Source organism: Phenylobacterium kunshanense (assembly GCF_003254525.1).
Classification (GTDB): domain Bacteria; phylum Pseudomonadota; class Alphaproteobacteria; order Caulobacterales; family Caulobacteraceae; genus Phenylobacterium; species Phenylobacterium kunshanense.
Genome location: NZ_QFYS01000005.1, coordinates 279,230 through 332,613, shown reverse-complemented (window position 1 = coordinate 332,613; position 53,384 = coordinate 279,230). Strand labels below are relative to the sequence as shown.

Below are 53,384 nucleotides of genomic sequence, written 5' to 3'. Positions count from 1 at the left end.
CAAGGCCCGCAAGCTCGTCACCGTCGCCGTCATGCGAAAGCTCATCGAAGCCGCCAACCTCATCCTCAGCCGCGGCCAACCCTGGCTCGCTCACCCGGCCACCTGAAACATGGTTGCTCCCGCCGCTTCGCGGGGGAGGTAGATGGCGCGAACGCATTCGCCGCTCTGTTCTCCGCAAAGCCTGCTTTGGGCTTGGGACGCGAAGCCCTCCCTTCGGCCCGTTGCGACGTTCGGGAGCTGAGTAGGTTGCCCAAATGACGGCGCGCCCAAACGCCCCCTACGCCGTCGTCTCCAGCGACGGCACCGTCTGCTTCAGCCGTCCGCCGATGCGGATGGGTTCGATCCGGCGGGCGAGGCCGCTGGCCGGGTCGGTCTCGACGAACACCCCGCACACCGTCGCCGGCCCCTCGGCGGGCTTGTAGCGGCCGCCCGAGATGCGGGTGGTGAACCGCCGCAGCGGCTCTTCCTTCTGGTTGCCGATCACGCTGTCGTAGTCCGCGCAGGCGCCGGCGTCGGTCTGATAGGCCGTGCCGCCCGGCAGCACCTGGGCGTCGGCCGTCGGCACGTGGCTGTGGGTGCCCACCACCAGGCTGGCGCGCCCGTCGCAGAAGTGGCCCATGGCCATCTTCTCCGAGGTCGCCTCGGCGTGGATGTCCACCACCACCGCATCGGCCACGGCGCCCAGCGGGCAGGCCTCCAGCTCCTTGTCGACGGCGGCGAAGGGGTCGTCGAGGGCGTCCATGAACACCCGGCCCAGCAGGTTCACCACCAGGATCCGCTTGCCCGAGGGCGTGTCGAAGAGCTGCGCGCCCCGGCCCGGCGCGGCGGCGAAGGCCGGATAGTTCAGCGGCCGGATCAGCCGCGGCTCGCGCACGATGTAGGTCAGCGCCTCCTTCTGGTCCCAGGAGTGGTTGCCCAGGGTCAGGCAGTCGGCGCCGGCGTCGAACAGCTCGTTGGCCGTGCTCTCGGTGATGCCGAAGCCGGCGGCGGCGTTCTCGGCGTTGACGATCACGAACTCGAGGTCGAGCTGGCGGCGCAGGCGCGGCAGGTGCTCGGCCAGACCCTCGCGGCCCGACCGGCCGACCACGTCTCCAAAGAAGGCGAATTTCATCGGCCTTCCTTACCGACCACGATGAAGTCCGTCTCGGTGAGAATCGCGTCCAGCCGCTGGTCGTGCGGCTCCATCGGGACCTCGGGCAGCTCCTGGCCGGCGTAGGCCACGCCGACCACGAACACAGGCTTCCGCCGCCGCAACGCCTCGATCGTACGGTCGTAGCAGCCGGCGCCCTGGCCCAGCCGCCCGCCGCGACGGTCGAAGGCCAGCACCGGCGTGAAGACCACGTCCGGGTCAACCTCGGGCGCCTTGGCCGAGGGGCCCGGGATTCCGAAGGCGTCGGTCACCATCAGCTCGCCGTCGCGACGCAGGCGAAAGACCAGCGGCGCGTCCCGGGCGATCGCCACGGGCAGCGCCACCGCCGCATCGCCCAGCCGGACGCCGCTGGGATCCAGCTCCGCGCCCATGGGGTGGTAGAGGCTGTAGGCCGTCACCGACGGAAGCCCGTCGCGAGGCAGGTTCGCATCCAGCCGCGCGGCCGCGTCGGGCTGCTCTGCGGCCAGCCGGCGGCGGACGGCGCGCATCTTGGTGCGGAGAAGGATCTTGGAGCTCACGCCCGCCCTATAGCGGGCCCGGCCCCTTCCGGGAAATGGGAGCGGAAAGGGTGGCGGCGCCGCGTAGAGCCGTGAAGGTCAGTTCAATTCCCTCGACCTGGATAGACCAGGTGGGCGCCGTAGTGCCGAGGACCACGATCCCCGGCAGGGACAGCTCCCTATGAGTGAATTAAGGTCGCTGGAATATTGTCGCCTTCGACGAGAGCCGCAGCAGGACCCGCCGAGGCATAAGGTAGTGACGAGACGCGACGGGCTCAAGTCGCGCGCGATCCGGAGGGGATAGACGTATGAGCGTATCGGACATCCAGGGCTTGCTGGAGCGCGCGCTCGCGGGCGGCGTCGCGCCGGGCCTTTCGGCGGCCATCACCCTGCCGGACGGGTCGACCCAAGCCTTCGTGGCCGGCGCCTGCGGGGTCGCCGATCCTGCGCCGATCGCGCCCGACACGGTGTTCTGGATCGCCTCGTGCACCAAGGCCCTGGTCTCGGCCGCCGCGCTGGAGCTGGTGGCCCAGGGCCGCCTCGACCTCGATGCGCCGATCGGCGAGCTCCTGCCCCATTTTGCCGACCTCCAGGTGCTGGAAGGCTTCGACGCGGCCGGCGCGCCGCGCCTGCGGCCGCCGCGCACGGCCGTGACCCTGCGCATGCTGCTCAGCCACACCTCGGGCCTCGCCTACGACTTCAACAGCGCCGAGACGCTGCAGTACCTCGGCGCCAAGGGGCTCTCGCTCGTCACCGCCGGCGCCCACGGTTTCCCCCTCGTCTTCGAGCCGGGCGAGGACTGGCGCTACGGTGTCGGCATCGACGCCGCCGGCCAGCTCGTGGAGGCCGCCGCCGGCGTCCCGCTCGCCGAGCACATGCAGGCGACGATCTTCGGCCCCCTCGGCATGGCCGACACCACCTTCGATCCCACCGCCGACCAGAACGCCCGCCGGGCCGGCCTGCATGCCCGCCTGCCGGACGGCGCCTTCGTGCCGCTGGACCCGATCCCGCCGATGCCGCCCGGCCTGCGCGGCGGGGGCGGCCTGGTCTCCACGCCCACCGACTACCTGCGCTTCCTGCGCGCGATCCTCGACGGCGGCGCGGGGATCTTCTCGCCGGCCACCCTGGCGCACCTCGCCACCCCCCACGTCACTGGCCCGACCGTCGGCGACCTTGAGAGCGTCATCCCGCAGATGAGCCACGACTTCCGGATCCTGCCCGGCATGGAAAAGGGCTGGACGCTGGGCTTCCTGCAGAACCTCGCCGACCTGCCGGGCGCCCGCCGGGCCGGCAGCCTCGCCTGGGCGGGCATCGCCAACTGCTACTATTGGGCCGACCCGCAGAGCGGCGTCGCCGGCGCCCTGTTCGCCCAGGTGCTGCCCTTCGCCGATCCGCGCATCCTGGAGACGTTCGACGCCATGGAGCGCGCCGCCTACGCGGCATGACGTGGCAGTTCGGCGAATTGGGCTTGGGACCGCGGCATTCACGTCTTAAAGGCTCGCCACCGTGACCGCCGAGACCACCACCGCCGAGATCAGCCTCGCCCGCCAGGCCAACGACCTGGCCCGGGACCTGGCGCGCGCCAACCCGCGCATCTACTGGCTGGACCTCGCCGTCACCGCGACGGTCACTTGGCTCAGCCTCTGGATCGCCGTCACCGCCTCGCCGGCCTGGGCGCTGACGGCCGCGATGGTCTGCGTCTTCGCCCTCTACCGCGGCATCAGCTTCATCCACGAGCTGACCCACCTCAGGACGGACGACGTGCCGGGCTTCCACCTGGCGTGGAACCTCCTGATCGGCGTGCCGTGGCTGACGCCGTCGCTGCTGTACGAGGGCGTGCACATCCTGCACCACGCCAAGGACCGCTACGGCACCGCCCGCGACCCCGAGTACCATCCGCTGGCGCACCGTCCGCCGCAGGAGCTGCTGGTGTTCCTCGGCATCGCCCTGCTGGCGCCCGTCGGCGTGCTGATCCGCTTCGGCATCCTGGCGCCGCTCAGCTTCCTGATCCCGCCGCTGCGCCGGTTCGTCATCGCCCGCACCTCCGGCATGGTCATCAACCCCGGCTTCGCCCGCGACGACTTCGACCGCGCCCGCAGCCCGGCCTGGCTCGCCCAGGAGATCGCCTGCTGGCTATGGAGCTGGACCCTGGTCGGCCTCGTCGCGACCGGCCGCCTTCCGCTGAAGGTGGTGCTGATCGCCGGCGCGATCTTCGGGATCATGACCTTCCTGAACCAGCTCCGCACCGCCGTCGCCCACTACTGGGAGAACGAGGGCGGCCAGATGGCCCCGCTGGACCAGTTCCGCGACACGGTGAACGTGCCGCCGCCGGCGCTGCTGCCGTTCCTGTGGGCGCCCGTGGGCCTGCGCTATCACGCCCTGCACCACCTGATGCCGCGCCTGCCGTATCACAATCTCGGTGAGGCCCACCGGCGGCTGGTCCAGGCCCTGCCCCAGGACCACGTCTACCGCTCGGTGGAGCAGAGCGAGCTGTTCCCCGCCCTCGGCCGCCTGTGGGGCCGGATGGGGCGGCGCTAGACCGCCAGCTTCTCGATCCGCGCCGCCGCGCTCTCCAGAGCATTCACCGCCCTCGTCTCCACCCGCGACCGCTCGGCCTGCAGACGGGTGATCTCGGCCTGCATGGCGCCCAGTCGGTTCTTCGCGTCGTAGAGCTCGTCCGCCAGCAGCAGCGCGCCCATCAGGAACAGGCGCGTGTCGCCGAGCTGGCCCATGTCCTGGGACACCTGCCGGACCTGGTGGTCGAACAGCTTGGCGATCTCCATCAGGTGCGCCTCCTGCCCGTCCTCGCAGCCGACCGCATAGGGGCGGCCGTTCACCTCGACGTTCACCTGGGCCATGTCAGACCTCCTGCGCCTGGCCGTTGAGGGCCGCCTTGATCTCGTCGATGGCGCGACCCAGCGCCGCAGAGGCCTGCGCCCCGGCCTCTTCCAGCTCGCGTTCGCGGGCGCGGGAGGCGTCGAGCTCCTCAGCCAGCCGGGCGCGGTCGTCGTCGAACAGATCGCCCGCCTCGGCGCCGGCCTGCTTCGCACGCTGCGCCAGGCGCTGCTCCAGCACGTGGAGGGCGTTCTCCAGCCGCTTGGCCGCTGCGTCCAGGGCGCTCTCGCCGGGGTTCATCCGATCCTCCGATGGCCGTCGGCCCCTCTATAACCCCCTCGTGTGAGTCTCGGGAAATCGGGGCGGTTTCTTGACCCGCCCGCCCCCGCGTGCGAGGCCGCCGCCAATTCCTCGCCAGAAGAGACTCGACGCCCAGATGCCTGCTCCCACCCAGCTCATGGCCGACGCCATCCGCGTGCTTTCGATGGACGCCGTCGAGGCGGCGAACTCCGGGCACCCCGGCATGCCGATGGGCATGGCCGACGTCGCCACCGTCCTCTGGTCGAAGTTCATGAAGTACGACGCCGGCGCCACCGACTGGGCCGACCGCGACCGCTTCGTCCTGTCGGCCGGCCACGGCTCGATGCTGCTCTACAGCCTGCTGCACCTGACCGGCGTGAAGGCCGTCACGATGGACAGCCTGCGCAACTTCCGCCAGCTCGGCTCCAACACCGCCGGCCATCCCGAGTGGGGCCACACCCCCGGCGTCGAGACCACCACCGGCCCCCTCGGCCAGGGCCTCGCCACCGCCGTCGGCATGGCCATGGCCGAGCGCAGCCTCGCCGCCCGCTTCGGCAAGGATCTCGTCGACCACCGCACCTGGGTCATCGCCGGCGACGGCTGCCTCATGGAGGGCATCAGCCACGAGGCCATCAGCCTCGCCGGCCGCCTGAAGCTGAACCGCCTCACCGTCCTCTGGGACGACAACGACATCACCATCGACGGCCACGTCGGCATCTCGGACGCCACCGACCAGATCGCGCGCTTCAAGGCCGCCGGCTGGGCGACCAAGCGCATCGACGGCCACGACGAGAAGGACATCAAGAAGGCGCTCGCCTGGGCTCTCAAGCAGGACAAGCCGTCGCTGATCGCCTGCAAGACCATCATCGGCAAGGGCTCGCCGACCTTCCAGGGCACCCACGACGTCCACGGCAAGGCCCTGGGCAAGGACGAGATCGTCAAGACCCGCGAGGCTCTGGGCTGGACGCACGAGGCCTTCACCCTGCCCGACGAGGCGCTGAAGCCCTGGCGCAAGGCCGGCAAGCGCGGCGCCAAGGACCGCAAGGCCTGGCAGGCCCGCCTCGACGCCTCGCCGCTCAAGGCCGAATTCGAACGCGCCATGGCCGGCGACCTGCCCAAGCACGCCTTCGAGACTCTGGACGCCTTCATCGCCAAGGCCGCCGCCGACAAGCCCGCCGCCGCCACCCGCCAGCATTCGGGCGCGGTGCTGGAGCAGGTGTTCGGCCAGGTCCCGGAACTGGTCGGCGGCTCGGCCGACCTCACCGGCTCCAACAACACCTACGTCAAGAACACCCAGGTGTTCGACGGCCCCGACTACGCCGGCCGCTACGTGAACTACGGCGTGCGCGAGTTCGGCATGGCCGCGGCCATGAACGGCATGGCGCTGCACGGCGGCGTGATCCCCTACGGCGGCACCTTCCTGGTGTTCTCGGACTACGCCCGCCCCGCCATCCGCCTCGCGGCGCTGATGGGCGTTCGCGTCGTGCACGTTGGCACCCACGACTCCATCGGTCTCGGCGAGGACGGCCCGACCCACCAGCCGGTGGAGCACCTGGCCTCCCTGCGCGCCATGCCGAACCTCAACGTCTTCCGCCCGGCCGACGCCATCGAGACGGCGGAATGCTGGAAGCTGGCCCTGAAAGCCAAGCGCACCCCGTCGGTCATGGCTCTCAGCCGCCAGAAGACCGCCGCCGTGCGCACCGACGCCGGCGAGAACCGCTGTGCCCGCGGCGCCTACCAGCTCGTCGGCGCGGGCCATCCGGCCCAGGTGACGATCTTCGCCACCGGCACCGAGGTTCCCGTCGCCCTGGCCGCCCGCGACCAGCTCGAGGCCGACGGCATTGGCGCCCGCGTGGTCTCGGTCCCCTGCTTCGAACTCTTCGAGGCCCAGCCGACGGACTACCAGGAAGCCCTGATCGGCGAGACGCCCGTGCGTATCGCCATCGAGGCCGGCGTGCGCCAGGGCTGGGACCGCTTCATCGGCTCGGACGGCGCATTCGTCGGCATGACCGGCTTCGGCGCCAGCGCGCCCGACAAGGTGCTCTACCAGCACTTCGGCATCACGGCGGAAGCGGTGGTCGCCGCGGCCAAGGCGAAGCTGTAGCGCCGTGCGCCTCGGCACCCCCAACTCGCCCACCGCCGTCCGGGTCATGCTGCTGGGCTCGGGCGAGCTCGGCAAGGAGGTGGTGATCGAGCTGCAGCGCCTCGGCTGCGAGGTCGTCGCCGTCGACCGCTACGACGGCGCCCCGGCCATGCAGGTCGCGCACCGCAGCCACGTGATCGCCATGACCGACGCGGCGGCCCTCCGCGCCCTGGTCGAGGCCGAGAAGCCGCACCTGATCGTGCCCGAGATCGAGGCCATCGCCACCGACGAGCTGGCGCGGATCCAGGCGGACGGCCTGGCCACCGTCATCCCCACCGCCCGCGCCGCCCAGCTCACCATGAACCGCGAGGGCATCCGCCGCCTCGCCGCCGAGGAGCTGGGCCTGCCCACCAGCGCCTACGCCTTCGCCTCGTCCGAGGCCGAGCTGGCCAAGGCGGCGGCCGAGGTCACCGGCTTCCCCTGCTTCGTGAAGCCGGTGATGAGCAGTTCGGGCAAGGGCCAGTCCTACGTCGAGACGCCCGACCAGATCGCCGCCGCCTGGCGCTACGCCCTGGAGGGCGGCCGGGTCGAGCAGCCGCGGGTGATCGTCGAGGGCCGCGTGGACTTCGACTTCGAGATCACCCAGCTCACCGTCCGCGCGATGCGGGACGGACAGGTCGAGACCAGCTTCTGCGCCCCCATCGGGCACCGTCAGGTCAAGGGCGACTACGTCGAAAGCTGGCAGCCCCAGGCCATGAGCGCCCCGGCCCTCAGCGCCGCCCGCGACATCGCCGCGAAGGTGACGGGCGCCCTCGGCGGCCTGGGCATCTTCGGCGTCGAGCTGTTCGTGAAGGGCGACGAGGTCTGGTTCTCCGAGGTCAGCCCGCGCCCGCACGACACCGGTCTCGTGACCCTGGTCACCCAGCTCCAGAGCGAGTTCGCCCTGCACGCCCGCGCCATCCTCGGCCTGCCGGTCGATGTCGCCCAGCGCGACGTGGGCGCCAGCGCGGTGATCTATGGCGGCATGGAGGCCAGGGGCGTCGCCTTCGAGGGCGTCGACGAGGCCCTGGCCGTTCCGGGCGCCGACCTGCGCCTGTTCGGCAAGCCCGAGAGCTTCGAACGCCGGCGCATGGGCGTCGCCCTCGCCCGCGGCGCCGATGTGGAGATCGCCCGCGAACGTGCCCGCGAAGCCGCCAGCAAGGTGCGACCGGTCGCCCGCTGACCGCTCCCGTCTTGACAGGCGCGGCGGCGCCGGGCCGCATCGCGCCCTCAAGTTCTTCGGGGAGCGTTCGATGCGCGTGTCTATAGCTGTGGGTCTGGCGGCGGTTCTCTTGGCTGGAGCGGCAAACGCCCAGCCGGCCGACCCGAAACTGGCCGCGCGCATCGACAAGGTGCTGGCCAAGACCCCGCTCATCGACGGCCACAATGACGTCCCCTGGGCCGCTCGCCAGCGCTTCGGCCACCATCCGGAGAAGCTGGACCTCTCCAAGGACACCACCGCCCTGTCCGCTCCCGGCGAGCCGGGCCTGATGACCGACATCCCACGCCTGCGCGCCGGCCGGGTGGGCGGCCAGTTCTGGTCGGTCTACATCCCCGCCAGCTACAACGGCCCCATCGCCGTCCAGACGACCCTCGAGCAGATCGACATCGTGAAGGGCCTGGCGGTCCGCTACCCCGACGTCTTCGAGATGGCCTACACGGCGGACGACGTCGTGCGCATCCACAAGGCCGGCAAGATCGCCTCCCTGGTCGGCATCGAGGGCGGCCACCAGGTCAACGAGAGCCTGCCGGTGCTGCGCCAGATGTACGACGCCGGCGCGCGCTACATGACCCTGACCCACTCGCTCAACACCCGCTGGGCCGACAGCGCCACCGCCAACCCGCAGCACGGCGGCCTCACCGCCTTCGGCAAACAGGTGGTGGCCGAGATGAACCGCATGGGGATGCTGGTCGACCTCAGCCACGTCTCGGCCGACACCATGCGGGACGCCCTGGAGGTCAGCCAGGCGCCGATCATCTTCTCCCACTCCGGCGCCTCGGGCGTCGCCGAGCATGCCCGCAACGTCCCCGACGACGTCCTGGCGATGGTGAAGAAGAACCGCGGCGTGGTGATGGTGAACTTCGCGGTGAACTACGTCTCGCGCGAGCGCGCGGTCTGGGCCTCCGACCGCTCGGCCGAGCAGGCCCGCTACAACGCCCCGCCTTTCGGCGGCCTCTACATCGGCCAGCCCGAGAAGGCCAAGGCCGCCCTCGCCGAATGGGAGAAGGCCCACCCGAAGCCGCGCGTGACCCTCGCCATGGTCGCCGACCACGTGGACCATATCGCCAAGGTCTGCGGCCGCGACTGCGTCGGCCTGGGCTCCGACTTCGACGGCATCCCCGAGACGCCCGAGGGCCTGGAAGGCGTCGACAAGTACCCCGCCCTGCTGGCCGAGATGGCACGACGGGGCTGGAGCGACGCCGAGCTCGCCGGCCTCGCGGGCGGCAACGTCCTGCGCGCCCTTAAGGAGGCCGAGGCGGTGGCCAAGAAGCTCCAGGCCACCACCCCGCCGTCCAACGCCACCTTGGCCGAGCTGGACGGCGGCGGCCGCTAGAGCAGCACCTCGAGGGCCACCTGCACCCTGTCGCCCGGCGCGATCCGTTCGCGCCGGCGCACGTCGGCCTTCAGCGGCAACAGGAAGGCGCCGCGCGAGGTGTCCGGGAACAGCGAGGTCCGCCAGGTCGTCCCGCCGAGGGTGGCCTCGATCCGCATGGAGCCGAACGCGACGACGTTCGGACCGCGCATGGCCCTCAGCCCCTCGGTCAGGTCCTGAGGCAGGGTCAGGAAGCACCAGCCGCCCGGCCCGCCCGAGGCCCAGACCTCGCCTTCCACCTCATAGCGCACGGCGCGCCCTCAGGTGTTCAGCGGCTTGCCCTTGGTCTCCGGCACCAGGGCCAGGCACACCAGCACCGAGATCGCGGTGAAGGCGAAGGGATACCAGAGGCCGGCGTAGAGATTGCCCGTCGCCGTGACGATGGCGAAGGCGGTGAACGGCACGAAGCCCCCCACCCAGCCGGTGCCGATGTGGTAAGGCAGCGACATGGCCGTGTAGCGCACCCGGGTCGGGAACAGCTCCACCAGGCTGGCCGCGATCGGCCCGTACAGCGCCGTCGCCGCGATGGTGAAGACCAGCAGCACGCCGAACGCGCCCCACAGGTTCATCCGCGCGGGGTCCGCCTTGGCCGGATAGCCGGCCTGGGCCAGCCCCGTCTTGAGGCGGCTTTCGACGCTGGCCTTCACCGCCTTTGCGACGTCGGGCGACAGGCCTTCGGCGCCGGTCGACGGGATGGTCTGGGCGCCGATGCGCACCAGCGTCGGGCTGCCCGGCGCAGCGGCTTCGTTGCGGTATGAGACCCCCGCGTTCGCCAGGGTCGACTTGGCGATGTCGCAGGCCGAGACGAACGAGGCCTTGCCCACCGGATCGAACTGCAGCGTGCAGCTCGCCGGATCGGCGATCACCACCACCGGCGTCTTCGCCTCCGCCTCGGCCAGGGCCGGGTTCAGGGTCTGCGACAGCATGTGGAAGCCGGGGAAGTAGGCCACCAGCATCAGGGTCATGCCGAACAGCATCACCGCCTTGCGTCCGACCCGGTCCGACAGCCAGCCGAACAGCACGTAGAGCGGCGCGCTCGCCGCCACCGCCGACAGCATCAGGGTGTTCAGGGTCTCGGGCGGGACCTTCAGGAACCGCTCGATGAAGGTCTGCACATAGAAGAAGGCCGTGTACCAGACCGCCCCTTGGGCGAACATGATCCCGACCAGCGAGATCAGCACCAGCTTCAGGTTCGGCCAGTGGCCGAAGGCCTCGCGGAACGGCGCCTTGGTCTCGTTGCCCTCGGCCTTGAGCCGCGCGAACTCGGGGCTCTCGGTCAGCTTCAGCCGCATCCAGATCGAGATCGCCAGCAGGACGCCCGAGAACAGGAACGGGATCCGCCAGCCCCAGGCGTCGAACGCCTCGTTGCCCACCGCCAGCCGCGTCAGCAGGATGACGATCAGGGCGCCGAACAGGCCGAACGCCGCCGAGGTCTGGATCCAGCTCGTCGCCCAGCCCCGGCCGTTCGACGGCGCGTGCTCGGCCACATAGATTGCCGCCCCGCCGTACTCGCCGCCCAGGGCGAACCCCTGGATGATCCGCATCAGGATCAGCAGCGCCGGGCCGATCAGGCCGGCCTGGGTATAGCTGGGCAGCAGGCCGATCGCGACGGTGGCGCCGCCCATCAGCAGAACCGTGGCCAGGAACGCGCCCTTGCGCCCCGCCCGGTCGCCGATCCGGCCGAACACCAGCGCGCCCAGGGGCCGGAACAGGAAGCCCGCCCCGAACAGCGCCAGCGCCGCCGCCAGGCCCGCCGTCTCGGGCAGGCCGGTGAAGAAGGTCTTGGAGATGACGCCGGTCAGGCTGCCGAAGACGAAGAAGTCGTACCATTCGAAGGTCGTGCCGGCCGACGAGGCCGCGACCACGGTCCGAAGCGACGCGCCTTCCTTTTCGGGCGCGCCATCAGCGGCGGTGTCCGCCATTCGTTTCGTCTCCCCAAGGACTTGTCGGGGTTCCGTCTAGCGCGGAACTCCGTTGTCAGACCAGTGTCGTCTTCAGCACCCGTTCCAGCACCACCAGCGGCAGCGACCCCGCCTTCAGCACCTCGTGGAACTGCCGGATGTCGAAGCGTTCGCCCTGGCGCCTGCGCGCCTCTTCGCGGAGCCGGACGAACTCGTTGTGGCCGACCTTGTAGCTGCAGGCCTGGCCCGGCCAGATGCAGTAGCGGTCGATCTCGCGCTGCATGCCGCCGCGCGGGCGGCCGGTGGCCTCCACCATGTAGTTCGTGGCCTTCTCGCGGCTCCAGCGCTTGGCATGCAGGCCGCTGTCCACCACGAGGCGGACGGCGCGGAACAGGATCGACTGCAGATAGCCCACCCGGCCCAGCGGGTCGGCGTCGTAGCAGCCCAGCTCGTCGCCAAGCTGTTCGGCATAGAGGCCCCAACCCTCGCCGTAGGCCGAAAACCCGCCCATCCGACGGATCATCGGGATGTCCTTGGACTGCTGCGAGACGGCCACCTGCCACAGGTGCCCCGGATAGGCCTCGTGGAACGCCAGGCTGGGCAGCGCGTAGCGCGGCCATTCGCCGGTGTCCTTCAGGTTGATGTAGAACCGCCCCGGCCGCTTGCCGTCCAGCGAGGCGGGCTGGGCGTAGCCGTTGGCGGCCCCGTCCTCGATGGCCGCCGGCACGCGGACGATCTCGATCGGCGCGTTGGGAATGGTGGCGAACGCCCTGGGCAGCCGCGCCTCGATGTCGGCCACGCGGCCGCGCAGGTAGGCCAGCACCTGCTCGCGGCCGGCGTCGGTGTTAGGGAAGAGCTGGTCGGGCCGGGTGTTCAGCGCAACCAGCCGCTCGGTGACCGAGCCGCTGGTCAGGCCCTCGGCGCGGAGCAGGCCGTCGATCCGGTCGGTCAGCGCCTTCACCTGCTCCAGACCCAGGGCGTGAACTTCGTCGGGCTTCAGGGCGGTCGTGGTCTGGTAGGCGAGCGCGCCGGCGTAGAACGCCTCCCCGTCGGGGATCTTCCAGATGCCCGCATCGGCGGTCGCCGTCCCGCGCAGGGCGTCCACCGCCGCCTTCTGACGTTCCACCGCGGGCCGGAAGTCGGCGGCGAGGATCGCGGCGGCGCGTTCCTGCCAGGTGGCCGGGAGGCCCGCGGACGCGGCCTTGCGGCCGAAGCTGGTCACGAGGCCGTCCGAGGCCGCCAGCTTGGCGAGCTGGACGCTGGCCTGCTCCAGCAGGAAGTCCGGGGCCAGAACGCCCTTCGCCGCGTCGGCCTTCAGCGCGGCGGTGGAGTCGTCGATGGCCTTGGCCGCCAGCTTGAGGCGCGTCAGATAGGCGTCGGCGTCGGCGGCGTTCGCCACCGGGTGCTTGGTGTCGAGGAAGTCGGGCAGCGCCTGGTACGGCCCCGACAGCTGGCTGACGATGTAGGGCGAGTACGGCGCGTACGAGAAGCTGGACGACGGCCCCTCGCCGAAGCGGAAGCGTTCCCCGCCCTTCACCTGACGGTCGAGCTGGTAGGCCACGACCTCGTAGTCGATCTTCGCGGCGTCGGAGAGCTTGGCGGGATCGATGGCCGTCAGGCGCGCCAGCCGCGCCTTGTCGCGGGCGAACATCGCGTCGCGGCCGGCCGACGAATAGTCGCTGAGCTGGTGGCGCAGGCCGGCGTTGGCGCCGACGTCGAGGCCGAGGGCCGTGGCGTCCTCCGGGTTCTCGGCGATCAGCTCGTCCCAGAAGGCGTCCAGCAGCTTGCGAAGCCTGGCGTCCTCGCCGGCCGGCTGGGCCAGCGCGGCGGCCGGCATGGCGGCGGCGAGGGCGGTCCCGGCGACGCCCTGGAGGAAAAGCCTGCGATCCATAGTCGTCCCCTACCCGAACGCCGGGACGCCTACTTCGCCCCGACGTAGACCTTCACGAGGTCGAAGAGATAATCCCGGCCGTCGTAGAGCGACCGCACGCGGATGCGCTCGTTCAGGCCGTGCGCCCCGTTGCCGTCGGGATCCCCGAAAATGCCCGGTACGCCGTACACGGGGATCTTCGCCGGACCGAAGTAGCGGCCGTCGGTGGCGCCGGACGACATAGACGGGATCAGCGCCACGCCAGGGAAGTGCTTTTCTGCCAAAGCCCTCATTGGTCCGACGACTGCGGGGTCCAGCGGCGGCGACACGGCGATGGGCCGCACGGGCGGGATGGTCTCCACCTTCACCTGCGGATCGCCGATCACCTTTTCCAGCGTCTCGCGCGTGCCCTCCACGGTCTCGCCGGGGATGATCCGGCAGTTCACCACCGCCGTCGCCCGCTGCGGCAGGGCGTTGTTGGCGTGGCCGGCGTCCAGGCGCGTGGTCACGCAGTTGGTGTGCAGGATCGAGTTCACGTTGACGTCGGTTGAGGCGACCCGCGCCGCCTCCAGGTCCGCGGGATCCGCCAGCAGCCGCTTCAGCGCCCGGCCCACCGCATCATCGTGCTTGGCCCGCGCCTCGAAGCCGATCCGCGTCGTCTCGGTCAGCATCGTCGGGAAGACGTGCGCCCGCACCTTCAGCAGCGCCTCGGCGAGCTGGTAGATCGCGTTGTCGGGTCGGGGGCGCGAGGAATGCCCGCCCGGATTGGTGACGGTCAGCTTGTAGTTCTGGGCCGCCTTCTCACCCACCTGCACCGACAGCAGGTCGCGTGTCCCGTCGGCCTTCAGCCGCCCGCCGCCACCCTCGTTCAGCACGAAGTCGGCCGCGATCAGCTCGCGGTGGTTCTGCACGTGCCAGTTCGCGCCGTTGAACGCCTCGGCCGTCTCCTCGCCGCAGGTCAGGGCCATCTTCAGCGTACGCTTCGGCGGGGTCTTGGCCTGCTTCAGCCGGATCAGGGTGTCGACCCAGATGGCGTCCAACCCCTTCATGTCGGCCGTGCCACGGCCATAGAAGTAGCCGTCCTCCTCGACCAGCACGAACGGATCGCGCGTCCAGTCCTCGCGCCGCGCCTCCACCACGTCCAGGTGGCCCAGCAGCAGCACCGCGCCCGCCTTCGGGTTCGAGCCCTTCAGCACCGCGACGAGGCTGCCCTCCTTTGGATGGTCGGCCGGGGTCAGCAGGTGGATGTCGGCGTCGGCGAAGCCGGCCGCCTTCAGCCGCGCCCCCATCTTCGCCGCCGCCTCGGTGCAGCTTCCGGCCGAGAGCGTGGTGTTGGTCTCCACCAGCTCCTTGTAGATCTCGCGGAACGCCAGCTGATCCGGCCGCGCCCCCTGCGCCATCGCGCCGCCTGCGCCCATCAGCGCCGCCAGCCCCACCAGTCCCGCCGCAATCCTGCGCATGTCCAAAGCCCCCGAAGCACGAAGCGCGCACTCAAGCACGCGCCCCGATCTCCGGGAAGGCGGAGCTGGGACCAATTGGCCCTGAACGACGCCCTACGCCGCCGCGCTCTCCGCGCCGTCGCGTTGTGACGCCGCCCGCGCGATCTCGGCGAGCAGGGCGGCCGGGGCGATCGGCTTGCCGACCACGCCGTCCATGCCGGCGTCCAGGTAGGACCGGCGCTGGTGGGCCAGGACGTTGGCCGTCAGGGCGATGATCGGGGTCTCGGCTGGCGGCCCGCCCAGCGCGCGGATGCGGCGGGCGGCCTCCAGGCCGTCGATACCCGGCATCTGGATGTCCATCAGGATCAGGTCGAAGCCGCCCCGCGACGCCGCCTCGACGCCCGCGAGGCCGTCGACCGCCGTCTCCACCGTCGCGCCCAGGTTCTCCAGCAGCTTGGTGGCGATCAGCCGGTTGGTGGGATTGTCCTCGACCACCAGGATCCGCACGTCCTCCAGCACGGCGGCCGCGGCCTCGACCGCCTCCGCCGGCGCCGCCGTCGCCTCGGCGCGGACTTCCAGCCAGAAGGTCGATCCGCGTCCGACCTGCGAGGTGAAGCCCACCTCGCCGTCCATCAGCTCGGCCAGCCGGCGGGTGATCGCGAGCCCCAGGCCCGAGCCGCCGAACCGGCGCGTGGTCGAGGCGTCCGCCTGGTTGAACCGCTCGAACAGCCGCGACTGGGCGTCCTCCGGGATGCCGACGCCGGTGTCCTCGACCTCGAACCGCAGGCGGTCCTCGCCCGCCTGCCGGCAGCGGATCACGACCCCGCCGGTCTCGGTGAACTTCACCGCATTGCCGACGAGGTTGAACATCGCCTGGCGCAGCCGCACCGGATCGGTCCGCACCCAGCCCAGCGCCGGGTCGGCCCAGACCGCGACCTGCAGTCCCTTGGCCGCGGCCTGCGGCTCCAGCAGGCGCACGACGCCCTCGACCAGCGCCACCGGATCGACCGGCTCGTAGGCCAGCTCCAGGCGACCCGCCTCGATCTTCGAGAAGTCGATCACGTCGTTCAGCAGCTCGGCCAGCATCTGCCCGCACGAGAGCGCCTCGCGCAGCAGCGCACGCCCCTCGTCCGACAGCCGCTCGGCGCCCAGCAGGTGCAGCACCCCCATCACCCCGTTCATCGGCGTGCGGATCTCGTGGCTCATGTTGGCCAGGAACGCCGACTTGGCCTCGGCCGCCGCCTCGGCGGCCCGCTGGGCCTCCTTCAGCGCCAGCTCCTGCCGCTTCAGCGCATCGCAGTCCTGCACCAAACCCACGGCCTTCAGCCACCGGCCGTTGCGCGAGGTGACTAGGTGATGGAACACGCGCACCCAGCGCTCGGTCCCGTCCGGCCGCACGATCCGCGCCTCGAAGCTCTCGCCTGATTTCTTGTCGCCACGGTGCAGGGCCCGGAACGAGGCGCGCACATGGCTCAGGTCGTCCTTGTGGAAGCCGGGATAGCGGAGCTTCGTCGCCTCCTCGTAGCTCGAGTTCTTCTGGCCGGTGATCCGTTCGAATTCGGGCGAGCACCAGAAGGTCTTGCCGACGTGGTCGATCTCGTAGACCCCGGCCTCGGCGGCCTGCAGCGCCAGCGCCAGGCGGCCGGCGTTGGCCTGGGCCTCGCGCCGGGCCTTGCGCGCCTTCAGCTCGCCCTGCCGGGCGGCGTCCCGCGCCTCCACCAGTTCGGTGATCTCCTCCGACAGGCCCTTCAGCACGAACCGGCCCTCGGCGAGCGGCTCGGTCCGCACCGTCACCCGCATCGTCGCCCAGCGGGCGCCGTTCCAGATACGGTGCTCCATGCGCACGCCCTCGCCCTGGCGCGCCGCCGCGGTCATGGCGTTGAAGGTCTTCTCGCGGTCGCGGGGATGGACCAGTTGCAGGAACCGCTCGGCGGTCCAGACACCGTCGCTCTCCAGGCCCAGCACGCCGCGCAGTTCGTCCGACCACCAGATGCGGTCGGTGATCGGGTCGAACTCCCAGCTCCCGATGCCGGCCGAGGCGCCGAGGGTCTTGCGCGTCCGGCGCGCCTCCTCGATCTCCTCGCGGTAGGCCCGCTCGTCGGTGATGTCGCGCATGCTGCCGACGTGGGCGCCGTCTTGCATGAGCTGCCGCCGCGCCGCCACCCAGCGCCAGCCGCGCTCGGGCGTGCCGACCCGGATCTCGGCCTCGGTCAACTCGCCGACCTGGACCGTGCGGGCGCGCGTCCTCACCCCATCCACATCGTCGGGGTGGCAGAAGTCCAACAGCGGCCGCCCGACGAGTTCGTCTTCCGAAAGGCCGGTCAGCGTGGACCAGGCCGCGTTCACCAGCTTGAAGGTCCCGTCCGTGGCGATGACGTGCATGAGGTCGCGGCTGTTGGTGAACAGCCACTCGAACATCGCATCCCTGTCGGCGGCGCGTGTCGCGCTCTTCCGAGCCATAGCCTCCCCCTGGCCCGCCCTCCTCTTCCTAGGGATGCGACGGACGGGGGAGGCTTAAGCCGCGAGGGTAAATTTAGCGTTGTGGGTCAAAAACCTGCGGTTGCCCGTCAGAACGCGCTTTCGCCCGTGATCGCCCGGCCCAGGATCAGGGCGTGGACGTCGTGGGCGCCCTCGTAGGTGTTGACCGTCTCCAGGTTCGAGGCGTGGCGCATCACGTGGTACTCGCCCGAGATGCCGTTGCCGCCGTGCATGTCGCGGGCGACCCGGGCGATGTCGAGCGCCTTGCCGCAGTTGTTGCGCTTCAGCATCGAGATCGCTTCCGGCACCCAGGCGCCCTGGTCGATCAGGCGGCCCAGGGCCAGCGCCCCTTCGAAGCCCAGCGCGATCTCGGTCGACATGTCGGCCAGCTTCTTCTGCACCAGCTGGCGCGACGCCAGGGTGCGGCCGAACAGGCTGCGGCTCGACACATAGTCCCGGCTGGCGTGCAGGCAGAACTCCGCCGCGCCCATGGCGCCCCAGGCGATGCCGTAGCGCGCCTTGTTCAGGCACGAGAACGGCCCGCGCAGGCCCTCCACGCCCGGCAGCATGGCGTCGTCCGGCACGAAGCAGTCGGTCAGGGCGATCTCGCCCGTCACCGACGCGCGCAGGGACAGCTTGTTCTTGATCTGCGGCGTCTCGAAGCCCTTGGTCCCGCGCTCCACCAGGAAGCCGCGGATCTTGCCGTCCAGCTTGGCCCAGACCAGGGCCACGTCGCTCACCGGCGAGTTGGTGATCCACATCTTCGCGCCGTTCAGCACGTAGCCGCCGTCGACCTTCTTGGCGGTCGTCCGCATGGAGGCCGGGTCCGAGCCGCCGTCCGGTTCGGTCAGGCCGAAGCAGCCGATCAGGCGGCCCGCCGCCATGCCGGGCAGGTACTTGCGCCGCTGCTCCTCCGAGCCGAACGCATAGATCGGGTACATGACCAGCGAGCTCTGCACGCTCATCGCCGAACGGTAGCCGGAATCGATCGCCTCGATCTCACGGGCGATCAGGCCGTAGGCCACGTGGTTCACCCCGGCGCAGCCGTATTCCTCGGGCAGCGTCGGGCCCAGGAACCCCAGCTCGCCCATTTCGGTCATGATCTCGCGGTCGAACCGCTCCTCGGCATAGGCGCTGACCACCCGCGGCAGCAGCTTCTCGCGGGCGTACTGCCGCGCCGCCTCCCACACCATCCGCTCCTCTTCCGAGAGCCGGGAGGACAGGTCGAGGGGGTCGTCCCAGCGATAGGTCTTCTGGGGCGCGCCGGCGTCGTGCGGCATGGCAGGGGTCTCCTCACGTCAAGTGCGCGCGGGATACCGGCTTTTCAGGCCAAGCGGTAGTGGGGCGCCGCCTCAGACCTCGGCCCACATCCGCAGCAGGTTGTGATAGGCCCCCGTCAGCGAGACCAGCTCGGGCGCGTCGGTCCCGACACGTCCGCCGAGCTGCTGGATCGCCAGGTCCATCTGGAACAGCAGCTCCCGCCGGGCGTCCTCGCGGATCAGGCTCTGGATCCAGAAGAAGCTGCAGACCCGGGCGCCGCGCGTCACGGGCGTCACCTCGTGCAGGCTGGACGAGGGATAGAGGATCATGTCGCCGGCCGGCAGCCGCACCTCATGGGCGCCGAAGGTGTCCTCCACCACCAGGACGCCGCCGTCGTAGTCCTCAGGTTCGGTCAGGAACAGCGTGGCCGACAGGTCGGTCCGGATGCGGGTCCGGCCGTCGCGGCTCTGGCGGATCGAATTGTCCACGTGCAGGCCGAACGCCTCCCCGCCGGCGTAGCGGTTGAACAGCGGCGGGAACACCACCTGCGGCAGGGCGGCGGCGACGAACAGCGGGCTGCGCTCCAGGGCGTCCAGGATCCACTCCCCGGCGCGGACCGCGGCCTCGGAGCCTTCGGGAAGCTGGGCGTTGCGCTTGGCGAGCGCCGACTGGCTGCCGGACGTCTCGTTGCCGTCCACCCAGTCGGCCGCGTCGATCAGGGCGCGCAGCTCGGCGACCTTCGCCTTGCTCAGGACCTCGGGAATATGAAGCATCATGGCGGCGTGATCCTAAGTCGGGTGGAGCCGGGACGCGAAGCGGCCCCGCCCCGGGGAGGTGGAGCGGGGCCGGCGCGCATCCGGGACGCTCGGGTCAGTAGCGGACGTTGAGCGTCAGGATGGCCTGGCGGGCCGGGCCGTAGTCGGCGTGGTGCACGCCGTTGGTGCGGATGATGTAGTCCCTGTCGGCCACGTTCTGGACGTTGAGCTGCAGGTCCACGGTCTCGCTGATCCGGTAAGAGGCGAAGGCGTCGAAGCGCCAGTACGAGGGGGCGAAGATGCGGTTGGTCCCGCCACCCGCGCCGCCCTGGTTGCCGCCGAAGCTCTTGGAGACGTAGTAGGCCCCGCCGCCGATCGTGAAGGCGTCGGTGATCTCGTAGGTCGTGAACAGGCTGAAGTTGTGCTTCGGCGTGTTGGCCAGCGGATCGCCCACGTTGACGATGTTGTAGGCCCCGCGAACCAGCTCGCTGTCCTGGTAGGTGTAGCCCCCGAAGACGTCCCAGCGGTCGGTGACCGCCCCGGTCACGCCGATCTCGACCCCCTTCACCTGGGCCTCGCCGGCCTGGGCGTAGACGCCGGGCGAGACCTGGATCTGGGCGTTCTCGCGCGTCAGGTCGAAGTAGGCGACCGACACGCTGAGCTTCTCGCCGAACAGCGCCGCCTTGGCCCCGACCTCGAAGTTCGTCACCTCCTCGGGATCCAGCAGCACGTTGGCGAGGTTGCCCGTGCCGGTGCCGACGCCGGTGTTCTGGTCGCCTGACGCGATGGTCGGCGGCGTGGAGGTGGTGGCGTACGCCACGTAGAGGCTGGACGTCGCCGTCGGCTTGAAGACCAGGCCCACCTGGTAGTTGGTGAAGTCCCACTCGCCCCGGCGCTGCGTGTAGGTCTTGCCGGTGATGACGCCGTTGGCGCTGGTCACCGCGACGTCGGTCCCGCTCACCTCGTAGCTGTCGTGCCGGATGCCCAGGTTCAGCAGCCACCTGTCGCCGAACGAGAGGGTGTCGAAGGCGTAGACGCCCACCGTCTTGGTGATGTTCCGCGAGGCCTCGGGGCGGGTGATCGTCCCCTGCCACGGATCGTCCGGGTTCGGCGCGAACACCAGGGTGCAGTCGCCGACGCCCAGGTTGTTCGAGGCGCCGGTGAAGCCCGCGGGGCACGGCGCGCCGGCGGTGGTGTAGACCACGTACGCCGCGTTCTTGTTCCGCTCGCGGCTGAGCTCCAGCCCGACGTCGTAGCTGTGGCTGACGAAGCCGGTGTCGAACTTGCCGTAGACGTCGGTGACGTTGGCCACGGTCTCGGCCGGGTTCCAGCGCGACTTGGTCCCGCGCTTCATCCAGTACTGGCCGCCGACGAGCTGGGCGACGCCGCCGTCGCCCGGATTGGTGACCACATAGTCGTTCAGGGTCTTGGAGGCGCGGAAGACGTTGCGCAACTTCACGGCCTCCGAGACGTCGTGCTCGGCGATCAGCGTCGCGATGTCCGCCTCGGTCTCCTGATAGTCGCGCGCCTTCAGGCCGTAGAAGCTGTCGCGCGGCACATCCAGCACGCCGCTCGTGGTCCGCGCCAGGCCGGGCGTCTTCGTGAACAGCGGCACGCCGTAGTCCGGCAGGTCGTCGGTGCGCAGGTGATAGTAGAGGAAGGTGGCGCGCGTCGCCGTGCCCAGGCCGGTCGCGACGCCCGCCAGCACGCCGTAGCGGCTGAACTCCGCCGCGTCCCGCCCGGGGCTGTCGTTCTCCATGGCCATGACGTTCAACCGGACGGCCGACATCTCGCCGAGCTGGTAGTTGCCGTCGACGGTTCCGCGATAATAGCTGTCGGTCCCCACCGAGACCGTGGCGTTGGCGAAGGTGTCCAGGCGCGGGCGCTTGCTGGTCAGGTTGATGCTGCCGCCGCCCGAGCCGCGGCCCGAATAGGCGCTGTCGGCGCCCTTCACGACTTCCACCTGCTCGATGGCGAACACCTCGCGGGTCTGGCCCCCGGAGTCGCGGACCCCGTCGACGAAGATGTTGTTGGCCGAGGCCTGGCCGCGGATGAACGGCCGGTCGGCCAGCGGCTGGCCGCCCTCGCCCGCCCCAAAGGTGATGCCGGGCGAGGTCCGCAGGATGTCCGTCAGCGACGTCGCCGCCGTCTGCTCGATCACCTGCCTCGGGATCACCGTGATGCTGCGTGGCGTGTCCACCAGCGGCGCCGTGTACTTGGGCGCCTCCGGCTCCCGCGACTTGCCGCCCTTCACCTCCAGGCCCGAAACCTCGGCGCCCCGCGGCGCGGCGTCCACCGCCTCGTCCGCCTGCGCCGCTGCGCCCATCGACAGCCCGGCGACGCCGGCCGCCGCAAACACGATCGCGCGCTTCTTCCGCGCCACAACACCTTTACTCGACATATCCCCCGGCCCTGACCTGCGACTAATAATGCGAGGCGTTCTTAGATAGCCTGCGCATGATGCGCAATGAGAATCGTTCTCAAAACGACATCAACTGCAGACATCGCTGCAACCGCCGGCTCCGGCGTCCCGTATCCGTTGGCGTGGCGGTTGCATGCGGCCTCGGGCGCAAGCGGCGATGGAGGGGGCGATGCCCGGGATCACATTCGAGACGAAGCGATCGCAACCGGTCGCCCCGGCGGCCGTTGATCAGCCGATGGAGATTCTGAAGCCCTTCATGCTGCTGGCCTGCGCCGCCTTCACGGTCGGCTTCGTGGGCTACTGGGCGCTGGTCGGCGCCCTGGCTCCGGCGGGTGGCCAGGCCGACACCCTCTGGCCGGCCCAGGTCGCCGCGCCGATCACCCCCGACCTGGCCTCCGCCAGGCACGTCTGATCCGGGACAGGCGCCGAAGGCGCGGGCGGGGCGTCGGCCAAACGCGGTCGGCCTGCGCCGCTCTTCACGGCCCGCGCCTTCAGCCCCTGCCCTGGATCGATAGGCGTCAGCCGCCCCTGGCGACGAACCAGCCGTTGCGGAATCCGTCGCCCGCCTTGCCGTAGGCGAACGGCTGGCCCTCGGGCGTCAGCACCGAGCCGCCCGCCGCCTCCAGCACCGCCTGCCCTGCGGCGATGTCCCACTCCATGGTCGGTCCGTGGCGCGGATAGACGTCAGCCGCTCCCTCGGCGATCCGGCAGAACTTGATCGAGGAGTCCATCGGCTCGCGCAGGTCGAAGCCGTACTGCTCGGCCAGCTTGACGGCGACCTCTTCCTTCATCGTGTGACTGACCAGCGCCACCGCCCGGCCCTTGGGCCAGGGCCGGACGCGCACCGGCTGGGCCGCGCCGCCCTTCACCCGCTTCATGGCCCCGGCCGCGGTGGTGAACCAGCACTCGCCGGACGGCGGCGCGCAGACCGCGCCCGCGACCGGCCGGCCGTTCTCGATCAGACCGATGTTGACGGTGAAGTGGGGATCGCCGCGCACGAACGCCTTCGTCCCGTCCAGCGGATCCACCAGGAAGAAGCGTGGGCCGATGGAATCCGGCGTCCCGAACTCGGCGGCGTCCTCCTCCGAGATCACCGGCACGCCCGGGAAGCGCTCGGCCAGGTGCTGCAGGATCAGCTTCTCGCCCCGCTGGTCGGCCTCGGTGACCGGGCTCTCGTCGGCCTTGGTCAGCACCTCTACGCCCGACCGCCACAGGGGCAGGATTAGGGCCGCGGCGGCCTCGCAGATCTCGGCCAGCACCTGGCCCACATCGTTGTCGTTCTGGCTCAATTCGTCCTCGGATCGTCACCCGCGAACACCAGCGTCACGACGGAAGCGTCGATCGTCTGCTTGCCCGCATGCTCGAAATTCACGGTCACCCGCCGCCCCGCGACCGACTGGACCTGCCCCAGCCCCCAGTCGTCATGCGTGGGATGGCGGACCAGGACTCCCGGCTCCAGGAACGGATCCCGATAAGCGTCCATGCGCGCGTGTCTTAGAGACGCACGGGCGTTTCCCCAAGGCGCAAATCGCGTAAAGGTCCGCCCATCATGACCGAGACGCCCGTCATCCGCCCCGCGGAACTCGCCGCCTATCTCGCCGCGCGGATGTGCCACGACTTCATCAGCCCGGCGAGCGCGATCAGTTCGGGTCTCGACCTTCTGGACGACCCCTCGGCGCAGGACATGCGCGAGGAGGCCATGGGCCTCGTCACCTCGTCCGCAAAGAAGCTCGCCGACCTGCTGTCCTTCTGCCGGGTGGCGTTCGGCGCCTCGGCCTCGGCCGAGACCTTCGACGTCCGCGAACTGGAGAAGCTTTCCCGCGGCGTGTTCGACCACATGCGCGCCGATCTGCAGTGGGCGGTGGAGACCCCGGCGGTCAACAAGCCCGCCGCCCGCGCCCTGCTCAATCTCGCCCAGATGGCCGGCGCCGCCCTGCCGACCGGGGGCGTCGCCAAGGTCCAGGCCGTGCAGGAGGCCGCCTCCATCGCCATCGCCATCGAGGCCCGCGGCCCGCGCGCCCGCCTGCGGCCCGAGGTCCTGGCGGGCCTGCAGGGCCAGCCCCTGGGCGAGGGCCTGCATGGCCACTGGGTTCAAGCCTACTACACCCACCTGTTCGTGGCCGATGCCGGCGGCCGCGTCTTCGCCGATGTGCAGGAAGAGCAGGTCATCTTCGCGGCCACCCTGCCCGCCTGACGGCGATCCACACCCGGCATTAACTCCCTCGCGCGACAACGCTCTGCGAGTTGGGAGCGCCGCGACCCTTGAAGACCTGCCTCGTCGTCGACGACAGCCGCGTGATCCGCAAGGTCGCGCGCCGGATCCTGGAGGACCTCGGGTTCGAGGTCGCCGAGGCGTCCGACGGCCTGGAAGCCATGGCCTGGTGCAGCGCCGTGATGCCCGACATGATCCTGCTCGACTGGCGGATGCCCGGCATGGACGGGCTGGAGTTCCTGCGCCGCCTGCGCGCCGAGCCCGGCGGCGAGACGCCCAAGGTCGTCTTCTGCAGCGCCGAGACCGATCTCGACCGCATCAGCGAGGCGCTCGACACGGGCGCCGACGAATACATCATGAAGCCCTTCGACGGCGGCATCGTCGCCGGCAAGCTCGACTACTTGGGGCTCGCCGCGTGATCGAGCCCACCGACCGCGCCTTCCTCGCCGACCTCTGCCTCCAGCGGGCCGGCCTTCAGGTCGATCCCGAGAAGGCCTACCTGATCGACAGCCGGATCGCGCCCGTCGCCCGCCGGGAAGGCTTCGCCTCCCCGCGCGACTTCGTCGACGCCCTGCGCGCCGATCCGGATGGCCGCATGAGCTGGGCGCTGGTCGAGGCCCTGAGCCAGTCCGAGACGGACTTCTTCCGTGACCGGCGCGTCTTCGTCCACCTGGTCGACGAGGTGCTCCCCGCCCTGGCCGCCGCGCACGGGGGCCAGCCGGTGCGGGTGTGGAGCGCCGCCTGCGGCGCCGGGCAGGAGATCTACTCCCTCGCCATGATGCTGGCCGACGCGCCCGGGACGCCCACGGCGACCGAGCTCTATGCCTCCGACCTGTCGGAGCGCGCGCTGGAGAAGGCGCAGGCCGGGCTCTATTCGCAGTTCGAGATCCAACGGGGCCTGCCCGCGCGCACGCTCGTCCGCCACTTCGAGAAGCAGGGCGACTCCTTCGTCCTGTCGCCGCGCATCCGCCAGATGATCCGCTGGCGGCGGGTGAACCTGCTCGACGACCTGTCCCGCCTGGGCCAGTTCGACCTCATCCTTTGCCGCCACCTGCTGCCCCAGCTCGCGCCCGGGGCGCAGGCCCTGGTTCTGGCCCAGCTTCAGCGGTCGCTGGCGCCGGGCGGCCGGCTGGTCCTGGGTCTGCGGGATCCGACCGGCGACCTGGTCGCGGTCGATCCGGCGTTCGGCGTCTATGCCGCCCCGAGCGAGGCCGCCCGCTCGGCCGCCTGAAACGAAAAGGCCCCGCGGCGACGCCGGCGGGGCCCTCCTGTCGCGTGTGGCGATGTCAGGTCAGTTCTTGGCGTCCTGGGCCGTGGAGGTGACCGCCTCACCGGCCGACTGGACGTCGCGGCCGGCGCCGGCGACCGTGTTGCAGGCCGCCGTGGCCATGCTGGCGGCGAGGACGGCCAGCAGGAAGACTTTGCGCATGGGATTTCTCCGGGGGTGTGATCGTGCCCGGCGGCAACGTCTCACGCCGCGGCCTGGTTCCCCGTGGAGCCGCCGGGCGTCAGCTCGGCCCGCTCGGCCGCGGGCGTCGGGAAGATCAGCCGCGCGGTGACCCCGCCCTCGCGATTGCGCACCAGTTCGGCCCGGCCGCGAAGCTGCCGTGCGAAGGCCGTCATCAGCGTCCGGCCGACGCCCGGACTGGCCAGCGCGGCGTCGCTCACCTCGCCATCGTCGCTGATCTCCAGCTCGGCCTCCTCGCCGCGGACCGTGAAGTTGAGGGTCAGCACGCCGCCGCGCGCGCGGAACGCATGCTTCTGGGCGTTGGTGATCGCCTCGACCGCGAACAGGGCCAGCGGCGCCAGCCGATCCGGGTCGATGACCAGCGGGTCGACCTTCAGCTCGGTCCGCACCGTCAGGCCGTGCATGATCTCGCCGTTCACGAGCTGCGCGGTGAGCTCCTCCAGGAACGGACGCAGGTCCACGCGCTTCAGGTCCGGTCCCTGGTAGAGCGCCCGATAGATGAGCGCGAGCGCCGTGATCCGCTGGCGCGTGTCGCTCATCGCCGACCGCGCGGCCGGATCGGTCAGGGCCCGCTGCTGCATGTTGAGCAGGCTGGAGATGACCTGAAGATTGTTCTTCACCCGGTGGTGGATCTCCCGCATCAGCTCGTCCTTCTGCGCCAGGCTGTCGCGCAGGCTGGCGTCGCGGCCGACGATTGCGTCGGCCATGTCCTCCAGCGTCTCCGCCAGCACGCGGATTTCCGGCGGCATCTGCTCGGCCTGCACCGGCCGCACGCTGAGCCGGCCACGCGCGTACAGCGCCGCGATCCGCTGCAGGTAGGCGATCCAGCGGATCACCACCCTCTCGGCCACGGCCGACACCGCCACCAGCGCGAACAGGAACGTCAGCAGCGGGAAGACGATGCCCGACAGCGGGTTCAGCCGCGCCCACGACAGGATCCCGGGCGAGGGCGCCGACAGCACCACATAGACCTCGTCGCCCACCACCGGCGCGGCCGAATAGACCCGCCGCCGCCCAAGACCGTCGTCGCCGTACCAGACCAGCGTGCCCCGCGCGTCCACCTTGGCCCGCCAGTCCGCCGGCAGCCCGGGGAAGGCGCCCGGGTCGGTGGTGGTGATGTAGCGGCCGGTCTTCTCCACCAGCCCGATCTCCGCGCCCTTCGGCAGCGAGGGGTCGTTCACGCGAGGCTGCAGGCTGGACAGCGCGATCACCGCCACGAACGCGCCGTCGAAGGCGCCGTCGGCCGCCGCCGCCCGCGCCGCGGTCAGCACGGCCGGCTCGGCCGCGTAGGACGATCCCGGGTCGCGGGTGATCGCGATCGACCCGCCTCCGGCCAGCTCGCGGAACCACGGGCGCTGCGCGCGTGAGGGGTCTGCGGGAACGCCGCCGGCGGCGCAGACCACCCGTCCCTGCCGGTCAAAACGGATCAGGTTCAGATAGCCGGGGATGCGCCCGGTGACCTGCTCCAGACGCTTCTGGCACTGGAACCCCACCGCGCCGGGCGCCAGCGTCTGCAGCAGCACATCGGCGCTCTCCATACGCGCGCGCGCCGTGGCCGCGCTCCGCTCCGCGGCGAAACCGAGGTTCTGGCGCAGCGCCCTTCCCTCGCGCTGGAAGCCGATCACCGACTGCAGGGCGCCCAGCACCAGCACCGGCAGCAGGGCGGCGGCCAGGGCCGCGATCAGCCGAACCCGGATCGTGCTCATGGAAATCCGCGGCAGACCGGCCATACCCTCGCCCGTGCTAGCTCACTCCCCGCCGGCGGACCGGCAGGAAGCACAGCGCCCTTCACTCATAGATAGTCGCGCGACCTTCGCCAAACCCGCGACCCCGGTGGCTGGATCAGCGCACCGAGCTCAGGCGATCGGCGTCCGCCAGGATCGATCGCATCGCATCGCTGGCCGCCGCGCCGTCGCGGTCGTACTGGCCGCCCTCGAGGATCGCATGCAGGGCCCGCCGCGCGCGGCTGACGCGGCTCTTCACCGTGCCGACGGCGCAGTTGCAGATCTCGGCGGCTTCCTCGTAGGCGAACCCCCCGGCGCCGACCAGGATCAGCGCCTCGCGCTGCTCGGCCGGCAGCATCGCCAGACCCTGGCGCAGTTCGTCCAGCGCCACCGGCGCCTCGGGGTCGTCCACGGCCACCAGGGTCCGCTCGGCGGCCTCCTGGTCGAGTTGGCTCTGACGCCAGGACCGGCGCTTCTCCGAATAGAACTGGTTGCGCAGGATCATGAAGGTCCAGGCCTTCATGTTCGTGCCCATCTGGAAACTGGCCCGGGCGTCCCACGCCTTCAGCATCGCGTCCTGCGCCAGGTCGTCGGCGGCCGTCGCGTCACCGCACAGCGTCCGCGCGAAGGCGCGCAGGTGCGGGATGAGCTGGACCAGTTCCTTCTTGAAGCCGGCGTCGTCGGCGGGGCTTCGCGCGGCGGCGCGCGGTTCGGCGGCCACGGCCATTACGACTTCCCCTGGCTGCGTTCGTCGGCGCGGCGGAGGATCTCGAGGAATTCCTCGGGCACATCCTCGTTCACGACCTCGTCGAACATCTGGCGCAGGCGGACGCCGATGGCCTGCTGCCGCAGGCGAGCTTCATCCAGAGCGGCGGAGGCCTTGCGGCGCTCCGGTGACGGACGCTGTTCGATCATCTTGTCGGCGCTCCGCTCCCGCGGAGTCTGCCCCCTCTCGTGTACCTTGCGATCGCTCAACGCCCTTGCCCCGCATCGGGTTCCAATCTGAACGCGATCAAGATGCGGAAAACCGGGCCGGATGGGAACCGGTTCCCAGGGGCGGCGTTTTTGGACCATGATGGGGCTTGGTCGGGGATGCACATCCGCGCGCCGGGCTGCCACGATCCGAAGCAATACGGGAGGGGTCACCCTTGAGTCTTCTAGCCAGACTGGCGCCGCATCTGCCCTACGTGCGCCGCTATGCGCGCGCCCTGACAGGCGATCAGTCCACCGGCGATCACTATGTGCGCGTCGCGCTCGAGGCCCTGGCCGCCGGCGAACGCACCCTGGCCGACAACATGACGCCGCGGGTGGCGCTGTATCACGTGTTCCACGCCATCTGGTGCACCTCGGGCGCCCAGCTCGAGGCGCCGCTCGACGACGACAGCGGCGTCGATGACGCGACCCGGCGCCTGATGCGCATCGCTCCGCGGTCGCGCCAGGCGTTCCTGCTCACCGCCCTCGAAGGTTTCACGCCTACCGAAGCGGCCCAGATCCTGGGCGCCGACTTCGCCGAGGTCGAGAAGCTGATCGCCGAGGCCCAGGCCGAGATCGACGCCGAACTCGCCACCGAGGTTCTGATCATCGAGGACGAGCCGGTGATCGCCGCCGACATCGAGGCCCTGGTCACCGAACTGGGCCACACGGTGGTCGACATCGCCGCCACGCGCACCGAGGCCGTCGACGCCGTGGCCCGCAAGACGCCGGGCCTGGTGCTCGCCGACATTCAGCTCGCCGACGGCAGCTCGGGCATCGATGCGGTGAAGGACATCCTCCAGCGCTACGACGTGCCGGTGATCTTCATCACCGCCTTCCCCGAGCGTCTGCTCACGGGCGAGCGGCCGGAACCGACCTTCCTGATCACCAAGCCGTTCCAGCCCGAGACGGTGAAGGCGGCGATCGGCCAGGCCCTGTTCTTCCACCCGCGCAAGGCCAGCAAACAGGCCGCCTGAGCGGACGATCCATCCCGGAAATGCGAAGGGCGCCGCAGCGATGCGGCGCCCTTTTCGTGCGTGCGTTGGGGCCGACCGCGCTACTGGCGCGCAGTCTCGCCGGGCGTCGGCGGCATCGGCGCGTCGGCGGTCTGCGGCACGACCCGCTCCTGGCCCGGGCCCGCCGGCCCCTCGGCGGCGTCGCGCCAGGTCCAGGCCGCGAACATGGCCAGGCCCGCCAGCAGGGTTCCGAACACCAGCACCCAGAACACGTGACGGCCCCAGCGTCCCTGCCGTGCGCGGGTGGCGTTGAGGGCGGGCCTTTCGCTCTCGCGCGACGAATAGGTCATGGGGGTCTCCTTATTCGGATGGGAAATAGCTGAACGGACCGGTCTGCACGGCCGCCGCCTCGGGCGGCCCGGCCGGCGCGGTGGCCAGGCCGACGGCGATGCTCGCCGCCGCGAAGCCGAAGACGGCGGCCACGACCGTCAGCACCCGTCGCCGGGCCACGTCGCGGACGCTGGGGGTCCGCAGAAGCTTCAGGCCGGTGGTGGCGACGAACGAGCTGCGGGTCATGCGGGCGTCCTTTCCGTCGCGGGTTTAACGCCCCCGCCGGACCGGCGTTCCGGCCCGCCAGCAGGCCGAACGCGACGCGCCTAAAAAAGTGATCGAACGTCGGAACGCTTTTTCAACGGGCGTGTTCTTGAGGATGCGGAGGCGGCGACGCCCCCCCCGACTTGAGACTGGCCTCACGCCAGTCTGCCGTCTCCGCACCCCTTTTCTCGATGATGCACACCTGGGCGGGTCGAAAGACCCGCCCACTTCTTGTTGTGGAGGCCAGCGGGGCGAAGCGCCCGACTCCCGCTTCCCCTACTTCACCCGCGCGAGGTCCAGCGTGATGTCCGCCCGCCGGCGCACCGGCTGCACCCGGCCGTCGGGCGTGATCGAGCCCGCCTGGCCGAAGGCCTCTACATCGAAGGTCGCCGCGGGCAGGCCCGCCCGGGCGACCGCCGCGGCGACCGAGGCCGCGCGCTGCTTGGAGAGCTCCAGGTTCGCGGCGGGATCGCCCGTGGCGTCGGCCAGGCCAACCACGCGGACCGACCTCACCGTGCAGCCCCGCGCCTGGCGGGCCGCCGCCGCGATCACCCGCTGGCCTTCGCGGGTCAGCACGGCCACGTTCGGCTCGAAGTAGACCGGGACCGAAAGGTCCTCGCACGTCGGGCTCGCCCGTACGATCCGGTCCCTCGCGTCCCGCACCGAGGCGCAACCGCTCGCGGTCGCGGCCATAGCCAGCAGCCCCACCCAGCCGATCCTGTTCATCGCTCCCTCCAGCCCACATGACAAAAGGGCGGCCGGAGAAGCTCCGGCCGCCCTGTCCCGTCGAAGCGCCCGCGCCTCAGCGCGGCGATCCGTTCTCCCAGTAGTACCGGCCCGTCGCCGGGTCGTAGTAGTAGTACCGACCCGCGCGCTCGTCGTAGTACTGGCGGCGGTTGGATGTGGTCGCGCCGCAGCCGCCGTCGTCGCGGCAGCCCTTCACCGCGCCCGCGACGGCGCCGACGCCGGCGCCGACCGCTGCGCCCGTGCCGACGCCGACGTCGCCCGAGACGGCGCCGATGGCGGCCCCGGTCAGCGCCCCGAGGGCGGCGCCGCCCACGGCGTTGCCTTCCACGTTGCCCGAGGTGGTGCAGGCGGCGGTCAGAAGACCGGCGCCGGCCATGGCGATCAGAGGCTTGAACATGAGACTGGCTCTCCTTTGGGGTGTCCCCTGGCGGCCGAAACGCGGGGGGCAGGCGGCAGTTCCCCGCCGGAACCAAGCCGTCCGCCTGCCGTTGCAGCGGGGGAACACTCCATCGGAGAGCCAACCGTGACCTCCTACAGCGACCGCGACCATGATCGCGCCGATCTTCGGCAGGCCTACGAGATGGGCCGCAAGGACGCCCGCCGGGCCCGCCGCCGCCATCCGCTGCTGATGACCCTTCTGTTCGTCGCCGCGGCCGTCGGCGTTGTCCTGGTCGCCCTGGCCGTCGTGAACGGCTCCTTCGGCGACGCGGGCGTGGTGGTCGACCAGAACCTTGCCACGGCCGCCGATAAGGCCGAGCCTGCGGTCCGCGATGCGGCCGCCGAAGCGAGCGCGGCCGTACGCCAGGCCACCGATAACGACGGGACCAATTCGGCTGTCAGCTCTGCCAACTAACGCCCCCCCACAGGTCGAGCCGCCCGAGCGCCCGTCGCCTGACGTCCGCCCCCGCCTTGGCAAGGTCGAGGTAGTCGCCAACGTCGCCTCGGGCAGCGTCGGACCGAACGCCCCCGCGGAGCTCGAGAAGGTGTTCGCCGACTTCGGCGTGACGCCCAACATCTGCGCGTCCGATCCGGCCGGCATCCGCGACTGCCTGCGGGCCGCGATCGACCGCGGGCCGGACCTGCTGGTCGTCCTCGCGGGTGATGGCACGGCCCGGTGCGCCGCCGAGCTGGCCGGTCCCGGCGGTCCGCTGATCGCCCCCCTGGCCGGCGGGACCATGAACATGCTGCCGCACGCCGTGTATGGCCGTCGGCCGTGGGCCGAGGCGCTGCGCCTGCTTCTGGAACAGGGCGAGGAGCATCCGCTCGCCGGCGGCTGCATCGAGGGCCACCGGTTCCTGGTGGCCGCCATCCTTGGCTCGCCCGCGCTCTGGGCGCCCGCCCGGGAGGCGGCCCGGAAGGGCGAGCTCAACATCGCCCTCGGCCGCGCCCGCAAGGCCCTGCACCGCGCCTTCACCGGCCGCCTCCGCTACACCCTCGATGGCGGCCAGCGCGAGAAGGCCGAGGCTCTCGTCCTCATGTGCCCCCTCGCCTCCAAGGTGATGGATGACGACGCCGGCGCCCTCGAGGCCGCCGCGCTCAATGTCCACGGCGCGGGCGAGGCCATCCGCCTGGGCGTCAACGCCATCGTCCGCGACTGGCGCGTCGATCCGTCGGTCGACAACCGCCCCTGCCGCGTCGCGCGGGTCTGGTCGGCCCAGGACATCCCGGCGCTGCTCGACGGCGAGACCGTGCGTCTCGGCCACCTCGCGGAGGTGCGCTACGAGCCCAACATCTGCCGCGTCCTCGCCCTGCCCAAGGAGGCGCGGTGAAGCTCCGTCTGGCGCACCTGTCCGACATCCATTTCGGGGGCGAGAACAAGGCGGCCGTGGCGGCGGCCGGCGACCGGATTCGGGCCGGCGGCTTCGACCTCACCGTCATCGCCGGCGACCTGACCCGCTATGCCGAGGAGGCCGAGTTCCGCGAGGCCGCCGCCTGGCTGGACGGCCTGCCCGAGCCCCGCCTGGTGACGCCCGGCAACCATGACGCGCCCTATCTCGCGCCGCTGGAGCGGATCTTCGCCCCCTTCCGCCGCTATGAGCGCCACGTCGGACCTGCGCCCGCCCAGAGCTGGCGCGGCAAGGGCGTGGCGGTGCGCGGGGTCAACACCGCCCGGGGCGCCCAGCCGCGGCTCGACTGGTCCAAGGGCCAGATCGCCGAGCAGCAGGCGCGCGAGGCCGCCGCCTGGTTCGAGCCAGGCGACGCCCTGCGGATCGTGGTCGTGCATCATCCGCTGGTGGAGATGATCGGTGGCCCGATGACCGCCCGGGTCTGGGGCGGCGAGCGGGCGGCGGGGGTCTTCGCGGACGCCCGCGTGGACCTGGTGCTCTCCGGGCACATCCATGCGCCCTTCACCTGGCCCTATCCGCACCGCGACGGGCGGACCTATGCGGTCGGGTCCGGCACCCTGTCGGTGCGCGAGCGGGGCGTGCCGCCCAGCTACAACGAGATCGAGGTCGAGGACGGTTGCATCCGCGTGACCGCCCTCGCCTGGACCGGCTCGCACTACGAGCCCTATCGGACCTGGGCGCTGGATCGGCGGCCAGGGTAGTCGTGCGTCCTACAGGGGTCCCGAACCCAGGCCGCGGCCACGCACCAGGTGCAGGACCAGGGACACCACGAACAGCACCAGGAAGACGAAGAACAGGATCTTGGCGATCCCCATCGCCGCGCCGGCCACCGAGGTGAAACCAAGCACGCCGGCGATCAGGGCGACCACCAGGAAGGTCAGAGCCCAACCGAGCATGTCACAATCTCCGTTCGCAGGCCCGTATCGGCCTGCGGCGAAGCAACGCCCGTGCGGCTGTGCTGTTCCGCTACTTGCCCGACTTCGCCGAGCTGCTGCCCGCCAGGAAGGCGCTGACCAGGGCTGTGATCAACGCCGGGTTGCGCACCAGCACGGCCACGGCGGCCGCGGTCGCCGCCGCGGCGGCGCCCAGGGCGATCAGCGGCTTTTCCTTGGCGAGGCCGATGAGCCGGTCGACCACCGCCTCGTCCGGCGGCGCGCCGGGGGTCGGTTTCGGCGCGGCCTTGCGGGTGGCCAGGACGGCGACGATCACGGCGAACAGGGCGAACACCCCGACGACCACCGCCGCTCCCCCGGCCGGGCCCAGCCAGACCTTGGCCAGCGCATAGACGGCGAACGACGCCGCCACCACGCACACGACGGCGGCGGTGACGACGGCCGCGAAGGCGATCGCCAGGTTGAGGATCCTGCGGAGGTTCAACGCCGCGAGGCGAGCAGCAGGCCGATCAGGACGCCGACGCCCAGGGCGGCGCCGGTGGCGGCGAGCGGGCGGGCGCGGATCTGTTCGCTGGCCACGCGGCTGGCCTCGTCGATCTGCTCGGAGGCCACGTCGGCGTACACCCGGCTCTGGGCGCGGACCTGCTCCAGCCCCTGCTGCACCGCCGCCTCGATCCGCTTGGCGGCGTCGGCGATGGCCATCTGCGCGTCGGCCACGATCTTGGCGGTCGTGTCGTTGGCCGCGGCGGTGGTGTCTTCGGGGGTCAGCTCGGAAGCCTTGGGGGGCATGGTCGCATCTCCAACGGGCGCCTCCCGCGGCGGGAAGCTGGACCACGCCAACATAGGTTCTTCGGCCAACACCCGCAAAGGGAACGCGACGATTCAGATCGCTTTAAGGGTGTTCCTGTTCGCTTCGGATCGCCGCCATGCCTATGTTGGGTAGATGACTCGGGAACGAGACGCCCCGTCCGACCCTGACCACCGCCTCGAGCTGGCGCTCGAGGCCGCGGGCCTCGGGTCGTTCGAGTGGGATTTCGCGCGCGACGTCTTCATCATCTCCGAGCGCATGTCCGCCATGACCGGCATCCCGGCCGGGGAACGCCCCGCGCTGGGCGGCGCCGCGCTGGACGAGTTCGTCCATCCCGAGGACCTGCCGGCGTTCCGCGCCGCCCGCGAGGGCAACCGCCAGACCGAGAACCGCTTTGGCAGCGCCTTCCGCCACGTCTGCCCCGACGGCCACATCATCTGGGTCCGGGTCGCCGGCATCGTCGAGCGCGACGACCAGGGCCGGCCGATCACCATGATAGGCATCGTCCAGGACGTGACCCAGCTCCACCAGGAGGAGGAGCGGCGGATCCAGGCCATGGCCGAGCTGGATCACCGGGTGAAGAACGTGCTGGCCGCCGTCCAGAGCCTGGCGCAGCAGACGGCCCGCCGCACGGCCAGCCTCGACGCCTTCCTCCAGGCTTTCACCGGCCGCCTGAAGGCCATGGCTTCGGCCAACGAACTGCTCACCGCCGCCCGCTGGCGCGGCGCGGCCATCGACCACCTGGCCTCGGCCGAGCTGGGCGCCCTGGCCCCCGGCCAGACGAGCTGGGAAGGGCCCGAGCTCTTCCTCACCCCCCGCGCCGCCAACGCCCTGTCGCTGGCCCTGCACGAACTGGCCACCAATGCGGTGAAGTTCGGCGCGCTCTCCAACGATATCGGCCACGTCCGCGTCACCTGGACCTGCCGGCCCGAGGGCGGGTTCGAGATGCACTGGACGGAGACCGGCGGCCCGACGGTCTCCCCGCCCCAGCGCCGCGGCTTCGGCTGCACCCTGCTGGAACAGGTCACCGGCCGGGAACTGAACGGCGAGGCGCACGTGGACTACCGGCCGGGCGGCGTCGTCGCCCGCCTGGTCGCCGGCCCCGCCGCCGTGGCCGAGCGGCCCGAGGTGGTGCCCGAGGTCCCCAGCGCCCGCGTCACCGAGACCGTCGCCACCTCCCGCGGCCCGGCCAGCCTCAAGGGCGCCCGGGTGCTGATCGTGGAGGACGCCGTCCTCCTGGCCCTGGAGCTCGAGACCGGCCTCTCGGACGCCGGCGCCACCGTGGTCGGCCCGGCCTACGAGCTGGAAGAGGCCCTCGACCTCCTGGACCAGCCGATCGACGCCGCGGTGCTCGACGCCAATCTCAACGGCCACTCCGTGACCCCCGTCGCCGAGGTGCTCTCCAAGCGCGGCATCCCCTTCGTCTTCGCCACCGGCTACGGCGAGACCGGCGGCGCGCCGGGCGGCTTCGAGGCGCCCGTCATCCGCAAGCCCTACGACGTCACCCAGGTAGCCGCCGCCGTCGCCGAGCTACTCGCAAACCGCTGATATCGTTCACCATATGAAGCGGCGCAGTGACGCGCGGCGAGATCGCGCTGAGACAAGGCGCCACCTGCGCAAAGCCCTCGCCGACGCCTATCCCCATGCCCATGAAGGTTCGCGGCGTACCCGCGGAGGCCGGACCGGCGGCCAGGGGAGATCGCCCGGATCAGGCGACCCTGACTTCTGCGGTCGGCCCGCGGCACAGGTCGCCGGCCGGCTGCTTCCTTTGTTCCCGCCTTCCGCTGTCATCCCGGTTTCGCCGCAAGGCGAAGACCAGGACCCAACCGTCCGGGAGCGGCGGAGGCAGGGCGCGCCATCGGGCTCGACGCCTCCTGCGGCGCCTCCAGGCGCACGGCTTAAGGGTTGGGTCCCGGTCTTGGGCCTTTGCCCAAACCGGGATGACGCCGTGGGTTGGCTCCCGCCCCCCTAGATCACCCCCGCCGCGCGCAGCTCGGCCAGCCGCTCCGGCGAACACCCCGCCCGCGCCGCCAGCACCTCGTTGGTGTGCTGGCCCAGCGCCGGCCCCGGCCAGCGCACCTTGCCGGGCGTCGCCGACAGCTTCGGGAAGGCGTTCTGCATCCGCACCGGGCCGAACACCGGGTGCTCCACCGACACGATCGCCTCCCGCGCCTGGTACTGCGGGTCCTCCAGCATGTCGGGGGCGCGGAACACGCGGCTCGCCGGCACGCCCTTGTCCTCCAGCAGCTTCAGCAGGTCGCCCAGCGCATAGCCGCTGGTCCACTCGGCGATGATCCCGTCCAGCTCGGCCTGGTGCTCGCCGCGCGCCGCATGGCTGACGAACTTCGGGTCGTCCTTCAGGTCGGGCCGCCCCATGGCCTCGGTCAGGCGGGCATAGACGTTGTCGCCGTTGCCGCCGATCAGGATCATCTCGCCGTTCCGGCAGGGATAGGCGTTCGACGGCGCGATCCCCGGCAGCACCGAGCCCGACCGCTCGCGCACATAGCCGGTCAGGTCGTACTCGGTGACCAGGTTCTCCATCACCGCCAGCACGCTCTCGTACAGCGCCGCGTCGATCACCTGGCCCTGCCCGGTCCGCTCGCGATGGTGCAGCGCCATCAGGATGCCCATCACCGAATGCATCGCCGCCAGGCTGTCGCCGATGGAGATGCCGGCCCGCGCCGGCGCCCGGTCCGGCTCGCCGGTCACATAGCGCAGGCCGCCCATGGCCTCGCCGATCAGGCCGTAGCCCGCCCGCTGCGAATAGGGGCCCGTCTGTCCGAACCCCGACACCCGGGCCATGATCAGCCGCGGATTGATCTTCGACAGCGCCTCATAGCCCAGGCCCCACTTCTCCATGGCCCCGGGGCGGAAGTTCTCGATCACCACGTCGGCGCCGGCGATCAGCTCGCGCGCCAGCGCCTGGCCCTCGGGCTTGCGCAGGTCCAGGCCCACCGACTTCTTGTTGCGCCCGATCACCGGCCACCAGGGCGACAGCCCCTTGGGCAGGCTGCGCCCCCACTGGCGCATGGGATCGCCCACCTTGGGGTCCTCCACCTTGATCACCTCGGCGCCGAAGTCCCCCAGGATCTGGCCGCAGAACGGGCCCGCGATCAGCGTCCCCATCTCGATCACGACGAGATCGGAGAGCGGTCCGGGGGCGGAAGCGGGGGCGGCGGCGTCGGTCATGCCTCCGCATTACCTGGGGTGACGTGGCGGACGGAAGGGGCGTGATCCTCGCCCTGGTCCGCCCCGGCGCGCAGGAGGCTCGCCACAGCGGCCGCCAGCGCCGCGGCGGCGGCGAGCGCAAGCCCGGCGCGCGCGCCCGTGTCGACCGGCAGGACGCCGAGCAGGGTGGTCATCGCCAGCGCCCCCGCCGTCTGTCCCGTCAGCCGGGCGGTCGCCTGCGCGCCGCCGGCCGCCCCGGCGCGCTGTCGGGGCGCGGCGAGGAAGAGGCTGCGGTTGTTCGGGGTCTGGAAGAGGCCGAAGCCCAGGCCGCACAGGGCCGCGCAGGCCATGAGACGCCGCTCGTCGCCCGCCGCCGCCGGCCACGTGGCGCACGCCGCCAGCCCCGCCGCGAGCCCCCCGGCTCCCACCGCGCAGAGCCAGGCCGTCGGCAGGCGCTCCGCCGCCCGGCCGGCGACGACCGAGGCCGAGGCCACCGCGAGCGGCCACGGCGTCAGGCAGAGCGCCGCGGCCAGAGGGTCGAGGCCCATCGCCCCCTGCAGATGGAACGACAGGGCGATCATCCCGGCCGACTGTCCCGTGAAGCAGCACACGGACGCGAGAACCGCGCCCCGGAACGCCGGCCGGCGCAGCAGGTCGAACGGGACCAGCGGCGCGGCCTTCGGCGCCTCCCGGCGCACCAGCGCCACGAACGCCGCGGCCGACCCGGCGACCGGCGCCAGGACCGCCCAGGCCGGACCGCCCATCGCCTGCGCCGCGACCACCAGCAGCCCGAACGCCACGACGTTCAAGCCCATGCTGAGGGGGTCCAGTCGCCCGTCCCCGCCGTTTCCGCGCGGCAGGGCGAAGGCCGCCGCCACCGCCAGCACGGCGACGGGCAGGTGCCCCACGAACAGCCAGCGCCAGTCGGCGTGGTGCAGCACCAGCGCCCCCAGGCTCGGCGCGGCGGCCGACGCCAGGGCGACCGTCAGGGCGTTCCATCCGATGGCGGCGCCGATCCGGTCCCGTGGGACGCTCTCGCGCAGCAGCGCGACGCCCAGCGACATCACCGCCGCCCCGCCCAGCCCCTGCGCCAGCCGCCCGACCGCCAGCCAGGCCAGCGACGGCGCCAGCGCGCAGCCCGCCGCCGCCGTGGCGAACACCGCCACGCCGGCCACGAAGACCCGGCGACATCCCAGCCGCTCACCCAGGGCGCCGCAGGGCAGCAGCGCCATCACCAGCGCCGCCTGGTAGGCGGTCACCACGACCAGCGCCTCGCTTGGCTCCACGCCCAGCGCTCGCCCGATCGTCGGGACCGCCAGGTTCGACATCCCGGCGTCCAGCACCACCAGCGCCATGGCCGCCAGCACCGCCGCCACCGCCGCGGTCCGCCGCGGCTCCGGCAGGCCGCTCACGCCGCGGGCGCCGGATAGCGGGTCAGCCGCCCCTCCCGGTCCTCCTGGCGCAGGTCGCGCGCGGTGAAGCGGAACAACAGCGCCGTCTCGCTGAGGCACCGGGTGTCGTGGATGTCGCCGGGCAGGTAGGCCGCCACGTCGCCGGCCCGTAGCCGGACCACATCGCGCCGCACCAGCCGGACGCCATCGGGCGCCTCGACCCGGCCATAGGTCCGCATCTCGACCTCGCCGTGCTGGACGGCATAGATCACCCAGGCCGCGCCATGGTCGTGCGGCGGCCGATAGAGCCCGGCCTGCTCGGCATGTCCCAGCAACACGAAGCCGTGGTCGGGATCCCTGTGCAGCTCCCGGCTCGCCGGCGCCTCGGAGACCAGCGCCGCCAGCCAGGGCTCGGAGGTCGGCGCCCTCGCCAGGCCTTCGAGAATGTCACGGCCTTCCGCCACCAGCGGCGTGGAGAGCGGCCCCCAGGCCGCCCGCACCCGCGCCATGCCCCGCTCCAGCGTGCTTTCCGTCATCGTCCGTCCTCCGTCCGAGTTCGGGGCGGAAGCTAGGCGGCGGCCAGTCATGGCGGAACGCGCAGCATTTGCACTCCAATCGTGCATGAGACGCCATGTCCGGCGAGAAACCTGCTAAGGTGGCGCATGCCCGCGCTCCCGGATCTCAACCTGCTGCTGACCCTGGACGTGCTGCTCAGCGAAGGCAGCGTCGCCCGCGCCGCCGAGCGGCTGCGCCTCAGCCCCTCCGCCATGAGCCGCGCCCTAGCCCGCCTCCGCGAGGCGACGGGCGACCCGCTGCTGGTCCGCGCCGGCCGGGGGCTGGTGGCGACGCCCCGCGCCGAGGCGCTGCGGGCCCGCGTCCACGACCTGGTCCAGGACGCCCAGGCGGTCCTGCGCCCCGACGACACCGTCGACCTCGCCGCCCTGCAGCGCACCTTCACCCTGCGCACCAGCGACGGCTTCGTGGAGAACTTCGGCCCCGCCCTCATCGCCCGCGCCGCGGCCGACGCGCCCGGCGTGCGCCTCAACTTCCTGCAGAAGCCCGACAAGGACAGCGCGCCCTTGCGCGACGGCCGGGTCGACCTGGAGACCGGCGTCGTCGATACCGCCATCGGTCCTGAGGTCCGCGCCCGCGCGCTGTTCGAGGACCGGCTGGTGGCCGTGGTCCGCGACGGCCACCCCCTGACGAAGGGCGCCGTGACCGCCGGCCGCTACCTCGCCGCCCGGCACGTCGTCGTCTCGCGCACCGGCTTCGAGGCCGACGCCGTCGACCTGCCCTTCCTGCCGGCCGGGCTGCAGCGGCGCGTGGACAACATGGTCGGCGGCTTCTCGGCGGCCATCGCCCTCGCCGCAGCGTCAAACCTCGTGGCGACCGTGCCGGACCGCCACACCCGCAGCCTGCGCCAGGGCCTGCACGCCGTCCCCGTCCCGCTGCCGACGACACCGTTCACCGTCTCGATGCTGTGGCACCCGCGGCTCGACGCCGATCCCGCGCACCGCTGGCTGCGAGCCTGCCTGCGCGAGGTCTGCGCGCCCACCGGCTGACGCACGTCCCTCCCCCAGCGGCGCCCTTGCCTTACGCCACGGCGGGGCGGCTCCCTCCGCGCCATGACCGACACCAGCACCGCTCCCCAACTCGATTTCGACCAGATGACCACCCTGGGCGACGTCGCCCGCTACCAGGCCCGCGTCCGCGGCGACGCCGTCGCGCTGACCTTCGAGGGCCGGGACACCACCTTCGCCGACTTCGACAGGCATACGAACCAGGTGGCCAACGCCCTGATCGCCGAGGGTCTCTCCAAGGGCCAGCGGATCGCCTACGTCGGCAAGAACAGCGACCACTATTTCGAGCTGCTGTTCGGCGCGGCCAAGGCCGGCGTCGTGGTCACGCCCATCGGCTGGCGCCTGGCCCCGCCCGAGGTCGCCTACATCGTCCAGGACAGCGAGGCCCCGCTGGTCTTCGTCGGCCCCGAGGTCATGGCCCAGACGCCCGAGGTGGCGAAGCTCCTGGCGCGCCAGCCCAAGGTCATCGCCATGGAGCCGGGCAGCGACTACCCGACCTTCGAGGCCTGGCGCGACGCGGCTGGCCCCGCCGACCCCGCCATCCCGATCACCACCCGCGACGTGGCGGTCCAGCTCTACACCTCGGGCACCACCGGCAAGCCCAAGGGCGTGATGCTCTGCCACGACAACATCCTGGGCGGCCGCCGCCAGGCCGCCGAGGCGAAGATGGCCTGGAACACCTGGGGCCCCGACGACATCAGCCTCGTGGCCATGCCCGTCGCCCACATCGGCGGCACCGGCTGGGGCATCGTCGGCCTGATGAACGGCGCCAAGGGCGTGGTCGCCCGCGAGTTCGACCCGCTGAAGGTGCTGGACTTCATCGAGCACGACCGCGTCTCGAAGATGTTCATGGTCCCGGCCGCGCTGCAGATCGTGGTGCGCCAGCCCCGCGCCCGCCAGGTCGACTACAGCCGGATGAAGTACATCCTCTACGGCGCCTCGCCGATTCCGCTCGACCTGCTGCGCGAGTGCATGGAGGTGTTCGGCTGCGGCTTCGTCCAGCAGTACGGCATGACCGAGACCTGCGGCACCATCGTCTACCTGCCGCCGGAAGATCACGACCCCGCGGGAACGCCCCGGATGCGCGCCGCCGGCGTGCCCATGCCCGGCGTCGAGATCCGCATCGTCGACGAGGCCGGAAACGTCCTGCCGCCACATACGGTGGGCGAGGTCGCCACCCGCTCGATCGCCAACATGACCGGCTACTGGAAGCTGCCCGAAGCCACCGCCACGACCGTCGCCACCGACGGCTGGCTGCGCACCGGCGACGCCGGCTACCTGGACGAGGACGGCTACCTCTACATCCACGACCGGGTGAAGGACATGATCATCTCCGGGGCGGAGAACATCTATCCGGCCGAGGTGGAGAGCGCGATCTACGGCCACCCGGCGGTCGCCGAGGTCGCCGTCATCGGCGTTCCCGACGAGAAGTGGGGCGAGGCGGTCAAGGCCGTGGTCGTGCCGAAGCCGGGCATGACCGTCGATGCCGCCGACATCATCGCCTTCGCCCGCACGCGCATCGCCGCCTTCAAGGCGCCCAAGAGCGTCGACGTGGTGGACGCGATCCCCCGCAACGCCTCGGGCAAGATCCTCCGCCGCGAACTGCGCGAGCCCTACTGGGCCGGCCGCGAGCGCCGGGTGAACTGATCGGGCTTCGCAAGGGCGCTTAGAAATTCTGCGCCCCTGATCAGCCTTATTCCTACTTCATCGGTGGGATTAGTGGATTAGCGTGCGTTCCCAAGATCGACACCTGGGGGATGCCCACCATGAACCTGACCGCAACGGCGGTGCGTCCGGCGCGCGCCGCGCTCCTCGCCATTCTCCTCTCGGGAACGGCCACCGCCGCCCTGGCCTCGGAGGGGGCCCTGGAAGGCGCCGCGGCGGAGGCGGCCGACGCCAGCGACGGCGCGTCGGTTTCCGAGCTCACCGTCACCGCGCGCCGCCGGGAGGAGACGGTTCAGGACGTGCCCCTGGCCGTCTCGGTCATCGCCGGGGCCCGGATCGATAGCGTGGGGGCGTTCAACGTCGGCCGGCTGCAGCAGCTCGCGCCGACGCTCCAGTTCTACACGTCCAATCCGCGCAACTCGTCGGTCAACATCCGCGGGCTCGGCTCGCCGTTCGGCCTGACCAGCGACGGCTTCGAGCAGGGCGTCGGCGTCTATGTCGACGACGTCTACAGCGCCCGGGTGGCCTCGGCGACGTTCGACTTCCTGGACGTGGCGCGGATCGAGGTGCTGCGCGGGCCGCAAGGCACGCTCTACGGCAAGAACACCACCGCCGGCGCGATCAGCATCACCACGAACCAGCCCACCTTCGACTTCGAGGGCAAGGCCGAGCTGACCGCCGGAACGCTCGACTTCCGGCAGGCCAAGGCCGCCATCTCGGGCCCGCTTAGCGAGACCCTCGCCGCCCGCCTGGCGGTCTCGTACACGACGCGGCGCGGCACGATCTACAACGTGACCAGCCGGCGCTGGATCAACGCGCAGGACAACCTCGGCCTCCGCGCCCAGCTCCTGTTCCGCCCCAGCGACGATCTCGCCGTCACCTTCAGCGGCGACTTCAACCGCCAGAACCCGAAATGCTGCGCCCAGATCTACGTCCGCACGGGCGCGACCCAGCGGGCGCTCCCGCGCCAGTACGCCGCCCTCGCCGCGGCGCAGGGCTACACCGTGGTCAGCACCAACCCGTTCGACCGACTGACCGACGTCGATTCCAACCTCAACGCCGGCAACAGGATCGGCGGCGCCTCGGCGCGGGTGAAGTGGGACGTGGGGCCGGGGACCCTGACCTCCGTCACCGCCTGGCGCTTCTGGGACTGGAAACCCGAGAACGACCGCGACTTCCTCGGCCTCTCCATCGTGGCCAGGTCGCAGAACCCCTCGCAGCACGACCAGTATTCCCAGGAGCTGCGCTACAACTACGCCACCGATCGGATCGACGCGGTGGTGGGCGCCTTCGCCTTCCACCAGCGAATCGACACGCAAGGGACAGAGCAGCACGGCCCCGCTTCCAGCCGCTGGAACCTCACCGGCGCCCTGGCCGCCAACCCGGCGGTGCTGGATGGACTCGTCGCGCGCAACACCCAGTACCTGAAGAACACCAGCCTCGCCCTGTTCGGCCAGGCGAGCTGGAAGGTGACCGACGCCTTCACGATCCAGCCGGGCGTCCGGCTGAACTACGACAAGAAGGTCGGCTTCTACGAGCGCAAGGTCTTCGACGGCCAGGGCAATCCGGTCCTGTTCGGCCAGACCGACCCGGTGAAGGTCGCCCAGCGCGGCGTCTTCGCGCCCCAGGTGAGCGAGCCCCGGTTCAGCGACTGGAACTTCAGCTACGACCTGACGCTCAGCTACGCTCTCCGGCGCGACGTCCTCGCCTATGCGACCTATGCGCGGAGCTTCAAGACCGGCGGCATCAACCAGAACGGCCTGCCCACCGACGCGGCGGGCAATCCCATCCTGGCCGCCGGTTCGATCCGGCCGGAGTCGGTCGACCACTTCGAGGCCGGGCTGAAGTCGCGGTTCTGGGAGGGCCGCGCCATCCTCAACCTGGCGGCCTTCCGAACCGACATCGGCGACTACCAGGCCACCGTCACCAACGGCCAGCTCGGCGTCCTGCGCGGCTATCTCGCCAACGCCGGCAAGGTGCGCAGCCAGGGCGTCGAGGCCGACTTCCAGGTCCGTCCCAGCGAGCGCCTCAGCGCCTACGTCAACGGCGCCTACGCCGACGCCAAATACCTCCGCTTCGTCGACGCGCCCTGCCCTCCGGAGCTGTCGGGCGGGACCACCGCGACCGCCGGCCAGACGCCCAGCGCACCCGGAACGCCGGGCGGGATCAGCCCCGCCAACTGCGACATCTCGGGCCAGCGCCTGCCGGGCGTCTCCAAGTGGTCGTTCTCGTACGGGATCGAGGCCAACCTGCCCGGCGTGCTGCTGGGCCGCGAGGGTCAGGCCTACGCGGGCTTCGACGGCAGCTATCGGTCGGGCTTCTCGTCCAACCCCTCGCCGTCCGCCTACACCAACGTGAAGGGCTATGCGCTCAGCAACTTTCGGGTCGGCTTCCGGGCGGACGACGGGATCGAGGTCTTCGGCTGGGTGCGCAACGCCTTCGACGTGGACTACTTCGAGCAGCTCGCCCTCGGCCCGTCCAATACCGGCCTCATCGTCGGCCAGCCGGGCGATCCGCGCACCTGGGGCGTCACCCTGAAGTCGGCGTTCTGACACCAAACGCCGGGACCTCGCCGTGAACCACCTTCGCCGTTGCGAGTTCAGCCCGGGTCAAGGGCTGTGCCGCCCGCCGCCAGGAGAAGGTGAATGCTTGCGAAGTTTGGTTCCGTTGGGCTGGTCAGCCTGTTTGCGCTCGGCGCCTGCACCACGATGGACCCCTACACAGGCGAATCCGTGCGCAGCAACACCCGCACCGGCGTCCTCGCCGGGGCCGCGGGCGGCGCCCTGCTGGGCTACCTGACCAACACCAGCAAGAGCGAGGAAGGCCGCACCAACGCCCTGATCGGCGCGGGCGTCGGCGCCCTGGCCGGCGGCGCGGTCGGGGCCTACATGGACCGCCAGCAGGCCGAACTGCGCCGCGACCTCGCCGGCTCCGGCGTCGATGTCGAGCGGCGGGGCGACGACATCGTCCTCAACATGCCGGCCGACGTTACCTTCGCCGTCGACCAGTCCGATATACAGAGCCGCTTCTATCCGGCCCTCGACCAGCTCGCCGAGACGCTCAACCGCTATCCGCAGACGTTGATCGACGTGGTCGGCCACGCCGACGCCACCGGCCCGGACGACTACAACCAGTCCCTGTCCGAGCGCCGCGCCGCCTCGGTCGCCAGCTACCTCGTCAGCCGCAGCGTCCTTCGCGACCGTCTGTTCGTGGCCGGCCGCGGAGAGAGCCAGCCCATCGCCAGCAACGCCACCGAGACCGGCCGCGCCCAGAACCGCCGCGTCGAGGTGGTGCTGCGACCGTTCCGCGGCTGATCGCTCGGCCTGGTCCGGCGGCGGCGCGCCTCAGCAGGGGTGCGCCGCCGCCTGGGCCTCGATCGACAGCGTCCGACTGCGGCGTACGCGCACCACGGCGCCGACGCCGCCGAACCCCAGGATCATCAGCGCCCAGGCGCCCGGCTCGGGCACGGCCGCGCCGACGCTCTCGATGCTCAACGCCCCGCCGCGGGTCGTGAAACTGCCGGTCAGGAAGGTCGGGCTGTTGGTCGGGCCGGAATAGAGCTGGGGGCCGTTCGCATGGAAGCTGAGGGCGCTGTTGATACGGGCGTCGAAACCACCGCGGGCGAAGCCACCAGCCCAGAACTGGATCAGCTCGATGACCACTGGCGTGTCGTTCAGGGTCGCGTCGAGGTTCCAGAACCCGAAGTAGTCTGTGGTCACCACGCCCGGCGAGGGGGTCGGCGCCTGCGGGAGCGTGAACGCCAGTACGTCGGCGCCGGTGTCCAGCGTGAACAGCACGTGCGCCGCCGGCGCCTTCGAAGGCAGGACCAGCGCCGCCAAAGCCAGGGCGCCGACCATCTTTGCGCGCCACGCCCGCGCCATCGTCATCACCGCCATCACATGCCTCCCGTGAAAGTCGGCGGCTTTGTCCGGCCTCGCGCCCAGGACCTCAACTGTAGAGATTTGCCAGCGGGCGCAGCGGCGCCCTCTCAACCTTCGCGCAGCGCGGCGGCCGCCGCGCTGCGGACGGTGGCGAAGAGGTGGACGAAATAGCGCTCCACGTCGTCTGACAGGATGGGGGCGATGGTGAGGCGTCCCGCCTCGCTCCTGAGATACCCGCCGGCCTCGCCGTCTCTCAGCAGCTGGATCACGTGCGGTCGCGAGCAGCGGCTCGCGCGGGCCAGGCCTGAGTGGGAGTAGGCGCAACGCTCCAGCAGGCGCTCGCGACCCGGCGCCTGGCAGGTCACCAGGGCTTCGAGCACGCGCGAGCCGCCGTTGCGCGACTGGAAGAGCTGGACAGGGCTGTCGAGCGGGAAGAGGTCGGGTCGAGAGGCCGTGATCGCCCCCACGCGCCGGGCCACGCCCTGCACGAAGGGCCGATCGCCCAGGCGGTCGAGCGCCGGCGTCACCTCGGGCGCAATTCTCGCGACCGCTTCGAGCGGCAGATCCAGCACGCCGGACATGACTCTGCGGAACCGCGTCGTGACGGCCAAGGCCGCGTCCCCGGCCAGGGGCGCCTCGCCGTCCGCCGCGACGATCAGGCCGCTCGCCACGGCCCGCTGGAGATAGAGCCGCGCCCGGCCACGGCTGACTTCGCCCTTGGTCACCGGGGGCGACGCCAGCAGCGCGCGCGGCGTGAGACGGCCCAGGGCGTCCAGCACCACTACCGCGCCCGACAGGGACGCGCGCCCCATGTCGCTGACCATCCAGCGCTCCGGCCCCGCCAGCGCCTGATAGCGCGCCAGGTTCGCCGCGCAGTATGTCTCCACCGCCGCCCGGAAGCCTGGATGGCCCTTGAGCTCTTCGATGTCGTGGGCCGTCGGGGCTTCGGAACAGCGGTCCATGGGAGAGGCATGTAGCGACCCCGCCGCACCATGGCGAGGCCAAGGCTGTGCGCCGCGGCCTGAGCGCCCCCCCGTCAGGCGAACATCGGCACGGGTCCCCGGCCGTTGGCGCTCCACGTCCCCCAGTTGGGGAAGACGTAGCTCATGTCCGAGACCCCGAACCACTGGGCCGCGGCGCCGATGTATTCCTCGTTGGCCAGGGTCGGGATGAAGGTCCCCTCGCCCTCCGAGTCGTCGCCGGCGCCCAGGATCTGCCGCGGATAGGTCCCGTGGATCGCCCGCGGCTTCAGCGCCCCGCCGATGGCGAAGTGGACGTTGCCCCAGGCGTGGTCCGAGCCGGCCGAGCTGTTGCCGCGGTAGGTCCGGCCGAAGTCCGACATGGTGACCACCGTCACCCTGTCCGCCAGGCCGAGCTGGACCATGGCGTCGTAGAAGCTGCGCAGGCTGAGCGCCAGGTCTGCCAGCAGGTCGGCGTGCGCCCCCAGCACCCGGCCGCCGGCCACCTGGTTGGCGTGGGTGTCGTAGTCCCCCTGGCCGGCGTAGAAGAGCTGCTTGCCGTGGCCCAGGCTGCTGCGCGCGGCGATCGTGCGGGCGATCAGGCGGAGCTGGCGCGAGCACTGGCTGTCGCGGAAGGCGCCGTCCTCCTCGAAGTGCCGGTCCACCGACGAGGCGGCGGTCAGGATCGGGTTCACCAGGTCGGCCGCCGCATAGCTGCGATCGAAGCCGGCCGCCGTGGCCGCCTCGATCTTGGTCGGATGCGGGCCCGCCGCGAAGGCGTTGGCCGCCGCCCGCCGCGCGACCACCGCAGGGTCCATGTTCTGCGGGTCCCAGCCCACGCGGTCGAAGGTGGTGAACAGCGGCAGGATCAGCGGCGAGGCCACGCGGCCCAGCAGCGCCAGGTTCGCCCCGTTGGTCGAGACCAGCGGCGAGGCCGCCGTCGCCTGCGGCAGGAGGTCGGCCATCCGCCCCAGCACGCCGTCCGGATGGATCGAACCCGGCCGCATGCTCTGCCAGTGCGCCTGCTCGTCGGAGTGAGACGACAGGTTGCTGGGCCGCGAGCTCGGGTCGGCCCAGAAGATGTCCCGGTCGATTGGCCGCACCAGGGTGCCGACGTTCATCACCCACGACAGGTGGCCCGCGTCCCACACCGGCTTCAGCGGCGCCAGCGCCGGGTGCATGCCGTACGGGTGGCCCCCGCCCAGCGGGATCAGCTCGTCCTTGCCGATCGCCAGCGAGGGCCCTCGCAGCTCGCCGTACGCCTGGTGCCGCTCGTCCATCGGCACGAGGCAGTTCCAGCCGTCGTTGCCGCCGTAGAGGAAGATCGTCACCAGCGCCCGGTACTCGCCGGCGCTCTGCGCCGTGGCGGGGGAGAGGCCGAACGAGGCCAGGGTGGCCGCCGCGCCAGAGCCGAGGGCCAGGCGGGCGAGGTCGCGTCGCGAAAGAGCCATGGGATTACCGGTCAACCTGGAACTGGGGAGAGGAGAGGAGGATGTAGAGCCCGGTCTGGGCGCGCTTGCGGGCCAGGGCCGAGCCGGTCCCGTCGGTGACCGCCAGCATCGCCGCCTTCAGCGCGCTCCGCTGCTCGGCGGTCATGCTCCCGGCCAGCATCAGCAGGTCCATCTGGTCGATCATCCCGTCGACGTTGGTCCCGAAGGTCTCCCACTGCTTCCAGTTCACCTTCGTCCCGCTCTTCGAGCCGAGCGCGGGGTTGGCCTGGTAGTCGCGCCCCGTGCCGAGGATGCTGTCCAGCAGGGTGTAGTGGAACGCGAAGTTGTGCCGCTCGAAGTCCAGCCCGCCGCCGGTCAGCTTCGTGCTGGGGCTGACCAGCCCGCCGCCCTGCGGCAGCGGATAGTCCCAGGGGTAGAAGTTGAAGACGCTGGGCGCCTCGAACACCTTCTGGTTCAGGTCGTGCCCGCGGGCGTAGGGGAAGAAGCCGTCCCCCGTCGCCCCCATCAGCCGCAGGAAGCTGGTCAGGTACAGCACCGGCTCCTTCAGCTTGCCGTAGTCGGGGTCGGTCCGCACCGGCCCCCGCGCCTCGGCGTCCAGCAGGATCGCCCGCACCACCGCCTTCAGGTCGCCGCGCACGCCGGCGCCGTTGTCGTTGAATACGCCCGCCACCCTGGCCACATAGGCCGGCGAGGGGTTCGAGGTGACCAGGTGCTGGATCAGCTGCCTGGCCACATACGGCCCGACGTTCGGGTGGTTGAACGCCGCGTCCACCACCGCGTCCAGGTTCTGCTGGGGCGTGGCCCCCGCCGGCACGGTCACGCCCAGGAACGTCTTCGCCCCGGGGTCGAAGGCGTCGTAGCTGGCCGGGAACTGCACCATCGGGACCGCATAGTTCCGCGGCCGCTCGTGGAACGGGACCGAGGTCGAGCCGTAGCGCGCATAGGTCCAGCCGGTCAGCGCCCGCGCCACCCCGTCCACGTCGGCCTCGGTATAGGTCGGCACGCTGGCCCCGCGCGCGTCGGTCACCACCGTCCCGTCGATCCGCAGCTGCGAGGGATAGATCGAGAAGATCTGCAGCAGCTCGCGCGCATAGTTCTGGTTCGGCTGCGTCCGGTTCGACCCGGCCAGGTCCAGATAGTCGCCCATCGCCGCGCTCAGCGTCACCTCGCGCAGGATGGTGCGATAGTTGCCGAAGGCGTTGGTCAACATCGCCTGCTGGAAGGCGGCGATCCCGGCCGTGGACTCCACCTTCATCCCCGACACCACGATCATCTGCGACAGGGCGAAGGCCACCCGCTGGCGCAACTGGTCCGGCTTGGTCAGGGCGTTCTGGTAGAACCGCATCGCCACCGGCTGGGCGCGGAACTTCGTCTGGATGCACAGCGCCACGTCCGCCGCCCCCTCGCACGTCGGCTTGGCGTAGGTGGAGCCGGTGAAGTCGGCATAGGTGCTGCCCGTCGTCGCGAGCTGGCCGTCGACCCAGGCCTCGGGCCCCTGCGCCACGATCGCGTCCACCACCGCCTTGGTGGGGCCGAAGGTGGCCTGTTTGGCCAGCCGCACCGCGTCGGCGGTCTCGGCGGGCACGGCGGCGGCGGGCGCTTCCGGCGCGGCGAAGTGGCTGGCGTTATAGGCCAGCACCCCGCCCACGATGGCTCCCCCGGCCAGGGCGGCCGCGGCCCCCTTGGCGACTGTGTTGGACATGACGGGCGCAACTCTAGGCAGTGGGTACTGCCGCCCCGATTGAACGCACGAAGCTGCGCCGTCACCGCCCTTGCGCCGAACCGCCGGGTTCCCGCGACGAAGGCGCGGCGGCCCGTCCGGACGCCTCCCCGCTCAGCCGCTCAGGGTGCGGTGAACTTCAGATAGGCGATCATCGCCTTCCGGTCCGCCGCCTTGGGAAAGCCGGTGAACGGCAGGCACAGCCCCGGAACCACCGACTGCGGCGCGGTCAGCAGGCGGTCCAGCTCGGCCTCGGTCCAGGTGATCCCCAGCGCCTTCAGCTCGGCGGAATAGGCGAACCCTGCCACCGACGCCGCCGGCCGCCCGACCACCCCGGCCAGGTGCGGCCCGGCGAAGAAGCCGCTCCCCTCGGACCGGGTCGCATGACAGGCGGCGCAGCGGATGAACAGCTTGCGGCCCGCCTCCACCTCCGCCTTGGCGGCCTCCGGCCCGCCCGCCCGCGCGGCCGCGCCCGCCGCCGCCCCGGTCGACAGGGCGACGACGGCGCCCAGGCCAATCGCCGCGGCGCGGATCAGGGGGCGGCTCCGGAACATCACGCCCCCCAGATGGCCCCCGCGCCCCGGCGCAGGCAAGGCCCGGGCGAGGCGTCCCCCCGTGGCCTCCTGCCGCGCCACCCCTTGCCCCGCGCGAATATGTTCCTATTTTGTTCCCATCATGACCGCCTCCCGCGACCTCGCCATCCGCCGCGCCGAAGCCAAGGCCGAGATCCTCCGCCGGGTCGCCGCGGGGGAGCAGACCCAGGCCGTCTGCGCCGACCACGGCGTCCACGTGGCCACCGTCTCGCGCTGGACCGCCGCCGACCCGGCCTTCGCCGAGGGCCTGGCCGCCGCCCGCGCCACCGGCCTCTTCGTCCGCAGCCGGATGTTCCGCGCGGGCGCCGCCGACCAGGTGCTCGCCCGGCTGGCGGCCGGCCAGCCGCTCCGCGTCATCGGCGCCGACCCGGCGATGCCCAGCGTCGCCACCATCCGCCACTGGATGCGGACCCAGATCGCGTTCGGGGAGGAGGCGCGCCGCATCATCAAGGACCGCCAGGCCCTCCGCGCCCAGCTCCTGAAGACCCCCGGCCCCCACCGACCGAACGCCGTCGCCCCGCCGGTCGCGGGCGTCTTCGACCCCGACCTCGCCGACCAGGTGGTGCTGCGCGTCGCCCGCGGCACGGCCCTCAAGCGCCTGCGCCGGGCCGATCCGGCCATGCCCGCCTATCCGGTGATCCTCGCCTGGCGCCGCGCCCAGCCCGACTTCGACGCCGCCCTCCGCTTCGCCACCCGCATGGCCCGCTCGGTCCGCGCCCGGGCCCGCCGCCACGCCGCGCTCCCGCCCCTGATCGAGGCGATCCGCGAGGGCCACACGGTCGGCAGCGCCGCCGGCCGCCACGGCCTGCCGCCCCGCCGCACCCTCTGCGCCTGGATCGCCCAGGACTCCGACTTCGCCCGCCGCCTCGCCGCCGCCTACGACGACCGCGAGGAGCTCATCGCCGACCTGATGGCCGACGCCGTCCAGGACCACCCCGGCCTGAGCGCCCGCGCCCTCCGCCACCGCCTCGCCCCCCTCACCCGCCTGCAGCGGCTGGCCCGGCGACGGCCGGGCAAAAAATGGCTGCGGTGACCAAAAACCTCCCCCGTTCACGGGGGAGGGGGTGAGGCGCGACCGATGGCGGCCACGCCATCGGTATCCGATCGCTCCGGGGAGCGATCGGCGCAACGAACGCCCGCGCCCGGGGCGCGGGCTGGGCCCGCCGAGGCCGCAGAGTGGGGAGTGGAGGGGGCGAGCCGCCGGCCCCGACCTCGCCGCCACCCCGCGCCGCAGGCGCCATCGATCCACGAACCCCACCCACCCCACGAACCTGACCGCCCGGCCCTCGCCCGTTCGTGTGGTTCGCGTGGTTCGTGGACGATCTCGCAGGGCTCAGGCGTCGGCGGTGCGCGGTGCTGTGTTTGGGCGGGTGGTGACTCGAAGGCGAAGTTCGGAACGACCGCTAGCTGGCCGCGACCTTGATGCTATTGGGCTAGCCCTGATCTGCCAGCGACGGCCGGGATACTCGGGACAGTCCGGCGCTCATCCTCGCCGCTGCGACCTGCACCGTTTCGCCATCACCGTCGACGTAGTGGTGGAAGGCCGCCGCCACGCATTTTTCGAGAAGCTTGGGGACGAAGCCGAGAACCTTCACCAATTGGCCGGGCTCGACGGACCAATGGGTCGGCTTGGGATGGTCGATAAGGCCCCTGAGACCGTCGAGCTCAGCGGCGGCCTGCTTTTCATCTTCGGTGAACGGGATGGCGCCCCATTCCATGCGGTCAGGGTCCTGCGCCCACTCGAACAGTTCAGCGAAATGCAGCGTGTGCTCGCTCGGCATGTCGGCGCGCTCGCCGCGCAGGAATTTCAAGTGCTCGCCAGCCAGCTTGTCCTTGAACGCGCCAATCCCTGCCGAGCCACTCAAGGCCTCGGTAAGCCCAGCCATGAAGGCAAGGTGAGCGCACCGGATCGCGTCAACTAGCCGTTGGGGGTCAGTGACCGCTGCCTCGATGTGCTCCGCAGTTCGCTGGGCCTGCTGCACGCACGTTTGTCGTGCGGAGATGTGAACATACATAAGCGTCAGCTTAGCGCTGGTCTGCGCAGCCAGGGGAACGAGCTTTCGCGCGGGCGCGGTCCGCTGCACCATCGAGCCGCGGAGAGTGCCCTGTGCCGAACAAGCAAATTGACGACGAGCGCGAGCGTCAGGTGCTCATCGAGTGGTCAGGCCTGACGAACGAGGTGCAACTGCTCTGCGTCGACCTCAACGACCGGACCTCGTCATGGCAGGGCATGTCAACTGACCCGGCGGCGTTCTCGCTGATCCTGTTTAAGCGGGCCTACGGCCACGTTCGTGCGTTCAGCCTGCTCTACAACGAAAAGCTCTACCTTGACGCCGACGCCTGCGGGCGGAACGCGGTCGAGGTCGCGATCTGCCTCGCCAACCTTGCCGCGCGCCCCGGGGGCTTCATCGCCGACTTGCGCAGCGACGCCGCGTCTACCGCGAAGGGACAGATGCCCAACTGGGGGTTGGACGACCCTGAGTTCGCGGACCAGGCGACTGGCGACCTGACGCGCATCTTCGGTGATCGGCGCAGCGATGGCTCGAGGCACCAGAAGTTGAATATGAGCGCGCTCGCCGACGGCGCGGGCCTCAGCCACCTTTACAGATGGTATCGGCACTTCTCGGGCATGCGCGTACACGTGACCGGCCTGTCAATCCTCTCGAACATCGTCGCCGTCGGCGACGACGATCACGAGACATCGGTTGACGCATTCCGGCGATTGAGCCGGATACACGGCCTGGCCGCTGTGGGTGGCGCTAGCGCAATCTCTTGCGAAGCCCACGCGAGACTTCACCGGGTAGATGAGTTGCGCGACCGAGCCGCCGAACTAATGCGACGGATGTCCGCGCTGGGCCCCACGGAAATCTTCGGCCCGTAGTCTATCCGAGGGTCTCGGCTAGGCGATATCCCGCGTCACTCAACTCAAACACTTCGCCCTTACCGGAGTGATCTCTAACAAGATCACGGTCGCGCAACTCTTCGACCGCCGCCGTCCATCGGGCAACGGCGCGTCGGTCTTTCGCGTCACAGAAGGCTCGGCCGGCCGACTGGATGGCGGTGCCCCCCATGTGTCTAAGGATCATAATGATGCCGTTCTTGTCCGTGGCGGCCGTGCGAAGCGCCTCGCGG

The 53,384-nt window shown here is 71.2% G+C and carries 54 protein-coding genes and 1 pseudogene (1 of these 55 cut by a window edge); 20 read left to right on the top strand and 35 right to left on the bottom strand.

Going from position 1 to position 53,384, the window contains the following annotated elements:
- Positions 1-277 precede the first annotated feature (277 nt).
- Positions 278-1,111, bottom strand: a complete 834-nt coding sequence (locus DJ019_RS13515) for a TIGR00282 family metallophosphoesterase (RefSeq protein ID WP_111276553.1) — start codon at positions 1,109-1,111, stop codon at positions 278-280.
- Entirely contained in the window at positions 1,108-1,668 is a 561-nt protein-coding gene (locus DJ019_RS13510; RefSeq protein WP_240606480.1) for a 5-formyltetrahydrofolate cyclo-ligase, read from the bottom strand. Before DJ019_RS13510 ends, DJ019_RS13515 begins: the two co-directional genes overlap by 4 nt.
- A 287-nt stretch (positions 1,669-1,955) precedes the next feature.
- On the opposite strand from DJ019_RS13510, the gene DJ019_RS13505 reads away from it, so the two are divergent.
- Complete coding sequence (locus DJ019_RS13505; protein ID WP_111276552.1) at positions 1,956-3,092, top strand: serine hydrolase domain-containing protein; 1,137 nt, start codon at positions 1,956-1,958, stop codon at positions 3,090-3,092.
- A gap of 61 nt (positions 3,093-3,153) precedes the next feature.
- Positions 3,154-4,185 (top strand): fatty acid desaturase family protein, encoded by a 1,032-nt coding sequence (locus DJ019_RS13500; RefSeq protein WP_111276551.1) that lies wholly within the window; start codon positions 3,154-3,156, stop codon positions 4,183-4,185.
- On the opposite strand, the gene DJ019_RS13495 is transcribed toward DJ019_RS13500, so the two are convergent.
- Both DJ019_RS13495 and DJ019_RS13490 read right to left on the bottom strand, forming a co-directional pair.
- The gene (locus DJ019_RS13495; RefSeq protein ID WP_111276550.1) at positions 4,182-4,505 is read right to left on the bottom strand and encodes a cell division protein ZapA; all 324 of its coding nucleotides are present in this window, start codon (positions 4,503-4,505) and stop codon (positions 4,182-4,184) included. The two genes, DJ019_RS13500 and DJ019_RS13495, sit on opposite strands and share 4 nt — an antisense overlap.
- Position 4,506: 1 nt before the next feature.
- On the bottom strand, positions 4,507-4,782 hold the full coding sequence (locus DJ019_RS13490; RefSeq protein WP_111276549.1) for a DUF4164 family protein: 276 nt from the start codon (positions 4,780-4,782) through the stop codon (positions 4,507-4,509).
- Between the two features lie 136 nt (positions 4,783-4,918).
- Here DJ019_RS13490 and tkt point away from each other — a divergent pair, with 136 nt between their 5' ends.
- The 3 genes from tkt (at position 4,919) to DJ019_RS13475 (ending at position 9,459) form a co-directional block, all read left to right on the top strand.
- On the top strand, positions 4,919-6,886 hold the full coding sequence (gene tkt / locus DJ019_RS13485; protein WP_111276548.1) for a transketolase: 1,968 nt from the start codon (positions 4,919-4,921) through the stop codon (positions 6,884-6,886).
- Positions 6,887-6,890: 4 nt separating this feature from the next.
- Positions 6,891-8,087, top strand: a complete 1,197-nt coding sequence (gene purT, locus DJ019_RS13480; protein ID WP_111276547.1) for a formate-dependent phosphoribosylglycinamide formyltransferase — start codon at positions 6,891-6,893, stop codon at positions 8,085-8,087.
- Positions 8,088-8,196: 109 nt separating this feature from the next.
- Entirely contained in the window at positions 8,197-9,459 is a 1,263-nt protein-coding gene (locus DJ019_RS13475) for a dipeptidase (RefSeq protein WP_240606479.1), read from the top strand.
- Here DJ019_RS13475 and DJ019_RS13470 read toward each other — a convergent pair.
- From DJ019_RS13470 to DJ019_RS13435, 8 genes are all read right to left on the bottom strand, one after another.
- A complete protein-coding gene (locus DJ019_RS13470) occupies positions 9,456-9,749 on the bottom strand; it encodes a DUF1905 domain-containing protein (protein WP_111276545.1) in 294 nt (97 codons plus the stop codon). The two genes, DJ019_RS13475 and DJ019_RS13470, sit on opposite strands and share 4 nt — an antisense overlap.
- Before the next feature lie 9 nt (positions 9,750-9,758).
- Positions 9,759-11,420 (bottom strand): MFS transporter, encoded by a 1,662-nt coding sequence (locus tag DJ019_RS13465; RefSeq protein ID WP_111276544.1) that lies wholly within the window; start codon positions 11,418-11,420, stop codon positions 9,759-9,761.
- A gap of 55 nt (positions 11,421-11,475) precedes the next feature.
- Entirely contained in the window at positions 11,476-13,290 is a 1,815-nt protein-coding gene (locus tag DJ019_RS13460; protein ID WP_111276543.1) for a DUF885 domain-containing protein, read from the bottom strand.
- A 29-nt stretch (positions 13,291-13,319) separates the two neighbouring features.
- Entirely contained in the window at positions 13,320-14,729 is a 1,410-nt protein-coding gene (locus DJ019_RS13455; RefSeq protein WP_111276542.1) for a M20/M25/M40 family metallo-hydrolase, read from the bottom strand.
- Between the two features lie 93 nt (positions 14,730-14,822).
- Positions 14,823-17,168, bottom strand: a complete 2,346-nt coding sequence (locus DJ019_RS13450) for an ATP-binding protein (RefSeq protein WP_165844008.1) — start codon at positions 17,166-17,168, stop codon at positions 14,823-14,825.
- A 107-nt stretch (positions 17,169-17,275) separates the two neighbouring features.
- On the bottom strand, positions 17,276-18,466 hold the full coding sequence (locus DJ019_RS13445) for an acyl-CoA dehydrogenase (RefSeq protein WP_111276540.1): 1,191 nt from the start codon (positions 18,464-18,466) through the stop codon (positions 17,276-17,278).
- 72 nt (positions 18,467-18,538) lie between these two features.
- The gene (locus DJ019_RS13440) at positions 18,539-19,222 is read right to left on the bottom strand and encodes a Fe2+-dependent dioxygenase (protein ID WP_111276539.1); all 684 of its coding nucleotides are present in this window, start codon (positions 19,220-19,222) and stop codon (positions 18,539-18,541) included.
- A 94-nt stretch (positions 19,223-19,316) separates the two neighbouring features.
- Positions 19,317-21,602 (bottom strand): TonB-dependent receptor, encoded by a 2,286-nt coding sequence (locus tag DJ019_RS13435; protein WP_111276538.1) that lies wholly within the window; start codon positions 21,600-21,602, stop codon positions 19,317-19,319.
- A 190-nt stretch (positions 21,603-21,792) separates the two neighbouring features.
- Between DJ019_RS13435 and DJ019_RS13430 the strand changes: the two genes are divergently transcribed.
- On the top strand, positions 21,793-22,035 hold the full coding sequence (locus DJ019_RS13430; protein WP_111276537.1) for a hypothetical protein: 243 nt from the start codon (positions 21,793-21,795) through the stop codon (positions 22,033-22,035).
- 106 nt (positions 22,036-22,141) lie between these two features.
- On the opposite strand, the gene cysQ is transcribed toward DJ019_RS13430, so the two are convergent.
- Complete coding sequence (cysQ, locus tag DJ019_RS13425; RefSeq protein WP_111276536.1) at positions 22,142-22,912, bottom strand: 3'(2'),5'-bisphosphate nucleotidase CysQ; 771 nt, start codon at positions 22,910-22,912, stop codon at positions 22,142-22,144.
- Positions 22,909-23,106: a DUF3553 domain-containing protein gene (locus DJ019_RS13420; RefSeq protein WP_111276535.1), complete on the bottom strand. Its 198-nt coding sequence runs from the start codon at positions 23,104-23,106 to the stop codon at positions 22,909-22,911. The genes cysQ and DJ019_RS13420 overlap by 4 nt, the downstream gene beginning before the upstream one ends.
- Before the next feature lie 66 nt (positions 23,107-23,172).
- Here DJ019_RS13420 and chpT point away from each other — a divergent pair, with 66 nt between their 5' ends.
- From chpT to DJ019_RS13405, 3 genes are all read left to right on the top strand, one after another.
- Positions 23,173-23,817, top strand: a complete 645-nt coding sequence (chpT, locus tag DJ019_RS13415; protein WP_111276534.1) for a histidine phosphotransferase ChpT — start codon at positions 23,173-23,175, stop codon at positions 23,815-23,817.
- 68 nt (positions 23,818-23,885) lie between these two features.
- A complete protein-coding gene (locus tag DJ019_RS13410; protein WP_111276533.1) occupies positions 23,886-24,254 on the top strand; it encodes a response regulator in 369 nt (122 codons plus the stop codon).
- A complete protein-coding gene (locus DJ019_RS13405; protein WP_240606478.1) occupies positions 24,251-25,066 on the top strand; it encodes a CheR family methyltransferase in 816 nt (271 codons plus the stop codon). The genes DJ019_RS13410 and DJ019_RS13405 overlap by 4 nt, the downstream gene beginning before the upstream one ends.
- Before the next feature lie 60 nt (positions 25,067-25,126).
- On the opposite strand, the gene DJ019_RS13400 is transcribed toward DJ019_RS13405, so the two are convergent.
- The 4 genes from DJ019_RS13400 to nepR form a co-directional block, all read right to left on the bottom strand.
- Positions 25,127-25,264, bottom strand: coding sequence for an entericidin A/B family lipoprotein (locus tag DJ019_RS13400; protein ID WP_111276532.1), 138 nt, complete (start codon positions 25,262-25,264; stop codon positions 25,127-25,129).
- Positions 25,265-25,305: 41 nt separating this feature from the next.
- Positions 25,306-27,009 carry a sensor histidine kinase PhyK gene (gene phyK / locus DJ019_RS13395; RefSeq protein ID WP_165844011.1) on the bottom strand — a complete coding sequence of 568 codons (1,704 nt, stop codon included), beginning with the start codon at positions 27,007-27,009 and terminating at the stop codon, positions 25,306-25,308.
- Positions 27,010-27,145: 136 nt separating this feature from the next.
- Positions 27,146-27,754 carry a sigma-70 family RNA polymerase sigma factor gene (locus tag DJ019_RS13390; RefSeq protein ID WP_111276531.1) on the bottom strand — a complete coding sequence of 203 codons (609 nt, stop codon included), beginning with the start codon at positions 27,752-27,754 and terminating at the stop codon, positions 27,146-27,148.
- Positions 27,754-27,942: an anti-sigma T factor NepR gene (gene nepR, locus DJ019_RS13385; RefSeq protein ID WP_111276530.1), complete on the bottom strand. Its 189-nt coding sequence runs from the start codon at positions 27,940-27,942 to the stop codon at positions 27,754-27,756. The genes DJ019_RS13390 and nepR overlap by 1 nt, the downstream gene beginning before the upstream one ends.
- A 233-nt stretch (positions 27,943-28,175) precedes the next feature.
- On the opposite strand from nepR, the gene phyR reads away from it, so the two are divergent.
- Positions 28,176-28,976, top strand: coding sequence for an anti-anti sigma factor/receiver protein PhyR (gene phyR, locus DJ019_RS13380; RefSeq protein ID WP_111276529.1), 801 nt, complete (start codon positions 28,176-28,178; stop codon positions 28,974-28,976).
- A gap of 80 nt (positions 28,977-29,056) precedes the next feature.
- Here the strand turns inward: phyR and DJ019_RS13375 are convergent, their stop codons facing one another.
- From DJ019_RS13375 to DJ019_RS13360, 4 genes are all read right to left on the bottom strand, one after another.
- Positions 29,057-29,305: a hypothetical protein gene (locus tag DJ019_RS13375; protein WP_111276528.1), complete on the bottom strand. Its 249-nt coding sequence runs from the start codon at positions 29,303-29,305 to the stop codon at positions 29,057-29,059.
- A gap of 10 nt (positions 29,306-29,315) precedes the next feature.
- Positions 29,316-29,531, bottom strand: coding sequence for a hypothetical protein (locus DJ019_RS13370; RefSeq protein WP_111276527.1), 216 nt, complete (start codon positions 29,529-29,531; stop codon positions 29,316-29,318).
- Positions 29,532-29,825: 294 nt separating this feature from the next.
- Positions 29,826-30,275: an OmpA family protein gene (locus DJ019_RS13365; protein ID WP_111276526.1), complete on the bottom strand. Its 450-nt coding sequence runs from the start codon at positions 30,273-30,275 to the stop codon at positions 29,826-29,828.
- 76 nt (positions 30,276-30,351) lie between these two features.
- Positions 30,352-30,693, bottom strand: a complete 342-nt coding sequence (locus DJ019_RS13360) for a YMGG-like glycine zipper-containing protein (protein WP_111276525.1) — start codon at positions 30,691-30,693, stop codon at positions 30,352-30,354.
- Positions 30,694-30,819: 126 nt separating this feature from the next.
- Between DJ019_RS13360 and DJ019_RS13355 the strand changes: the two genes are divergently transcribed.
- Genes DJ019_RS13355 through DJ019_RS13345 form a run of 3 tightly spaced genes read left to right on the top strand, consistent with a single transcriptional unit; the run spans position 30,820 to position 32,844 of the window.
- Entirely contained in the window at positions 30,820-31,149 is a 330-nt protein-coding gene (locus tag DJ019_RS13355; RefSeq protein ID WP_111276524.1) for a hypothetical protein, read from the top strand.
- Positions 31,067-32,065, top strand: a complete 999-nt coding sequence (locus DJ019_RS13350; protein WP_111276523.1) for a diacylglycerol/lipid kinase family protein — start codon at positions 31,067-31,069, stop codon at positions 32,063-32,065. The genes DJ019_RS13355 and DJ019_RS13350 overlap by 83 nt, the downstream gene beginning before the upstream one ends.
- Entirely contained in the window at positions 32,062-32,844 is a 783-nt protein-coding gene (locus DJ019_RS13345) for a metallophosphoesterase family protein (RefSeq protein WP_111276522.1), read from the top strand. The genes DJ019_RS13350 and DJ019_RS13345 overlap by 4 nt, the downstream gene beginning before the upstream one ends.
- Before the next feature lie 9 nt (positions 32,845-32,853).
- Here the strand turns inward: DJ019_RS13345 and DJ019_RS13340 are convergent, their stop codons facing one another.
- From DJ019_RS13340 to DJ019_RS13330, 3 genes are all read right to left on the bottom strand, one after another.
- Positions 32,854-33,039: a DUF1328 domain-containing protein gene (locus DJ019_RS13340; RefSeq protein WP_111276521.1), complete on the bottom strand. Its 186-nt coding sequence runs from the start codon at positions 33,037-33,039 to the stop codon at positions 32,854-32,856.
- A 70-nt stretch (positions 33,040-33,109) separates the two neighbouring features.
- The gene (locus DJ019_RS13335) at positions 33,110-33,520 is read right to left on the bottom strand and encodes a hypothetical protein (RefSeq protein WP_111276520.1); all 411 of its coding nucleotides are present in this window, start codon (positions 33,518-33,520) and stop codon (positions 33,110-33,112) included.
- The gene (locus DJ019_RS13330; RefSeq protein WP_240606476.1) at positions 33,517-33,825 is read right to left on the bottom strand and encodes a glycine zipper domain-containing protein; all 309 of its coding nucleotides are present in this window, start codon (positions 33,823-33,825) and stop codon (positions 33,517-33,519) included. The genes DJ019_RS13335 and DJ019_RS13330 overlap by 4 nt, the downstream gene beginning before the upstream one ends.
- Before the next feature lie 154 nt (positions 33,826-33,979).
- Here DJ019_RS13330 and DJ019_RS21570 point away from each other — a divergent pair, with 154 nt between their 5' ends.
- Positions 33,980-35,392, top strand: a complete 1,413-nt coding sequence (locus DJ019_RS21570; protein ID WP_111276518.1) for an HWE histidine kinase domain-containing protein — start codon at positions 33,980-33,982, stop codon at positions 35,390-35,392.
- 420 nt (positions 35,393-35,812) lie between these two features.
- Here DJ019_RS21570 and DJ019_RS13320 read toward each other — a convergent pair whose 3' ends face one another.
- Genes DJ019_RS13320 through DJ019_RS13310 form a run of 3 tightly spaced genes read right to left on the bottom strand, consistent with a single transcriptional unit; the run spans position 35,813 to position 38,939 of the window.
- Positions 35,813-37,033 (bottom strand): CaiB/BaiF CoA transferase family protein, encoded by a 1,221-nt coding sequence (locus DJ019_RS13320; RefSeq protein ID WP_111276517.1) that lies wholly within the window; start codon positions 37,031-37,033, stop codon positions 35,813-35,815.
- Positions 37,030-38,424, bottom strand: coding sequence for an MFS transporter (locus DJ019_RS13315; protein ID WP_205854161.1), 1,395 nt, complete (start codon positions 38,422-38,424; stop codon positions 37,030-37,032). The genes DJ019_RS13320 and DJ019_RS13315 overlap by 4 nt, the downstream gene beginning before the upstream one ends.
- On the bottom strand, positions 38,421-38,939 hold the full coding sequence (locus DJ019_RS13310; protein WP_111276516.1) for a cupin domain-containing protein: 519 nt from the start codon (positions 38,937-38,939) through the stop codon (positions 38,421-38,423). Before DJ019_RS13310 ends, DJ019_RS13315 begins: the two co-directional genes overlap by 4 nt.
- Positions 38,940-39,065: 126 nt before the next feature.
- Here DJ019_RS13310 and DJ019_RS13305 point away from each other — a divergent pair, with 126 nt between their 5' ends.
- From DJ019_RS13305 to DJ019_RS13290, 4 genes are all read left to right on the top strand, one after another.
- Positions 39,066-39,965, top strand: a complete 900-nt coding sequence (locus DJ019_RS13305) for a LysR family transcriptional regulator (protein ID WP_111276515.1) — start codon at positions 39,066-39,068, stop codon at positions 39,963-39,965.
- A 63-nt stretch (positions 39,966-40,028) separates the two neighbouring features.
- Positions 40,029-41,630, top strand: a complete 1,602-nt coding sequence (locus DJ019_RS13300; RefSeq protein ID WP_111276514.1) for a fatty acid--CoA ligase — start codon at positions 40,029-40,031, stop codon at positions 41,628-41,630.
- Positions 41,631-41,749: 119 nt separating this feature from the next.
- Positions 41,750-44,200 (top strand): TonB-dependent receptor, encoded by a 2,451-nt coding sequence (locus tag DJ019_RS13295; protein WP_111276513.1) that lies wholly within the window; start codon positions 41,750-41,752, stop codon positions 44,198-44,200.
- A 93-nt stretch (positions 44,201-44,293) separates the two neighbouring features.
- Entirely contained in the window at positions 44,294-44,962 is a 669-nt protein-coding gene (locus DJ019_RS13290) for a YiaD family glycine zipper/OmpA-like lipoprotein (protein WP_111276512.1), read from the top strand.
- A 30-nt stretch (positions 44,963-44,992) separates the two neighbouring features.
- On the opposite strand, the pseudogene DJ019_RS21690 reads toward DJ019_RS13290, so the two are convergent.
- From DJ019_RS21690 to DJ019_RS13265, 5 genes and pseudogenes are all read right to left on the bottom strand, one after another.
- Positions 44,993-45,127: pseudogene (locus DJ019_RS21690) on the bottom strand (PEPxxWA-CTERM sorting domain-containing protein); the annotation flags it as partial.
- A gap of 509 nt (positions 45,128-45,636) precedes the next feature.
- Positions 45,637-46,491 carry a hypothetical protein gene (locus tag DJ019_RS13280; RefSeq protein ID WP_111276510.1) on the bottom strand — a complete coding sequence of 285 codons (855 nt, stop codon included), beginning with the start codon at positions 46,489-46,491 and terminating at the stop codon, positions 45,637-45,639.
- Between the two features lie 74 nt (positions 46,492-46,565).
- On the bottom strand, positions 46,566-47,939 hold the full coding sequence (locus DJ019_RS13275) for a DUF1501 domain-containing protein (RefSeq protein ID WP_111276509.1): 1,374 nt from the start codon (positions 47,937-47,939) through the stop codon (positions 46,566-46,568).
- A 4-nt stretch (positions 47,940-47,943) separates the two neighbouring features.
- A complete protein-coding gene (locus DJ019_RS13270) occupies positions 47,944-49,641 on the bottom strand; it encodes a DUF1800 domain-containing protein (RefSeq protein WP_111276508.1) in 1,698 nt (565 codons plus the stop codon).
- Between the two features lie 140 nt (positions 49,642-49,781).
- Positions 49,782-50,213 carry a c-type cytochrome gene (locus tag DJ019_RS13265; protein WP_111276507.1) on the bottom strand — a complete coding sequence of 144 codons (432 nt, stop codon included), beginning with the start codon at positions 50,211-50,213 and terminating at the stop codon, positions 49,782-49,784.
- 121 nt (positions 50,214-50,334) lie between these two features.
- On the opposite strand from DJ019_RS13265, the gene DJ019_RS13260 reads away from it, so the two are divergent.
- The gene (locus tag DJ019_RS13260) at positions 50,335-51,285 is read left to right on the top strand and encodes a terminase small subunit-like protein (protein WP_111276506.1); all 951 of its coding nucleotides are present in this window, start codon (positions 50,335-50,337) and stop codon (positions 51,283-51,285) included.
- A 400-nt stretch (positions 51,286-51,685) separates the two neighbouring features.
- Here DJ019_RS13260 and DJ019_RS13255 read toward each other — a convergent pair whose 3' ends face one another.
- Entirely contained in the window at positions 51,686-52,234 is a 549-nt protein-coding gene (locus DJ019_RS13255; RefSeq protein ID WP_133255305.1) for a hypothetical protein, read from the bottom strand.
- A 125-nt stretch (positions 52,235-52,359) separates the two neighbouring features.
- Between DJ019_RS13255 and DJ019_RS13250 the strand changes: the two genes are divergently transcribed.
- A complete protein-coding gene (locus DJ019_RS13250) occupies positions 52,360-53,133 on the top strand; it encodes a DUF5677 domain-containing protein (RefSeq protein WP_111276504.1) in 774 nt (257 codons plus the stop codon).
- A 1-nt stretch (position 53,134) separates the two neighbouring features.
- Here the strand turns inward: DJ019_RS13250 and DJ019_RS13245 are convergent, their stop codons facing one another.
- Positions 53,135-53,384, bottom strand: partial view of a DUF4062 domain-containing protein gene (locus tag DJ019_RS13245; protein ID WP_111276503.1) — the 3' end only. The gene runs 608 nt beyond the window's last position; 250 of the gene's 858 nt are visible here — the last part of the coding sequence; the start codon falls outside the window, past its right edge; its stop codon occupies positions 53,135-53,137.

What these genes read in the sequence shown, in the direction of transcription:
- DJ019_RS21570 (WP_111276518.1), top strand. Translation starts at nt 33,980, where the DNA reads ATGACTCGGGAACGAGACGCCCCGTCCGACCCTGACCACCGCCTCGAG.
- chpT (WP_111276534.1), top strand. Translation starts at nt 23,173, where the DNA reads ATGACCGAGACGCCCGTCATCCGCCCCGCGGAACTCGCCGCCTATCTC.
- DJ019_RS13430 (WP_111276537.1), top strand. Translation starts at nt 21,793, where the DNA reads ATGCCCGGGATCACATTCGAGACGAAGCGATCGCAACCGGTCGCCCCG.
- DJ019_RS13295 (WP_111276513.1), top strand. Translation starts at nt 41,750, where the DNA reads ATGAACCTGACCGCAACGGCGGTGCGTCCGGCGCGCGCCGCGCTCCTC.
- DJ019_RS13435 (WP_111276538.1), bottom strand. Translation starts at nt 21,602, where the DNA reads ATGTCGAGTAAAGGTGTTGTGGCGCGGAAGAAGCGCGCGATCGTGTTT.
- DJ019_RS13360 (WP_111276525.1), bottom strand. Translation starts at nt 30,693, where the DNA reads ATGTTCAAGCCTCTGATCGCCATGGCCGGCGCCGGTCTTCTGACCGCC.
- DJ019_RS13365 (WP_111276526.1), bottom strand. Translation starts at nt 30,275, where the DNA reads ATGAACAGGATCGGCTGGGTGGGGCTGCTGGCTATGGCCGCGACCGCG.
- DJ019_RS13310 (WP_111276516.1), bottom strand. Translation starts at nt 38,939, where the DNA reads ATGACGGAAAGCACGCTGGAGCGGGGCATGGCGCGGGTGCGGGCGGCC.
- DJ019_RS13300 (WP_111276514.1), top strand. Translation starts at nt 40,029, where the DNA reads ATGACCGACACCAGCACCGCTCCCCAACTCGATTTCGACCAGATGACC.
- DJ019_RS13505 (WP_111276552.1), top strand. Translation starts at nt 1,956, where the DNA reads ATGAGCGTATCGGACATCCAGGGCTTGCTGGAGCGCGCGCTCGCGGGC.
- DJ019_RS13305 (WP_111276515.1), top strand. Translation starts at nt 39,066, where the DNA reads ATGCCCGCGCTCCCGGATCTCAACCTGCTGCTGACCCTGGACGTGCTG.
- DJ019_RS13420 (WP_111276535.1), bottom strand. Translation starts at nt 23,106, where the DNA reads ATGGACGCTTATCGGGATCCGTTCCTGGAGCCGGGAGTCCTGGTCCGC.
- DJ019_RS13445 (WP_111276540.1), bottom strand. Translation starts at nt 18,466, where the DNA reads ATGCCGCACGACGCCGGCGCGCCCCAGAAGACCTATCGCTGGGACGAC.
- DJ019_RS13515 (WP_111276553.1), bottom strand. Translation starts at nt 1,111, where the DNA reads ATGAAATTCGCCTTCTTTGGAGACGTGGTCGGCCGGTCGGGCCGCGAG.
- DJ019_RS13330 (WP_240606476.1), bottom strand. Translation starts at nt 33,825, where the DNA reads ATGCCCCCCAAGGCTTCCGAGCTGACCCCCGAAGACACCACCGCCGCG.
- DJ019_RS13350 (WP_111276523.1), top strand. Translation starts at nt 31,067, where the DNA reads ATGCGGCCGCCGAAGCGAGCGCGGCCGTACGCCAGGCCACCGATAACG.
- tkt (WP_111276548.1), top strand. Translation starts at nt 4,919, where the DNA reads ATGCCTGCTCCCACCCAGCTCATGGCCGACGCCATCCGCGTGCTTTCG.
- DJ019_RS13465 (WP_111276544.1), bottom strand. Translation starts at nt 11,420, where the DNA reads ATGGCGGACACCGCCGCTGATGGCGCGCCCGAAAAGGAAGGCGCGTCG.
- DJ019_RS13450 (WP_165844008.1), bottom strand. Translation starts at nt 17,168, where the DNA reads ATGGCTCGGAAGAGCGCGACACGCGCCGCCGACAGGGATGCGATGTTC.
- phyK (WP_165844011.1), bottom strand. Translation starts at nt 27,009, where the DNA reads ATGAGCACGATCCGGGTTCGGCTGATCGCGGCCCTGGCCGCCGCCCTG.
- DJ019_RS13260 (WP_111276506.1), top strand. Translation starts at nt 50,335, where the DNA reads ATGACCGCCTCCCGCGACCTCGCCATCCGCCGCGCCGAAGCCAAGGCC.
- DJ019_RS13270 (WP_111276508.1), bottom strand. Translation starts at nt 49,641, where the DNA reads ATGTCCAACACAGTCGCCAAGGGGGCCGCGGCCGCCCTGGCCGGGGGA.
- DJ019_RS13495 (WP_111276550.1), bottom strand. Translation starts at nt 4,505, where the DNA reads ATGGCCCAGGTGAACGTCGAGGTGAACGGCCGCCCCTATGCGGTCGGC.
- DJ019_RS13390 (WP_111276531.1), bottom strand. Translation starts at nt 27,754, where the DNA reads ATGGCCGTGGCCGCCGAACCGCGCGCCGCCGCGCGAAGCCCCGCCGAC.
- DJ019_RS13370 (WP_111276527.1), bottom strand. Translation starts at nt 29,531, where the DNA reads ATGACCCGCAGCTCGTTCGTCGCCACCACCGGCCTGAAGCTTCTGCGG.
- DJ019_RS13280 (WP_111276510.1), bottom strand. Translation starts at nt 46,491, where the DNA reads ATGGACCGCTGTTCCGAAGCCCCGACGGCCCACGACATCGAAGAGCTC.
- DJ019_RS13275 (WP_111276509.1), bottom strand. Translation starts at nt 47,939, where the DNA reads ATGGCTCTTTCGCGACGCGACCTCGCCCGCCTGGCCCTCGGCTCTGGC.
- DJ019_RS13375 (WP_111276528.1), bottom strand. Translation starts at nt 29,305, where the DNA reads ATGACCTATTCGTCGCGCGAGAGCGAAAGGCCCGCCCTCAACGCCACC.
- DJ019_RS13490 (WP_111276549.1), bottom strand. Translation starts at nt 4,782, where the DNA reads ATGAACCCCGGCGAGAGCGCCCTGGACGCAGCGGCCAAGCGGCTGGAG.
- DJ019_RS13290 (WP_111276512.1), top strand. Translation starts at nt 44,294, where the DNA reads ATGCTTGCGAAGTTTGGTTCCGTTGGGCTGGTCAGCCTGTTTGCGCTC.
- DJ019_RS13400 (WP_111276532.1), bottom strand. Translation starts at nt 25,264, where the DNA reads ATGCGCAAAGTCTTCCTGCTGGCCGTCCTCGCCGCCAGCATGGCCACG.
- DJ019_RS13320 (WP_111276517.1), bottom strand. Translation starts at nt 37,033, where the DNA reads ATGACCGACGCCGCCGCCCCCGCTTCCGCCCCCGGACCGCTCTCCGAT.
- nepR (WP_111276530.1), bottom strand. Translation starts at nt 27,942, where the DNA reads ATGATCGAACAGCGTCCGTCACCGGAGCGCCGCAAGGCCTCCGCCGCT.
- DJ019_RS13440 (WP_111276539.1), bottom strand. Translation starts at nt 19,222, where the DNA reads ATGATGCTTCATATTCCCGAGGTCCTGAGCAAGGCGAAGGTCGCCGAG.
- DJ019_RS13460 (WP_111276543.1), bottom strand. Translation starts at nt 13,290, where the DNA reads ATGGATCGCAGGCTTTTCCTCCAGGGCGTCGCCGGGACCGCCCTCGCC.
- DJ019_RS13455 (WP_111276542.1), bottom strand. Translation starts at nt 14,729, where the DNA reads ATGCGCAGGATTGCGGCGGGACTGGTGGGGCTGGCGGCGCTGATGGGC.
- DJ019_RS13340 (WP_111276521.1), bottom strand. Translation starts at nt 33,039, where the DNA reads ATGCTCGGTTGGGCTCTGACCTTCCTGGTGGTCGCCCTGATCGCCGGC.
- DJ019_RS13265 (WP_111276507.1), bottom strand. Translation starts at nt 50,213, where the DNA reads ATGTTCCGGAGCCGCCCCCTGATCCGCGCCGCGGCGATTGGCCTGGGC.